The sequence below is a fragment of the Affinundibacterium fentianense genome (genome assembly GCF_018139545.1).
Classification (GTDB): Bacteria; Pseudomonadota; Gammaproteobacteria; order Burkholderiales; family Burkholderiaceae_D; genus Undibacterium; species Undibacterium fentianense.
On the sequence record NZ_JAGSPJ010000001.1, the window covers coordinates 461,372 to 519,042 of the forward strand.

Consider the following 57,671-nt stretch of genomic DNA (forward strand, 5'->3'; position numbering starts at 1 on the left):
ACGTTGCCTTGCGCCATGGCATAAATTTGATTGTCAGCCCCTTTCAAAGGCGTCATCAGTAAGGTGCCTCCTTTCAGACTTTTCGCATTTCCCATCGACGAGACCGTGACATCCAGAGTCTGTCCTGGCTGCGAAAAGGGTGGCAAAGACGTTGTCACCATCACTGCAGCAACGTTCTTCAATTGCAAACTTGTTCCGACGGGGATACTGACTCCCATCTGTTGCATCATGCTAATGATGCTTTGAACCGTAAAAGGTGTCTGTGTTGTCTGATCACCACTCCCATCCAAACCGACAACCAAGCCATATCCCATCAATTGATTTTGTCGAACGCCTTGAATACCAGCGAGATCCTTAATTCTTTCTGCGCTAACACTTTGCGCAAAACTCACCAAAAACAACAAACCAATCGTGATCAACCTCGGAACCCAATTAGTTTTGGTTGGGAAGATATTCATTGCCAACTCCAATCTTCTCTAGAACGGTAAAAAACTCAAAAAGAAACGCGTAAGTAGCGAATTTGCCTCAGCTAAATCAATCCTTGAAGTTGACCGATATTCAAAACGCGCATCCGCAACTTGAGTCGAAGACACGGTATTCGCAGCACTAATTGTTTGTGGATTGACGACACCAGAAAAACGCACATACTCGGCACCTTTGTTGAAGGCGATTTGCTTTTCCCCGCTCACTAACAGGTTTCCATTTGCCAGCACATCGATGACCGTCACTGCAATCGTCCCAGTAAAAGTATTGCTAGCCGTCTCCGCACCTTTCTCATCAAACTTGGTCGAAGCTGAAGTCGAGAGCGATGCTTTTGCTGTCGTTGTACTAGGAATCCCAAGGATCGTGGGCGCCGCAAACGATGCTCCACCAGCTTTGCTACCGGATGATGCAGCAGCTTTCGCTGCAGATGTATTCTCACTGATCGCTATCGTTAAAATATCGCCCATGTGACGCGCTTTGTAATCTTCAAAAAGCGGACGATATGTCGACGCTTGAAAGATGGCACCATTCGCTTCACGTTGAGGTTTTGCGGTTTGTGCGTAGGCCATAGTCGGTTGATTTACGATCGGTGCAGGTGTCACCGCACATGCCGCTAAAACTAACGGTCCAACCAAAGAAAACGCTCCTCTTAGCACATTCATTTTTGCCACCTCAATTGAATTCAAAAAACGCATACTTCAGTTCAAACTATCAAAGCTGCGACAAGCGTTGCAACATTTGATCTGACGTGGTGATAGCCTTACTATTGATTTCATAAGCGCGCTGAGTTTGAATCATGCTCACCAATTCTTCTGCGACATTGACGTTCGATGTTTCAACAAAACTTTGAACCAATAGTCCAGCCCCATTTGTTCCTGGTGTATTTGTTCCAGGGTTTCCAGAGGCTGCGGTTTCAACATAAAGATTCTCACCAAGCCCCATTAGACCTGCTGGATTAATGAAAGTCGCTAGTTGAATCGAGCCAACCTGCACTGGTGCAGGTGATCCTGGTTGTGTCACCGAAACAGTTCCATCTCGCCCAACAGTAATACTCTGCGCATTTGCCGGTATCGTAATTGCAGGTTGAATCACGAATCCACTAGATGTCACCATTTGTCCTTGGTTATCGACCTGAAACGATCCGTCACGCGTATAACCGGTTGTACCGTCTGGCATGAGAACCTGAAAAAAACCTTGTCCATTAATCGCCAAATCTTTGCTATTCCCAGTCTGTTGTAAATTCCCTTGAGTAAAAATTCTCTCGGTCGCGACAGGGCGAACACCAACACCTAACTGTAAGCCTGAGGGTAACTGAGTTTGTTGCGAACTCTGTGCACCGGGTTGGCGAATTGTTTGATAAAGCAAGTCCTCAAACACGGCGCGGGATCGTTTGAAGCCAGTCGTGCTCACATTCGCAAGATTATTGCTAATCACATCCATTTGCGTTTGCTGAGCATCAAGTCCAGTTTTCGCAATCCATAAAGACCGTATCATGTTTTTCTCCTAGTTGACGCCAACAACAATCTAAACAAACTGAAAGCCGACTCGTACTTTGTTATTGTGCGCCAAAGTCAATCAACTCAATGCGAGGATTTGACTAGCTTTTGTTGCGTTACTCTCAGCATTGGTCAGCAATTTCATTTGTAATTCAAACTGCCGTGCCAAATTAATCATGGTGACCATCGATTCCACGACATTCACATTACTGCCCTCAAGCATCCCACCAGCAACCGAGACCGCCGCATCAGCATCAGCATTTACACCATCTGCCGTTTTAAAGAGCCCATCACTATCTCTCACCAAATTCGACTCTGGTGGATTAACCAATTTGAGCCGACCGAGCACTTGCACAGCATTCGGCTTGGTTCCCATCGGAATACTTGAAATTGTTCCGTCCTTAGCAATCGCAATCGTCACCTCAGGAGGAATCGTAATCGGCCCACCATCACCAACGACATTCAGGCCGGATTGTGTCTGCAAAACCCCGTTTTCACTCACTTTTAAACTGCCATGACGGGTCAATTTTTCGGAGCCATCGTCTGCCTGTACAACAAGCCACCCCTTCCCTTGAATCGCCACATCTAAATCACGCCCAGTATTTTGCAAACTACCTGTCGAAAAATCAGTTCCAACGGTTGCATCGACAACAAAGGCTCGCGTTGGCAATCCTTCACTGATCACAGGCACCGCACGAAAAGAGTCGAGCTGCGCGCGAAAGCCGGTTGTCGTAGAATTAGCAAGATTGTGAGAAGTCGTCGCTTGCTGCTCGAGGATATGCTTTGCCCCGGTCATAGCGGTATAAATTAATCGATCCATATTAACTTCTCACTTACATGCAATTCGTTTCAACAAGTAAAATCACCGTTTAACTGCCCCAAATAGTTCGGCTAATTTCTAGCGTAAATTAACCAATGTTTGCAAAATCTGATCTTGTGTCTTGATCGTCTGTGCATTTGCTTGGTAAACCCGTTGCGCGGTAATCATATTTACTAACTCGCCTGTCAAATCAGTATTCGAATCTTCTGTCGCACTGGAGGTAAGAACGCCAAGACTTCCCGAACCCGGCACCCCCACCAATGCAGAACCGGAAGTCGCTGTCTCGGTCCACTGATTGTCACCCAATGATTGCAAACCGTTTGGATTCGTGAAATTTGCCATCGCGACCTGACCTAGTACCGCAGTTCGCCCATTCGTATAACTCCCGACTATCGTGCCATCTTTCGAGGTATTAAACTTCGACAACTTACCGGAGGTATATCCATCTTGCTTGATCGCATTGACGCTAAAAGCTGAACCATATTGCGTCATTCCAGTCATGTCGTATTTAACCGTCGGACTCGAGATTGGCGTCACCGCGCCGGTAGTAACAGGAATATCGATCGCGAATGCGTTCGTGTCATTAACGGAAAAGTTTGGCGTTGCGCCGACCATCTTACCAAACGCGTCAAAGCCAATCGTGCCGACAGAGTTTGTCGGCGCTGGCGCTGGAGCAGTCCCTGCAATCAAGACTCCATCAACTGCAGCAAAGACATCCCATTCGGCAGAAACTTGGGCTGCTGGTGGCACCGCAACTGGTGGAGGACGCACCGCCGCATCAACCCTTACGAAGAAAGTTTGCAAAACATGTGAATTACCCAAACTATCAAAAACCGCGACACTGGTTGCATTGTTGTAGGAACCAGGATCCGTGATCGAAAATGCCACCGGAATAATCACTGGAGGTGATGCGACGGGTAGTTGGGTCCCAGGTACCAATGACCTCGAATCAAGATTGAGCACCGCATTCACCGTATCGGTTTGTTTTGGTGGAATATCATTCGTATTAATGTTGAGTGGCACAGCTGAACCAGTTGACAACACGCCATTTGAATCGGCTGCATAACCAGTTAGTTGTGCCCCTTGAGCATTCACAATGTAACCTTCTTTGTCGAGCGAGAATTGGCCATTCCGACTGTATGTAATTGAACCATTGGTCGACATCCTAAAGAAGCCTGAACCATTAATCGCAATATCGAGTGGATTATTCGTTGAGCTGATATTACCCTGCGTGAAAAGTTGCACAACGCTTTGTACCTTCACACCAATACCAACCCCATTCCCGCCCGCTCCGCTTAACGAATTGGCGAATACGTCCGCAAACTGCGCTTGCGCCATCTTGAAACCGACGGTGCTAGCATTAGAAATATTATTTCCAATCACATCCAGTGATTTCGACGTGGCATTTAATCCACTTAGACCTTGTTGAAAACCCATGACATTTCTCCTCTTGATTGGATATAAAGTAACTACTTCAAGCTATTGCAACGCATTGCGCCTATTTCTGATCTTAGAGAAACACGGCATATCAAAGAAAGTTGCGTAATGACGCTGTTATCGAATTAAAAAACCTGCTTTACATCAGCCATCGCAACGTCACCCATGTTCAAAATACTAAGTGTGGTGCCTTGGCTACCGAACGCGACACTTGAAACCAGTCCAAATGCATAGGGAGTGACCTTTAACTTTTGATCTGCCGCGGTTGCACTCACCTCAAAAGTGTAGTTACCATTTGCCGCGTTGGTTCCCGCATCCGTCTTGCCATCCCAAGTCATCGAATTAAAGCCGCCTGTCATCGCACTGGGAGTCAAGGTTTTTACTACTGTTCCACTCGCATCCTTAATCAAGACTTGAATCTTGTCTGCGGATGATGGCAAATCAAATCCGAGTATTGATTTGCCATCTTTAAGCTCTACGCTACTTCCAGGAATAACAACACCGTGACCGATCATGCTTGCCGATTGCAAATTCTGACTACTTTGAAAACTCGCGCTCATCGAATTCATTGTTTCATTTAATTTGTCGATACCGGTGACGGTGGACAATTGAGCTAATTGGCTTGTAACTTGAGCATTGTCCAGTGGATTAAGTGGATCCTGATTCTTCATTTGTGTAACCAACAAAGTCATGAATCGGTCTTGCGCCTCTTGAACCGAATTTTTCGCGCCCTTATTGCCGTTCATTGTGTTCAGCAAGGTTGGATCAACTGTTTGTGTATTAATGGTACTCATCATTATTCCTTTATCAAGTCAACATGAATTAGCTTTGGCCGATACTTAAGGTTTTCAAAAGCATGGTTTTCGCAGCGTTCATCGTTTCAACATTTGTTTGATAAGAGCGCGACGCAGAGATCATGTTGACCATTTCTTCAACCACATTCACATTGGGCATAGCGACATATCCCTTTTCATCGGCAAGTGGATGCTTTGGGTCATACATTAGCTTGGGCGGATTCGGATCCTCGACGACCTGCGTTACTTTCACACCTGTCGAAGCAGCTTCACTAGTTGGCATGGCAGAAAAAACTACCTGTTTCGCTCGGTAAGCTTGTCCATTCGAACTCGTTACACTGTCAGCGTTAGCCAAATTACTGGACACGACATTAAGCCGCTGCGCCTGTGCGCTCATTGCAGAGCCAGATACATCAAAAACTTTAAATAGAGACATGATATTCAACCTTGAATAGCAGTCAACATGCTTTTGATTTGCATGTTAATCATCGTTAAACTTGCTTCATATTTAAGAGCATTTTCCGTAAAGGCATTGCGTTCGACATCCATATCCACGGTATTTCCATCAACGTTTCCCTGGACTTCCTTCCGAAAAGCAGGGGGCAAACCAGCAACCGTATTGGCTTGACTAAAGTGTGCCGCTGAGGTTTTATGAAGATCCTTTACAGCGTCCGTTTTTCCGAGTGCTGCACTCATCGCAGTACCAAAATCAATATCGCGCGCCTTATAATTTGGCGTATCTGCATTTGCAATGTTTGATGCTAGTAATTGTTGTCGCTGCCCCCTAACTGACAGCGCCAACTGATTAAAACGCATATAGTCATCCAATTTATTCATCACGATCTCCATCCATTTCGCCTTTCCGCCATTGCAAACAGCAGACACTAAAATAACAACTAGCGGCAACGCGGTCTTTTCACATGAAACATAGTAGTCCCGTACTGTCGAGTTCAATCGTTCGATAAAAGACCAAAAAACTCGTCTATTCGCACGATTGATTCCCACCAACGCAATTACAATCCTTCTCAACAAAAATTTTTTTTATCAAAGTAGAGAGCGCGACGTGAAAAACTGGTTGATTTCGACATTCTTGACGTTGACACTATTAGGTGTGTCCGCTATCGCCAATGGGCAAAATCAATCTATACAAGAAGATGTTCAAAGACTAACGATAGAAGTCGAAAACTTCTTGAAGGAACAATCTCAGGGTCTAAAAGATCCTTATGTGATTGAAGTGAAACCGATTGATCCGAGACTTAAACTCACACCCTGTTCGGATCTCAAAAGCTTTCTCCCCGCGGGAGCCAAGGTTTGGGGGAAAGTAACAGTCGGACTTCGATGTTCAGCACCAAAGGGTTGGGTAATTTATGTTGCAGCCCAAGTCCGCGTGTATGCTGAATACTTCGTCAGCAAAAACCCACTCAATGCTGGGCAGACTCTTTCAGAAGAAGATCTGTTGAAAATTCGCGGGGAAATCAGCAATCAACCTATGGGCACAATCACAGATAAGCAACAAGCAATCGGCAAAACAATGCTAGCAACGCACCCAGCGGGTGTCACTTTACGTCATGACCTGTTTAAATCCGTCCCAGTGATTCTTCAGGGCCAAAGCATCAAAGTGATCAGCCAAGGTCCCGGTTTTCGGGTATCCAATGACGCCATCGCCATACAACAGGCAATCGAAGGACAGCTCATTAGAGCGAAAACTTTATCTGGCCAGTTCGTCAGTGGAATCGCTAGGTCTGGCGGATTTATCGAAGTTCAATAAGCGGAGTCAATTCGAAACTCAAGAGTAGTAAAAAGATGTTTTTTTACTGTTGCCTAACAGGTTTCTAAAAATAAGGTTAAAGTTTAAAAATAGCGAGCCGTTATATAGGATGTAGATGTATGTCAATCCAACCACAGAGGTATCACCGTGAAAATTAACGACTCGCTAAACTCAACCCAAGGACTGCCAAGTAGCCCTCCGGCGCCACGGGCAGACAAGGCTGGGGACAATGCGAAGGTGTCTACTACACCTTCACACAATGTACAGATTTCACCACTTTCTGTTCAATTGCAAACAATGCAAAGAACTCAGGCTAGCGGTGCAGTATTTGAAGCCAAAAAAGTAGAAGAAATTAAATTGGCGATTGCTGAAGGACGCTTTCAAGTCGATGCCGAAAAAGTAGCAGATGGCTTGCTTGAGACGGTAAAAGATTTACTCAATGCCAGAAGACAACCCACATGAACCCAATTTTGACTAACGCTTCCCAATTAAAACAAATCATCGAGCAAGAAGTGCAGGTGATGCAATCTTTGTCGCTACTTCTCAGCGAAGAGCAACAAGTGTTAGTCAATAACGAGTCAGAAAAACTAGAATTAATTACACCAAACAAGAACCAATTGCTGACACAAATTGTTGAATTAGAAAAAAGCCGCAGTCACGCCATGAATCAGCTTGGCTTGCCTAATGATGCAAAAGGTATGCAAGCACTTTTTTCAGGTGACGCGGACGCGAAGGCTTTGCAAAGCTTGTGGCAGACCTTAATTCAGATTTCAAGCACAGCACAAGAGCAAAACAAAACAAATGGTTTGCTCATCAATCGTCAAATCAATAAAAACCAAGCGACTCTTAGTATCCTCCAAAGTGGAAATAATCACCAAGCAGGTTCTATGTATGGCGCAGATGGTCAATCAAAAATAAAAGCATCCGCAGCACGTGGTATTGTCGCTGGCTGAGTTTACCTTTTCAATCTGAAATGCGTTCTAGATATCCCCGTCTAGACCCGAACCATTTTATTCAACAGAACTTACTATTGTTTTGGTGTTGGCGCAATTGGGACGTCGACGGGCGTCTCTGGAATTACCGCAAGAATAGTGATCGTAACACGACGATTTCGAGCCCTACCATCTGCCGTATCATTTGAGCCAACCGGAAATTTAGGTCCCTGTCCAACCGCCGTTATTCGGTTTTCATCAACCCCCGTCTCCATGAATAATCGTGCTACAGTGCTTGCACGCGTTGCCGATAACTCCCAATTTGACGGAAATATTGAATTCTTTATCGGCAGGTTATCGGTAAATCCTTCGACTTGAATGGAATGGTTATCTGTTTTTAAGACTTCAGCAATTGCTTTTAGCGTTTGCATTGAATCAGAATTCAGTTTTGCCTCACCTTGCCCAAACAGCAAACTCGCATTAATTTCAATTGACACTCCACGACTCGTTTGCGTCACACGAACTTTCCCTTCTCGCACCAAGGGTTCAAGCGCCGTCATCAAATCGCGGGCAACATGCGTCATTCTCTCGCGCTCTTTTTTTAAAGGCTCGTTGACTTTAGGTTTAATTAAGGGGAGTGGTTCCACCAATGAAGCTTGGTGCTGCTTTAAATTTACAATTTCACCACCAGGTATCATTGCAGTTCCGAATGCGCCATTCAATGCATTCGATAAAACGCGATATTTCCCTTCATTAAGCGATGAAATTGCATACATAACTACAAAAAAAGCAAATAGCAAGGTCATGAAGTCAGCGTAGGACACAAGCCAACGCTCATGATTATCGGGTTCTTCTTCATATTTTTTACGGGCCATAGCACCAATCCCGTTCAACTTTTAGATTTGTGATTTGACAGACGTTCTTCAACAATGCGCGGACTGTCCCCTTGTGCAATGCTAAAGAAAATATCCGCCAGCATCTCACGACGAACAACTTCTTTTGACACAATCTCTTTGAGTTTGTTCGCAACTGGCAAAAAAAACAAATTAGCCAACCCGACCCCATAAATGGTGGCCACAAAAGCAACAGCGATTCCTCCCCCCAGTTTATTCGGATCGCTCAAATTTTCCATTACATGAATCAATCCTAGAACCGCACCCAAAATTCCAATTGTCGGTGAATACCCACCCGCTGCATCCCAAATCTTAATGGCTTGGCGCTGTTCCATTTCATAAAATGAAATATCAACATCTAATACTTCCCGTAGACGCTCAGGATCAATTCCGTCAACAACCAACTTCAAACCCTTTTCAATAAAAGGATCTTTCACGGTATCAATATAACGTTCAAGACTCAAAAACCCCTCACGCCGAGCGACGACACTCCACACAAGCGCATCTTGTACATTTTTTCGACTTTTATCTTCTGGCATCAACACGATCCATTTAAGCATCTGAACACCGCGAATAAATGTCGGCATTCGGCTTTGCAGTAACACTGCACCGATCGTACTGACCACGACGATAACAAACGCCGCAGGTTGTAATAAAGATGAAAGGTGACCGCCTTCTAGGACTTGCCCAGAGAGAATGCCAACCACAACCAATACAATCCCAATTAAGCTAGCCCGGTCCACGCCCGCTCCCTTAATGATGCACGTAACCGGGCGACAGCCTGGCTATGTAGTTGAGAAACGCGTGATTCGGAAACGCCCATCACCGCGCCAATTTCTTTCAAATTCAATTCCTGCTCGTAGTACAAACCCATTAACAATTTTTCGCGCTCAGGCAAACTGTTAATTGCGTGAACCACAGCATCACGAAAGTCGCCATGCAATAAGTCTTGCAGTGGATCACCAGAACGTTCATCAGTACAAAAGTGATCAAGAAAATGCTCTTTTGTATCTGCATCATGAAAATCTTCGTAGTACAGCAATTGATGCCCGCCACTTTCGCCAAGTAGCTCTTGATAGTCAATTAAACTGAGTTTGAGATGCTTTGCCAACTCAGTTTCCATCGGAGGGCGCCCCAATTTTTGCTGAAGCTCATTGATTGCATTCTCAATCTTCCGCATATTTTGGCGTACACCGCGAGGCAACCAATCACTACTTCGCAATTCATCCAACATCGCACCGCGAATCCGTTGAATTGCATAGGTTTCAAATTGCGCTCCGTGATTATCTTCGTAGCGATTGACTGCATCAAGTAAACCTATCATTCCCGCTTGTACCAAGTCATCAACTTCAACACTGGGTGGCAGACGTGCTTTCAATTGATAAGCCAATCTTTTCACAAGAGGCGCATGCTCAGTGAGAATTGAATTTTTATCGGATTTACCACTCGCTGTGTACATAAAATATTTCGTTGTTTTCTTTGATTCTTACGCAAAAGAAGCTAATGCGAGACTGTTTCAAATCGTAAACCTTGGCTCGCTTTTGATACGATTTTTTCAGCCATTCGTACAAATGCATTCGACGCTTTTGAAAACGGAAAAGCGTCAATCACCGCACGTCCAAGTTCCGTTGCTCGCGTCAAATGTACATCAATCGGTACATATCCAACTAGCTGCAGTTCGACTGCCAAATAACGCCTTGCTGTCATCGATAGATTCGCAAATACGCGCTGCGCCTGATCCGTATCGACACCTGATACAACGATACCGTAGGTGCGCCGGCCCAATTTGTTATTCAATCGTTTTATCAAACTATATGCTTGAGTAATCGTTTCAGGATTAGCAGACACTTGTATAATCAACTCACTTTCCTCGAATGAGGAAATCAAGAACGTGTCATCCGAATTCAAATTGCAATCGACAACAACCAGATCAGAACGACTGGCGGCCAAATCAAATACCTTCGCCAACTCCCTATTTCCCATAGATTGTCGTGCGGCGGAGTGATTAGCTCCTTGCGTAATTCGCGTTATTGATAGACCCGGCGACACTTCCTTAATTACAGCGTCCATTGTACGCTGTTGTCGCGCGACCTCCAACAATGACTGATCGGCATTCAAATTTAACCAAGCGCTCAGACTAGATGAACTTGGCTTTGCATCGACTAGCAAGATCTTCTTACCTTGTTGTGCAAATGTGGCGGCGAGATTAATTAACATCCCATTGCGCTCAGAATCGGGCAATGCAGAGAGAAATGTCAACACGCGTAACTTTGGCATATCCAGCATGCGCCGTAGCCCTTCCGCTTGGTCATATTTAAGCAAAATTAGCCTCCATATTTCCCGAAATGTTTGCATGCGTATTCATCTGCATGTTGGATATGATCAACGGAAGTTCCTCATTCTGAAATTTATACGCAGAAGTTTCGCGCTTCAATTTAAAGGCTCGATCGACCAAATACTGCTTGCTTGCCAAATGCAAATCTTCAGGAACCCGTTGACCGCTTGCCACATAATAAAGATTTAACTTTTGACGAATCGCTATATCGAGTGCACCACCAATTGTTGCAGCTTCATCCAACTTCGTTAATATACATCCAGATAAACCTCCACCCTGATAAGCCCGAACTACTTCACTTAAGGTCTCCCCTGTCGACGTTGCGTTTAAGCACAACAGACGTTTTACGTCGACACCTGCGCCAGACAACATCGCTACTTGTTGGGTGACCATTTTGTCACGCTGACTGACACCAACGGTATCGATAAGTACCGTATGTTTATTCTTTAACTCGGACAAGGCAATTTTCAAATCAGATTCATCTTTGACAGAATGAACCATCACTCCCAAAATCTTTCCGTAAATGCGGAGCTGTTCATATCCTCCAATACGATAGCCATCGGTCGTAATCAACGCCAATTTTGATGGGCCATGGCGCATCACGCAGCGAGCAGCGAGCTTTGCTGTTGTCGTGGTTTTCCCAACGCCAGTGGGACCAACTAATGCATAAACACCGCCTTGCTCAAGGATTTCATTTTCGTTACTGATAGTGGAAAGATTTCGAACAAGTATCGATTTAATCCATTCGAGACCTGCTTCTGACGTCTCAAATTCGGGCATTTTTTCAATTAAATGACGCGACAAACTAGCACTCAATCCGGTCGCGAGCATTTCACGCATCACGTCTGCTTTGTATGGTGCTTTTTGTTGTGTTGTGAGCCAAGTCATTTCTGACATTTTACTCTCTAACATACTGCGCATTGATCGGATCTCATTCATCATCAACGCGACCTCTGCCTGACTTGGCAAGTCTTCGTCTTTTGCTTTAATTGGCGATACAGACGTCGAAGAATTATGCATACCCGCTCGCGGATTGAACTGCATCTGTTGCTCGATCTTTTGGCTCGGCTCGACCGGAGGAACCATTTGTGTCAAAGCCTCATCATTCATGGCCAGAATTTCAACCTGACCATCAATATTACGATTCGATAAGATAACAGCATTCTCACCCAACATTGCACGTACTTTTTTTAGTGCCTCACGCGAACTGGGTGCGATAAATTTTCTGACGTTCATGATTGCCCTCCTACTAGGCTTGTAACTCTTATTGTTTTCGTTTCAGGAAGCTCTGCATGTGATAAGACTTTCACCTGCGGCAAAGTACGCCGTAAAAATCTAGCCATGAGTACACGCAATGGTCCAGGAACAAGTAAAACCGGAGTCAACCCCAACTGTTGTTGATGTTGCGCGGCAATCTCTGTTTGCATCGCCAAAGTATCCGCTAAACCTGGCTCCATACTTGCCCCATCAGCACCGTGCCCCTGCAAAGTTTGCATCAACAATCTCTCTAATTTATTATCGAGTGTCATCACAGACAATTCATTTCCGTTCGGGAAAATTTGTTGCACAATCGCCCGCCCCAATGCAATCCTAACTTGCGCGGTTAATTCAGTTGGATCTTGCGTATGCACTCCGAATTCAGTGAGTGTCTCAACTATTGTGCGCATATCGCGGATATGTACACCTTCAATCAATAGATTTTGCAGAACTTTTTGTATGACGGATAAGGGCAATAAACGAGGGGTTAAGTCTTCAACCAACTTCGGAGATTCTTTCCCGATATGATCTAACAACTGTTGTACCTCATGGCGCCCCAAGAGCTCGGCTGCATTTGATGTAATTAAATGATTCAAGTGCGTCGCGATCACCGTGCCTGCATCAACCACGGTGTAGCCCATTGCTTGCGCTTGATCACGGACAGCAGCATCGATCCAAACGGCAGGTAAACCAAATGCTGGATCGGTCGTAGGAATGCCAGGTAAAGTCCCCGTCACCATGCCTGGATCAATCGCTAAAAATTGCCCCATATTCGCATCGCCAGTACCAATCTCTACACCTTTCAATGCGATTCTGTAAGAGCCTGGCTTTAACTCTAAATTGTCACGAATATGAACTGGCGGTGAAAGAAAACCAATATCTTGGGCGAATTTCTTTCGAATGCCTTTGATTCTTCGTAATAACTCACCGCCTTGGTTTTTATCAACCAATGGAATTAAGCGATACCCAACTTCTAAGCCAAGCGTATCCACCGGTAAGATATCCTGCCAAGTTGCCTCTTCCATTTCAGGAGCTTGGGGAATATTTGATGCCGCAGCAGCCGCAGCTTCATCGACAATCGGCGTCGCATCGATACGTTTCTTAAGCAAATAGCCCGCTCCAGCAAGCGTACTGGCCAGCAAAATAAAAACAAAATTAGGCATGCCGGGAATCAGTCCGAGACTGCCAATAATCGCAGCGGTGATATACATCACTTGCGGCTTTGCAAATAACTGGCTGATGAATTGATTGCCGATGTCTTGTTCACTCGCGACTCGCGAGACGACAATACCAGCAGCTGTAGAAATGATTAGCGATGGAATTTGTGCAACGAGTCCATCACCAATTGCAAGCAACGCATAGATCTTGGATGCAGCGGAGAAATCTAAATCATGCTGAACCATCCCAACTATTAGGCCACCGACGACGTTAATGATCGTCACCATGATACCGGCAACAGCATCTCCTTTTACGTATTTACTCGCACCATCCATTGCGCCATAAAATTCGGCTTCTTGCGCGACCTCTGTGCGACGGCGACGCGCTTCTTGCTCGGCAATTAAACCAGCATTTAGATCGGCATCGATCGCCATCTGCTTGCCAGGCATCGCATCAAGTGCAAATCTCGCACCGACTTCCGCAATCCGCCCCGCACCTTTTGTTACAACGGAAAAATTAATGATAGTCAAAATCACAAATACGACGATACCAACCGCATAATTCCCACCAATTAAGAAATGACCAAATGCTTCAATTACTTTCCCCGCTGCGTCAGGCCCAGTATGCCCTTCCGTCAACACCACACGTGTCGATGCAACATTCAAGGAAAGGCGCAGCATTGTACTTACTAACAAAACCGTCGGAAAAACCATGAAATCGAGTGGCTTAACCGTGTACAAACTTGTCAACAATACGATGATCGACAGCGCGATATTAAAACTAAAGAAAATATCGAGAGCGAACGGTGGCAGTGGCAAAATCATCATCGCCAACATCATGACAATGAGAATCGGCCCCGCCAGCGCTTTCGTGCCCATTGCTGCTAACCATGGAGGGAGTTTGATTGAATTCATACGTTCGCTCCAACTTCATTTGACAATGGATCTAATCCATTCGGTACTTGAATATTTCTTGGCTCCATTGGCTGTACGCCACCAGTCTTGCGGTAGGTACGAAGCTGAAATACATAAGCGAGAATCTCCGCAACTGCGGAGTAAAGTGCTTCAGGTATCTCATCACCTAATTCAGTGTGTTTAAATAAAGCTCGAGCTAAAGGTGGCGCCTCCAAAATTGGCACGTTATTCTCTTTCGCTAGCTCTTTAATTTTTGCGGCAACGGCATCCGCACCTTTCGCGACAACACGCGGCGCACCGTTGCTTCCATCCGCGTATTTCAATGCAACAGAAAAGTGAGTCGGATTGGTCACAACAACATCTGCAGTCGGCACTTCTGACATCATCCTACGTCGCGCCATTTCTCTTTGTTGTTGACGGATTTTCGCTTTGATTTGTGGATTTCCGTTTGCCTCTTTTGACTCTTGAATAACCTCTTGATGTGTCATTTTCAGTTTCTCTGCATACGCCCACATTTGGTATGGTGCGTCTATCGCTGCGATTAAAACTAAACCTCCAACAATTGCTAAGAAACATACTCCCAACATATGCCCCAAATGAGAAATCGATTGATCCAGTGGTTCATATATCAAACCAAAAATTGCGTCTTTCTGGCGTGCCACGACCATCCAAGCAATCACACCGACAAGTATGGTCTTCAAGATCGCCTTAACCAGCTCGATACCAGCTCGAGAAGAAACCAGATTTCCAATCCCCGCAATAGGATCAAGTCGGGAAAATTTTGGTTCAATTGCCTTAAAACTAAACAACCATCCTCCTATCAACAATGGAGAACCAAGTGCTGCCAATAGAAATAGTCCAGCAATAGGGACAAAAGCCAGCAACACATCTTGAAGCGAGCCTACAATTTGCATCATCAAAAAATTCAGATCAAATGCAGCGCTCCGATCAAATGCGATGCTACGCGTCATGCTTTTTGCTAAATGCGCAAATAGGGAGTCCCCATAAAAGTACAGACCTCCCCCTGCAGCGAGCAACACTGTGCAAGTTGAGAGTTCTTTAGAACGTGGGACGTCCCCCTCTTCACGCGCTTTTTCGAGGCGCTGCGGCGATGCCGGTTCGGTTCGTTCTAGTCCACTGTCTTCTGCCATCTTCGATCCAATGCGTGCGCAATATGAAATATTTCCCTGAGGACAAATTATTCACGAAAATGAAGCGTCGATATCGAACGAATAGAGAGGAATATTCCCCCTAATTCATGAGTAAATGGTCAGAATCCAGAAACGGAGCCGCGACGGCGATCGAAAAACAAGGGATGGATCGAGCGGAATGGTAAAGGAGATGCGGATACATCCCCTTCGTAAAAGCAACGATAGATTAATCAGGCAATGAGAATACGCTGCTTAGGAAAGACAGAAAACAGCGTCTAGAAAAAGTCCAGGTTACGACATATTATGCGGCTGCGATATTCTTTGCCCAAACTAGAGCAGACAGATGTGCCTTATTAACATCTTGGGTTGAAATTTTTAAGGTTTCAGCCAAAGATGCAACCAACATACTGTTCAGTTCACATGCTTCTGCCAAAGCAAGGTAGGGCCCATAAATACCGCTACGAGAAACCAAAGCCTCAACGACAGGCTCAGGTAGTTGAATGGTCGTCAGCACTTCTTCCATCGGCAAACCTAATAGCCGATCAAGTAGTGAAAACATCCCGGCAACAAATAAATTTTCTGCCTCGGTCTTCGACATAAAAGGCTGACCGAGTATTTCCGCAAAGCGCCCACGAACAATCGCTGTTTCCAATAAAACAGGTGAATTACCACTCGTACTTGCCGTCGCTAATAGAAGCGACAACCAACGATAAAGTGGACTGTATCCTAAAATCGTGACAGCATGCTTTAATGATTGGACTTCTGTACGGAGGCCGAATCCAGCCGAATTAATATAACGAAGTAATTTATACGCCAAAGCGGCATCACGCTTAACGACCGTTTCCAACTGTTGGATGTCGGCATTTTTCCGTATCATTTCCATAAGTTGAAGAATCGTGGTTTGCGTCGTATTCAAACCTTTCTGCGCAATATTCGGACGTGGTGTCAAATGCAGTTTTCCAACAAAACTCGACAAACCCAACGCTGCACACGCATCAAAATCTTGCCAATTTCCGACATTTCTTGCCACCATTTGCACGTTCGACTGTTTCAACGCCGCATACATTTTGGCTTGAGCGGTTAAGTTGCTCGAGTCCAGTTGCACTTCAAAATGGGTAATCAAAGAAAAAAATGAACGTTCGAGCGCAGAAATATCGGCATTTTTCAAACATATTCCGAAGCCTAAGGCTCTTAACTCTTTAATCGCTGCTAACGAGATTTCGTCACCAAAATAACGCTTTGAAAAAATCAAAACGGTATTTTTAGGCGACAAATGGCGCAGCCCCTCTGCCTGCAATAATCCTGGAACTGCTTCCAAGAATATCAAGCTATCACCGAGTAAAAAACCCTTTTCAGTATCCTCGAGTTCTCTTGCCACAAACGACATCAGATCACTCAAGGCCGACGTATCAAGTTCAGCATTTTTCACATTATTTTGCCATGACAACTGAAATCCAATCACACGCTGAGACGGATCGAGCAGAGGTTCCCTGACAATGAACTTTACATCACTCATAAATTAAATTTGTAATTAAAAACCGAGGCTATCGAGTAAATCATCCACCTGTCCTTGATTCGAGACAATATCCGACTTACCCTCTGGATTGATCTGAGGTCCATTCAACAGACCATCTTGTTGGACACGTTTTACTTGTTCAGGCGAGTATTCAATCAACAATTGCACCAACTGTTGCTCAAGATTTTGAGCAAGTTCAGTCACTCGTCGTATCACTTGTCCAGTTAAATCTTGAAAGTCCTGTGCCATCATAATGTCCATTAGATGGGCTTTTGTTGCACGAGAATGTTCGTTCGCCAATTCTAAAAAAACAATGACCTCATCAAGCTCTGACTGAAAATCATCTTCATTAGGATTGCGTGCCTTAAGTTGTTGCATCGTGGAGCGCAACCGTTTTGCACCAACGTCAACCTCTTCTTGAAGAGGGATGGCAGCATCGGTCGCATTCAACACTCGCTGTGCTGCTTTCTCAGACATCTTAGCGACATAGTCCAAACGATCCCTAGCGTCAGGAATGTCTTCTGCTGCGCGCTCCAATAATTTGTCCAACCCAAGGCCGCGCAAACTATCATGCAGCAAGCGAGTCATATGTCCCACTCGCATCAACAATTCATCGTGCTGAGTCAATTCAACCTGATCGTTTCCCATTGCTGCTCCGCGATTTACTGAAAAAGTTTATGCAGGCTTACCTAACTTTTCAAAAATCTTTGACAACTTTTCATCAAGAGTCGCGGCAGTAAAAGGTTTTACCACATAACCATTCGCACCCGCCTGCGCGGCAGCAATAATGTTTTCCTTCTTCGCTTCTGCAGTCACCATTAAAACAGGAAGTTTTGCAAGCGCTGGATCGGCACGAATATGTTGCAACATAGTCAGACCATCCATGTTCGGCATATTCCAATCAGAAATTACGAAATCGAAATCTCCACTTTTTAACTTTGCAAGGCCAAGCGCTCCATCTTCGGCTTCATCGACGTTCGAGTATCCCAATTCTTTCAACAGATTACGCACAATACGGCGCATCGTCGAGAAATCGTCAACTACTAAAAATTTGAGGTTTTGATCAGCCATAACTTACTCCATAAAATCACAAGGACGGTATTCCACATTATCGGTTATATGAACATCTTTTGGTACGTCATTTACATCCATTACTACAAAACTTGCGTTATACACGCAACGCGCGGCTTCCGTGTTGATCCAAATAATGCAACACTCTTTGTGGCAAATCATTCAGAGGAACAATTTCATTGACCGCACCGACTGCGATCGCTTCCCGAGGCATACCGAATACTACACAACTTGCTTCATCTTGCGCAAAATTGTAAGCTCCGGCGTTTTTCATTTCCAGCATTCCCTCTGCGCCATCTTTCCCCATTCCCGTCAAAATAACGCCTACTGCATTCTTACCTGCAAATTTTGCGGCGGATCGGAATAGTACGTCCACTGAAGGGCGATGTCGATTTACTGGGGCTCCATCATTTAACTCTGTCACGTAATTGGCGCCACTGCGAGCGAGTAAGAGGTGAGAATGTCCAGGAGCGATATAGGCGTGCCCTGGCAAAATACGCTCTCCACCAACTGCCTCAGAAACCGAAATCTTACATAATCCATCTAGACGCTTTGCGAATGACTTTGTAAAGCCTTCTGGCATGTGCTGCGCAATAAGAACGCCGGGACAATCCGAAGGCATTTGCATTAAAAAATTCTTGATCGCTTCCGTTCCGCCAGTAGAGGCACCAACAATGATGAGCTTCTCGCTACTAACCAACGGATTGCGCATCGAGGGCAATACAGACACTACAGCATGTGCATGCGATTCTGTGATGTGGGTTCGGGCACGAATTTTCGCCTTTGCTGCAGCTCGAATCTTATCGGTAATAACATGTGCATATTCAAGCATTCCACTTTGAATAGACAACTTTGGCTTAGTGACAAAGTCGACTGCACCGAGCTCCAATGCTCGCATCGTGATTTCTGAACCACGCTCTGTAAGTGACGATACCATGATCACTGGCATGGGGCGCAAACGCATAAGCTTCTCAAGGAAATCGAGCCCATCCATTTTAGGCATTTCAACATCCAGTGTTAGAACGTCTGGGTTATGTTGTTTAATTAATTCGCGCGCAACAATTGGGTCGGGAGCAACGCCAACAACTTCCATATCACTCTCTTCACGAATAATTTCGCTTAAGATACTTCGTATCAATGCAGAATCATCAATGATTAATACTTTAATTTTCATGCTGCCCTCACGCTACCACGCTTTGTCTAATTGCCTTTTTCAGGACGGGAATATCATCTGCATTAAAACAGATCCACATCACCACCCACTGGTGCACTTTTCAATCGGCTAGCGTAATCCAATTCACGTTTCTTCAAGGTATCGTTATGTTCAACTTTCAGTTTTTTAACCAAGACTTTACCTGTACGTGGAAAGAAATAAACTTTTCGGGGATAGATATCATTGAGATCTTCGGCGATTACACGCATTCTCTCCATACGTAGATAATCGAGAACAAACTTAGCGTTTCTTTCCCCGACATTTATGGCCGTGAAGCCACGCAAAACGTTTCCGCCACCAAACACTTTTGCTTCCATATTTTCGCGTTTTGCACCCGCCTTAAGCAATTCATTAATTAGCACCTCCATTGCATAAGTTCCGTAGCGCATTGAAGCCGAAACAGGATTTTCTGAGTTCTCACCACCATCTGGCAGCATAAAGTGATTCATTCCCCCTACACCTGAAACTCGATCTCGAATGCACGCTGAAACACATGAACCCAACACAGTGACAATCAGCATATCTTTACCAGTAAAGTAAAACTCTCCAGGTAAAATTTTTGCCGCATCACAATCAAAAGTGCGATCATAATAAACGTTAGTGGCAAAGTGTTCTTCACTAAACTGACTCATGGATCACCCTTTATTTAACTCGTAAGCGCTTGACTTCTTACGTTTATCGTCTTGTCCAGCAAGTACATAGACAGTTTTTCCACGCAACTTAAAATCATCCGATACATACAGGAAATTTTCGGAGTGACCTGCAAATAACAGTCCGTCTGATTTCAATAAAGGCACGAATTTCTTCAAAATACTCGATTGCGTGGGTTTATCGAAATAAATCATGACATTTCTGCAGAAAATAGCATCGAATTCTCCACTCAAATTCCAATGGTTATCGAGCAAATTCAAAGGTTCAAAACTAATCAAATCGCGTATTTCTGGGCGTACCAAAACTGTGCCCTCGTTTTTGCCGCGACCGCGCAAAAAATACTTCCTTAACAATTCACTCGACATTTTTTCTGTTCGATCGGCGTTATATACACCTCTGGCAGCAATTGCCAACACATTCGTGTCGATATCAGTCGCGATAATTTCTAAATTAGGCTTTAGTGTACCTAGGGCCTCGCAAACGCACATTGCAATCGAGTAGGGTTCCTCTCCAGTCGAACTCGCGGAACACCAAACTCGAAGGTGCCCATGTTTATTTTTAACATGCTCTGCCAAGATTGGAAAATGGTGTTCTTCACGAAAAAATGAGGTCAAATTGGTCGTGAGTGCGTTCGTAAAAGCTTCCCACTCTCCGCTATCACTCTCACGCTCCAACATATCTAGGTATGTCGCAAAAGAAACGATCCCAGTGGCACGCAGTCTTCTCGCCAAACGACTGTAAACCATTTCCTGCTTACTGTCCGACAAAGAAATCCCTGCACGTTGGTAAATCAAACCTCTTACTCGATCAAAGTCACGATTATTGAACGCGAATTCTTTTTCTCCATCTGATCGATCTGCTGGCTTCGCCATTACCTCGTCCTGTCCGTCAAATATCAATGATATGATTTTTAATTTTTGCTTCTACTCATTTCTTGTACTACTCGGCATGATCTAACAACCCCATTTCGGGACTCGACATGAGCTTCTCAATATCAACCAAAATCAGCATTCGTTCTTCAAGTGTTCCCAATCCAATCAAGAAGTCATCATTGAAAGTTGTATTCATTTCCGGCGCGGGACGCACTTGTTCTGGCAGCAAAGTCATCACATCAGAAACACTGTCTACGACCATTCCAACAACCCTAGTTCCAATGTTAAGAATGATTACGACAGTTAATTGATCGTAAGTTGGCGTACCTAAATTAAACTTGATGCGCATATCAACAATCGGCACAATAATTCCGCGCAAATTAATCACGCCTTTCAGAAAATCGGGCGCATTTGCAATCCTAGTGACCGCCTCATACCCGCGAATTTCTTGCACCTTCAGAATATCGATACCGTACTCTTCACTTCCTAAGGTAAACGCAAGAAATTCGTGGGTCGTCAAATCGCCCTCTTGCGAATCTGCTTTTTTTGTTAACCCATCAGAGCTTTGTATCATGATCTATTCCTTTTAATGCAATTTGTTTCAAAACCTAACGCACTGAGCGCAAAATGGCCGCGACATCCAAAATGAACGAGACTCCTCCGTCACCGAGTATCGTGGCACCCGAAATACCAGGTATCTTTCGATAATTTGATTCGATATTTTTCACCACAACTTGCTGCTGCCCAACAAGATCATCAACAAACAACGCTGCCTTTTTGCCATCCACCTCAACAATTACCGTAATACCATTCGCAGGATCTGTATGCTTAGGCTGTATATTGAATGTTTCAAACAAGGGAATTAGTGGCAAGTATTCTTGACGTATTTTGATAACACGTCCTTTGCCGTTGATCTCTTTGATATCCTCGTGTTGTGGCTGCAAAGACTCAACAACGAAGCCCAAAGGTAAAATATAAATTTCTTCTCCGACTTTGATCGACATCCCATCCAAAATTGCAAGCGTCAAAGGCAAGGAAATCGTGATGGTAGTACCAAATCCTTTCGCAGAACGGATATCGACCACTCCGCCCATTTGGGTGATGTTTCTTTTCACAACATCCATTCCCACGCCGCGCCCAGAGACGTCGGTGACCACTTCAGCCGTCGAAAAACCTGGCGCAAAAATCAATTGCCAGACATCTGCATCTGACATCGAATCTGACACCACCAAGCCGTTTTGCTTTGCTTTGGAAAGAATTCGCTCACGGTTTAATCCACCACCGTCATCACAAACTTCGATTACGATATTGCCACCTTGATGTACCGCCGAAAGAGACAGCTTGCCCGATTCACTCTTGCCATTTTCAAGTCGAGTCGCTGGCATTTCAATACCATGATCAATGCTGTTTCGAACTAAATGCGTCAAAGGATCAACAATACGTTCGATCAATCCCTTATCTAATTCTGTTGATGCACCGTAGGTGACAAATTCAACTTTCTTTCCGAGTTTGTGCGCTAAATCCCGAACCATGCGTGGAAATCTCGAAAAGACATAATCCATTGGCATCATACGAATCGACATCACCGCTTCTTGCAAATCGCGCGTATTTCTCGTCAAGTGTGCCACGCTGCTTAACAATCTTTCATTCGATACAGGATCCAAATCTTGAGTGCGCTGAGTCAACATTGCTTGCGTTATGACTAATTCACCAATCAAGTTGATGATCTGATCGACTTTTTCAATGCCGACTCGAATCGTTGACGACTCTTGTGTCGCTGCATGCTTTTCAGCCTCTTTTTTGGGCTGAGCTTTTGCAGCATTAACTAAATTTTCTTGGGCTTGACGTTTTTCCTCTTCAGCCTTTAAGGCTGCCGCCTGCTCCGCCTTTTCATCAGGGGGAAACATCGCATCAAGGGGCTCGAAAAAACCATATCCAAGTTCATCTTCACTAGGCTGATGCTTTGCACTTTCGATCGGTACCTCGACACTTTCAATCTTCATTTTGTCAGCATCAACAATAAATGAACAAACGGCCACAATATCATCCTCGGAACCATTCGTATGCAAGACAATCAGGTCTTGGTTATCCGCATTTTTTTCACTCAATGCCCTACCCAATAGTCCTAATTCTGAAATCAATAACGTCAAATCCGCTTCTTTAACCTCTTTGAAGGTCACCTTAAAACAATGATGATACTTTTCCTGAACTTCCTCACTTCGGCTAATATGGGCAATGCTTGGCGCAGCACTTGCTTTCGGAACCAAATCATCCTGTACGAATGATTGCAATAACATGCGAACATCTCCGACTGCATCCAAATCAACTTCAGTTCCTAACCGATGTCCATCCAGCTGCATTTTCAAAATATCTTTCGCAGCTAAGAACGCATCTACATGGTCCGATGTCAGATGCATTTCGCCTTTGCGAATTTTATCGAGCAGTGATTCGAGAATATGTGTGACCTCGGTCATATCGGTCAGGCCAAATGTGGACGCGCCACCTTTTATTGAATGCGCTGCACGAAAGATAGCGTTCAGATCTTCAGGATCTGGGGACGAAATATCAACACCTAATAATAACTTCTCCTTTTCAGCAAGAAGTTCCTCAGCCTCATCAAAAAAAACCTGAAAAAACTGACTCATGTCAATCGTCATTATTTCACCCCATTATCGACGCTATTAACTGGCAATATAAACGGCACTTTAACCAATTACTTTTTTCACGACCTCGGTTAATTTTTGCGGATCAAATGGCTTGACTAGCCAACCATTCGCACCAGCAGCACGTCCCTTTGCTTTCATGTCATCACTAGATTCTGTTGTAAGCATCAAAATTGGCACACGTTGATACGTTGACAAAGCACGCAACGACTTAATCAAAGTCAGCCCATCCATACGAGGCATATTCTGGTCGGTCAAAACAAGATCAACAACTTGATTCTTGGCTTTTTCAAGACCATCTTGACCATCAACAGCTTCTATGACTTGATATCCAGCAGCTTTTAAACTAAATGCCACCATTTGACGCAGTGATCCTGAATCATCCACCGCTAAAATTGTTTTGGCCATCATTACTCCATTCAGAAAAATCGAGAAAAATTCTCAGCTCAATCCATCACTAAAATAATTCAATATCACCACTATCCAAATGCTGTTGATTCACAGTCCTTCGGAGAAGACTCTTTAATTCCTTACTTTGTTGTTCTAATTTTTCGGTGATTTCATTAAGCACTTGTGCAATTTCATCTGTACCGCCATCAGCAGGGATTACATTTCCAACCATATCGAGTGTTGAGAGTAATTCACGCAAACCGGCGCTTCTTTGCACGGTGCGCGAAATCAACTGACTTGTCAGATCTTGAAACTGAAGGCTTGTAACAGCTCTATTAATATGCAAACCAATATCAGACTGAATTTTAGCCAATTGATCGACATTGTCTTTCGGGACTAATCCAGTGTTCACCAATTGCAGAATCTGCGCTTCTTGCGATGTGATTGAAGCATGCAAATCGAGAAAGCTTTCCCCTAGCTTCTCTATTGCTTCCGCCAATAACAAAGTGGTTTGCACCAAATCAGTTTCCACTTCGAGTAAATGCGCGACACCATGATCTGAAACTCCAGAGAGGAGCTGTTTAACTTGCGAACCCAAGTTTTTTTTCTTCGACATCTTTAGCGTCCCATTCTGCAAACTAGTTGTTGCACTTTCTGATGCGATTAATGAGCGAAATTATTTTTTCGTTCCTACAGGCACTTCAATGGACTTGCCTTGATCCACCTCCCCCCCATCTTGGGAGGCAGACAACTCAGCTTTCTTATTCATCACGATGATGCTAATTCGTCGGTTAATAGGATTTAGCGGATCCTCTTTATCAAATAAGACTGAAGAAGATAAACCAACGATTTTTAACACTTTCGTTTCATCCATACCACCATAAACCAACTCTCGTCGCGACGCATTTGCTCGGTCTGCAGACAATTCCCAGTTACTGTAACCTTTCTCACCATTTCCATAAGGCGCAGCGTCGGTATGACCGGACAAACTGATTTTATTTGGAACATCATTCAATGCTAAGCCAATCTCGTGCAAAATTTCTTTTGTATATGGTTGTAAATCTGCTTTTGCCGAAGCAAACATCGGTCGATTTTTCTCATCAACCATTTGAATTCTCAAGCCCTCCGAAGTAATATCCAAAAGAAGCTGTTTCTTAAATTGTTTTAGCACTCCGTTCGATTCAATCGCAGCCTCAATCTTTTCTTTTAGGCCTTTTAGTCGCTCTGCATCGACTTTCGCCAAAGCAGCTTCCGCTGCTTGCAGATTGTATGTTTTCTTAGCTGCCTCGATATCACCTTTTTTTGTCTGACCTTCGCGCAAGGACAAATCTTTGCCCCCACCCTTAATCACGCTAGAACTATCACCGCTACCATCGCCACCCGACATTGCCACCTTCAGAGGAGTCTGAAAATACTCAGCAATACCTTGCAAATTACCTTTCGCAGTCGAGCCTAGTAACCACATCAATAGAAAAAAAGCCATCATCGCAGTCACAAAATCCGCATAAGCGATCTTCCAAGCACCACCGTGATGCCCTCCTGCGACCTTCTTAATTCGCTTAACTATAATCGGACGTAGTTCTTCATTAGCCATATCAAGCTATTAATTTATTATTTTGATTTAGATTGTTTAATATGTTCTTCCAACTCGGAAAAAGTTGGACGCTCGGTTGAATACAAAACTTTTCGACCAAACTCCACAGATAGGGCTGGAGCATATCCATTTAAACTCGCAAGCAATGTCACCTTTACGCATTGAAATGTTTTGGACGATTCCTCGAGTTTCTGCTCGAGTAGGCTCGAGATAGGTCCGACAAAACCATATGCAAGCAGAATACCTAAAAAGGTACCGACAAGCGCTTTTGCGATCAAAATACCCAACTCTGCAGGCGGGATACCTACCGATTCCATAGTATGGACAACACCCATCACCGCAGCAACGATACCAAACGCTGGCAAACCATCACCCAATTTCGCCATAAAATGCGCTGGCATCGCCCCCTCATGATGATGCGTTTCCAACTCATTATCCATCAAATTTTCGATCTGGAAAGCATCCATATTTCCGGACACCATTAAACGCAAATAATCACCTAAGAACTCCATTAGGTGATGATCAGAAACTACCAAAGTGTACTTACTAAATAAAGGACTCTCTTCGGGTTTTTCAATATCTCCCTCAATTGACATCAAGCCTTCTTTTCGAATTTTAGTCAACACATCAAACAACATCGTCATTAATTCCATATACATCGCTTTGTTGTATTTGGAACCTTTAAAGATAGTCGGCAGTGCCTTGAGCGATGCCTTAATTGTCTTTGAATTATTCCCGACCAGAGAAGCACCTACTGCCGCACCACCGATCATCAGCAGTTCGATTGGCTGAAATAGAACAGCCATATGTCCGCCAGCCAAAATAAATCCGCCAAATACGGAACCACAAACAACGATGTAACCCACTATAACTAACACGAGTTAGACTCCTTAAACAGATTGACTCGAAACTTGCGGCTTCAAGATACATCTGAAGAATACCAGCGATCTCATAACATTAGGCAACATTTTCTAAAATATTGCCCAAAAAATATATTTTTGTTGTTTCAATATATATGCCAACCGTATAAATACTTGTCACTATTATCTATACATATAGAAATATCAGGTTGAACATCTGGAACAATAAACTCAAAACTCAAAAATAAACTCCCGTTTCGCATTTCAGATTTCACACGATCCCAAACTGCTGGCATCGCCGCCGGAGAAAGATAGCAAAAAACAACATCAAACTCTCTGAAATTGACGTTATAAAAGTTTCCCAATATAAACTTTGCGCGAGATCGAGCAGCAATCGCATGGATACGACTAATTAACCAAGGCAATGGTGCAATTTCAATACCAACGACTGTGGCAAATGGAAGTTCCCTAGCTAACGAAATTGCCAATCCCCCCATGCCACTACCGATATCAATCACCTTTATTTCTTTATCACTTTGGATGAGGCGAACCAATGGCAAAATCAACGAAGATTTGGACGGATAGTAAGGAACTTGGGTTCGAAAAGTCGACCAAAAAATTGCAACTAATAACGAAGCGATCGCTAGGTAAATCGATGGAGGGATGTCTTGAAAAAAACAAAAATAAGCGAGCAATGGAAAGCCAAACTGTATCGGCACCCACCACCAGTCAAATTTAAATACTAACGCCAAGAAAGCGGCTAGCCCTGCGTGCGCCAGCAAAATGGTTAGCCCAGAAAAAGATAATCCCAAGCTCTTTGAAATAACGATAAAACATGCCAGTGAAAACAGCAAAGAACCCAATTGCAAGAATAATGATTTAACTCCAATTGAATACTTCAAGATTTCCACCCAGATATGATTTCACTTGCAAAATCATAACATTTTCTATGGCGAAAAAAATGTCAAAAAGAGTTAATTCAGGAGTCGCTCAGGCTCCGTTGCTCTTTGCTTCTTCGTCTTCCCCGCACGCGATGGTACGTGACATAATCCACACGCATAATGATCGTGCAGATCAAGGGTGTGCCCGACAAATTGACCACCGCAACACTCACATTTCACAAAAGATAGCATATTACCTTCAAAAAAACGTACGAGCGTCCAAGCACGTGTGAGTGATAATACTGGTTCATCCCCGTCCGGCGTGGGCATCTGCTCTTGATAAAGCTTATAAGCCTTCACAACGGCATGAATTCCATCAATTCCGGCATGCTCCCGTAAGTACTTAAAGATATTCATGAACAAAGAAGAATGGATATTCGGCTGCCATGTCACAAACCAGTCAGTCGAAAAAGGCAACATACCTTTCGGCGGTGAAACGCCTTTTAACTCTTTATAAATTTTCAAGAGGCGCTCTCTAGACAATGAGGTTTCTGACTCCAACAACTGCAATCTTGCACCCAAATTGACCAAATCCACTGCTAATTGAATTTCATTAGCTTCATTTACAATACTTTTCGTTGCCATTTTACCTCTCCCTATTTTGCAAAGTTCGACTCGAAAAATTTATGCTATTTCTTCGACCTTTTGACCCGCCATCAGAATAGCGGCATGGGAGTGAGCGAGGCTGCGCTCCTTGTTGTAGTTGGTGAGCATGCAAAGAATTGAGCTATCTTCGAAACGGAATCGGGCGAGCATCATATTGGAACCCGCCAACTTCAATATCTGGGCATTATTCATTCCTTCGATCAAATCGGCAATTTCTTTGCTAATCCCCAAGCGAAATATTGCAGTCGCTTTATCTGAACGAATCATTTGCTGCGCCAACATTAAGTAGCTCAAGTTTGCATCACGAATCTCAGCCATCATATCATTTGGTGTCATTTTTCACTCCCACTTATTTGCCCTAGCGAAATGTGTTGCCAGTGAGATAGATTGTGAGACCTCAAGAAATTTGCTTGTATCGGCAGAACGCTGGAAATTTTCACGGAAAAACAGGAAAAATCCAGTAGGAAAAAATCCTACACTGGATTATTTTTGACAGATCATTATTTTTATAATAATGACTTAATTTTGAAGTTAAATTTAAAAACTAAGGGCAGGTAGCTTTTAAATTCAAATAAATCAAAGACTTAACGAATATTTCAATGAGATTTCTCAATCTCCTAAAACATTAACGGCCAACATTTGCAAAACTTTAGGGTTGAAGCAAAATATTTTTAATCTTTTTTTCCTACAGCCGCTGAGAGTTTTAACGGCAAAAAAAAACGCCACTTTAGGGTGGCGATCAAAAAAAAATATCGGTTCTTGTTGGTTTTCTGTCGAAATCACGAGGCTAAAGTAGCAACACGGTATTTACAAGGCTCTCAAACCCATCACAGGAAAACATGCTTTACTATTGATTACTTCATCCATTTTGCCAAATGCAATTGCCTTGAGATGCCTTGCTAATATCATTCAAAATCAATTCATGACTCTCCAATTCTTGTTGAGATGCGGTAATTAATTTCACTTCAAAATCGAACTCTACCTCATCGCTTACATCGACGTCCGGCTTAGCCTCCACTTCCTCTATTTCAATACTAAAACTATTTTGCCCACGTGACATTGCCAAAAACACGTCGGCGAGTAGCTCTGCATCTAATAATGCACCGTGCAATTTCCTGTGTGCATTTGAAATTTCATATCGATCACATAGCGCATCTAATGAATTTCTCTTTCCAGGGTGCAATTCTTTTGCTTGAGCCAAAGTATCGACGACACCCTCAACAATCGATTCCACCTTAGGATATTCAAGTCTTTCAAATTCCGAATTCAAAAAGCCCATATCAAAAGGTGCATTATGAATGACCAATTCCGCGCCCTTCACATACTCGATAAATTCTTGAATAATTTGTGCAAAAATCGGTTTATCCCTCAGAAATTCCGTGGTCAAACCATGAACCGCAAGCGCCCCCTCTTCTGAGTCACGCTCAGGATTAATATAACGATGAAAATTATTCCCCGTTAGTTTGCGATTAATTAACTCTACACAACCAATTTCAATCACGCGATTCCCCATACGAGGATTTATCCCTGTCGTCTCGGTATCAAGAACAATTTGTCGAGTCATATTTACTTACTTTCACTATTTGCTGATGTTAGAATCGTGATCAGGGACCCAAATAAGCTGAATCAAATTAGGCACCAACAAGCCTGCTGCAAAATCTTTAGGCTCAGAAATAAACTCTGCGTCCATCCCTAATAATCCAACAAAAAAGAGTTTTTCCCCAACATAAATGCATGGAACCTGACCTCGTTGCCAAAAAGGTATTTTTGCACTTTGAAAATGACTTTTCAAATCCCGTGTGGGTCTTTTTCTTCCAAGTCGAAGGCGCTCGCCACCAGATCTACTACGAAAAACCAACTCTGATTTCTTCAAAACTTCGCGGCTAATGCCAGTATCGCTTGATCTAAAAATTAGATGGCCTCTAAACTGTGGAAAATACACCGTCTCATCGCCATTCCAAAGATACTTAAAATCAACGCGATCCTTCGACTGGAATTGCGTTTCAACGACGAAAATTCTATCTTGTGATCGATAAATGGAAAAATCGCCATGTTCAATCGTGACCCTAGCGTCTTCTCTCGCATTTAACAATTGTGAGAGAATTTCAACGGTTTTTGTGCTTGACGGTGGTTGGACTTGATTCAATGTTAGCCAATATCGAAATGCGTTAACCAATCGTTCGGTATTTAAACGGCGGAACCGATGCAAGTCGAGCTCATTGGTTTTAACCAGACACGCATCCACATCAAATTCTGCGAGTTGATTCAATAAAGTTTGGGCAGAGCGAACATGACCCGCCGTTCGAATTATCCGATTAGAGAAACCTGGAAAAATTCGTGCAATTTGAGGCATTACTAAATGCCGTAGAGCATTCCGGGTATATTCCAAATCACTATTTGATTCGTCGGTGATGAACACTTGCGATTTCGATTTCAAATAGGATTGCAGGTCGCTTTTTGATTCCGTTAGTAACGGTCGACAAATCGATACTTGGTCTGTTTGAAGTAGGTCAGGAGCGATATTCACCTCGTCCATACCGGTCAAACCTCGCAAACCAGTACCTCGAAAGAGCTGCATCAAAATAGTTTCAGCTTGATCTTCAAGGTGATGTGCAACCATCAAAAGATTCACAGTGTCTGCAAGACACATTTCACCAAGTGCTCGATATCTTTGCTTCCTTGCGGAGGCTTCAATTCCGTGCCCTTGATTATCGACCAAAACTCGCGTCGCCCGAAAGGGGACATTGAAAGTCTTACATTGTTTCTCGCAATGTTGTTGCCAATCATCTGAAAACTTGCTGATACCATGATTGACATGGTAAGCAAAGACGGGGACACTTTTTTTCTTTGCAAATTGTATCGTGAGATCTAACAAAACAGTCGAGTCAAGGCCCCCGCTATATGCAACCGCAAGTCTTGTCTCTTCGTTTTGATTTCTCAGTTGATGCTGGAGAATATCTGTTAATTTAAGTAAAAAACGCTCTTCTAATTCTCTTGCACTTTTTAAGTGCTCAGTTTTCATTCGGAGACTCGAGTTTCCTTAAATTTACCATAACTCATTAATTTTTCATGTCGATTTGCGAGCAGTTCTTTCGTTTTCATTCCTTGGAACTGGCGTAAAGTATCCGCCAAAGCTCGCTTTACAAGTGCACACATTTGCTTTGGATCGCGATGCGCGCCGCCGAGTGGCTCATTGATAATCTTATCGATCAAACCCATTGCTTTTAAGCGATTTGCCGTTAACCCTAAAGCTTCCGCTGCATCAGATGCTCGCTCAGAAGTCTTCCAAAGAATCGAAGCACATCCCTCGGGTGAAATCACGGAATAAGTTGCATACTGCAACATCAAGACCGCATCACCAACAGCTAATGCGAGAGCCCCGCCTGAGCCGCCCTCACCGATTATCGTCGCAATCAATGGCACCTTTAACTCCGCCATGACATACAAGTTGTGGCCAATCGCCTCAGATTGACCTCGCTCCTCAGCATCGATTCCAGGCCAAGCGCCAGTGGTATCAATAAAGGTAAACACGGGGATATCAAACTTCTCCGCTAATTTCATCAAACGCATCGCTTTACGGTACCCCTCAGGCTTAGGCATACCAAAATTCCGCATCGCCCGTTCTTTTGTATCGCGACCTTTTTGATGGCCTATGACCATGCAAGCCTGACCATTAAATCGAGCAAGTCCACCGACGATTGCCAAGTCATCCGCAAAAGCACGATCACCATGCAATTCATGAAAATCTGTAAAAATTTGAGAAATATAGTCAAGTGTATACGGACGTTGTGGGTGACGTGAAATTTGCGAAACTTGCCAAGGCGTCAATTTCGCATAAATATCTTTGGTCAACATTTGACTCTTCTGTGAGAGTCTATCAATTTCTTCCGAAATATCGACTGCAGAATCATCTTGAACAAAACGCAGCTCTTCAATTTTGGTCTCAAGCTCAGCAATAGATTGCTCGAATCCAAGAAATGTCGTTTTAGTCATCGTGTCCCCTTAAAAAATCTACACGCATTAATCAATAAGCTTGATTGTATCAAGTTAAATCGTTTTTTCATCTAAACTGCGCCACATGTACCAAGTGGCAACCGTCCGCCAAGGCTCCCAGTTCGCCGCAACCTCTCGTATATCAATACGAGAAACTGGCTCACCAGAAAAATAATTTTTGCTAATCCCAGTAATCAAGCCAGGATCATCTAAAGGCAGTATATTCGGACGCAACAAATTAAAAATCAAGAACATTTCGGCAGTCCAACGGCTAATCCCGCGAATCTGCGTTAGCTCCGCGATCACTGCCTCATCAGACATGTCAACCCAATTATCAACATGAACGCTACCATCCTTGAAGTGCCCAGCGAGATCCAAAATATAGTCTGTCTTTCGTTTTGAAAGGCCGCATGCCAACAAGCCTAACTTCCCTACACTTAGCACTTCTGCAGGTGACGACTTGGGACAGACACGTAGATACTTTTCCCAAAGTGCGTTAGCAGAAATTCCCGAAATTTGTTGACCAATAATCGAGCGAGTTAAAGTCGTGAACGAATCATCCCGGCCTAACAAATAAAGATCGCCAAATTGAGGAATTAATTTACGCAAAATGCGGTCGCGTTTCATCAACTCGGATTTTGCCTCTTCCCAATAATTTGGCACCTGTAAGTCGACATTACGGACACTCTTAACTTTATGCATACTTTTGTCTTCCGTAATACAAAAACACTACCAACTGATGCGCGGCAATTGAACGTCCAAGCATTAGCTAAAAGAAAACCGTCAATTTTACATTAACTGATGAACAAAGAGGCTAACTTTTGATGTTCACCAAAATAACACCAAGGATTTTAAGCAAAAAAAAATAGAAAATCACTTTTCCACCCAATAATTCAAAATCATTGCTTTCACTTCAATCTGAACTTCAGAAATGAAGACATTATTAATGTTGCGTCCGCGCAGGACGAACAAATTCTTAATCGGGAAGTAGAAAATTTCCATTTCAATGCTCGCAATGCCACTTTTTCGCCTCAATATAACAAGTTCTACAACGCGATCACAGGTTTATTTGTTAAGATTGCGCCTGACCTTCGAGCAACATAACAATGTGCCTGAATTCCCGATTTTGAGACAATCCTTTAGAAAAGACCCCACGTTAAATTATGCGACACTCACTTAAAACCGCATTCGCTGCAGTCGTATTTACTGTTGGCCTAACTCCAATGGCATTTGCGGACGATGCCAGTGATGCAACTAAATTATATAAAGCTGGACAATTGAACGAGGCCATCAAGAAAATCGATGCTGTGTTAGCTCAACGTCCGAAAGATGCGCAGATGCGCTTCTTGAAGGGTATTATCCTCACAGAACAAAACAAGTCAGCTGATGCTATCGTTGTCTTTAGCAAATTAACCGATGACTATCCAGAATTACCTGAGCCGTACAACAACCTTGCTGTTCTATATGCATCAAATGGTCAATATTTAAAAGCAAGCGCGGCACTCGAAATGGCAATACGCACCAATCCGACTTATGGCACAGCACATGAAAATTTAGGCGATGTGTACGCAAAATTGGCGAGCCAGTCCTATGACAAAGCATTGCAACTTGACTCTGCTAACTCGACTGCAAAACTGAAATTAAACTTGGTTAAAAATTTAATTGGTAACACCACTGGTGGCACCAATCCTAAAACAAGCACAACAAGTAATCCAGCGCCCATTGCAAATATTCCGAATACATCAACAGTAACGCCACCGCCACCGACCAAAGCTGTTGAACCAAAATTGCCGCAAGTCAGTCCGCAAAAGTCTGTCGCAGCGACCAATGAAAAAGACCAAGCCTTAAGCATGGTTGAAAGTTGGGCAAAAGCTTGGAGCAATCAAGACGTTCAAAAATACTTATCTTTTTATGCTAAAGATTTCCAAACCCCGAAAGGCGAGGCGCGAAGTATATGGGCCGAAGATCGTCGATCAAGAATTGAAGGGAAGGGAAAAATTGGTGTCAGAATAGACGATCCTACCATCAATGTAGATGGCAGCACAGCAACGATTAGATTCAAACAGTATTACTCATCAGATCGTTTATCTTCAACAAGTCGCAAGACCTTGATTTTAACTAAGCAAGATGGCAAATGGCTGATCAAGCAGGAGCGCTCGGGTAACTAATGCGTTCATTTTATCGTAGCAAAGCTCCAATTTACTGGTTAATTGGAGCAATTTCATTTCCTGTACTAAGCACTGTAACCATACTCTTGGCGAAGCCAAATGTAGCTTTTGCCAACAACAATCCCTCGAACAAGGTGGTCTTGCAGACTGGCGAACGCAGCGGACCCAACGCGGATTTGTTATTAATTGAAATCTATCGTTTTTTAGCAAATAACGAACTTGATAAAGCGCAAGCAAAAGTCGATGAATTATTGATTGCCTATCCTAATTTTCATTTAGGCCACTTGATTCGCGGTGATTTAATCGCAATGCGAGCGAGACCAATTGCTCGATTCGGAAACGTAAAAAATGCACCGCAAGACAAATTACGCGATCTGAATGATGAGGCAGTGGCACGCCTACGCGCTATAACTGAACGACCTAGCAAAGATCAAATCCCTAGCGTTTTATTGCAACTAAACGACGAACAACGTTACGCGTTGGTAATGGACGCCAAAAGAGCCCGTCTTTATTTATACGAGAACGTTGCTGGTGTTCCTAGTCTAGTTAGCGATTACTACGTCAGCCAAGGCAAACTCGGCATGGACAAATTTAAGGAGGGCGACCAACGCACTCCAGTAGGCGTCTACTATATTACAAACAGATTGCCCGGATCAAAGTTACCCGACTTCTACGGACCAGGCGCGCTCCCGCTCAACTATCCGAATGAATGGGACAAACTAAAAGGACGCGGCGGTTCTGGAATATGGTTACATGGCGTTCCATCAACAAATTACAGTAGAGCCCCTCTTGCATCCGACGGTTGCGTTGTACTCGCAAATCCGGATTTTTTAAAAATCGCTGCGACTGTTGACGTCGCAAAGACGCCAGTGATCATCACCGAAAAAATTGAATTTTTAAGCAAGGCTGCATGGCTTCTCGAAAAGCAGCAAGCGAGAATTCTGATTGAAAATTGGCAGCAAAGTTTCAATACGCAAAATCCTAACAGCATCTTACCGATTTACAGTAAAAATTTCAAAGGCATAAATAGTGAAGGTGCGAGTAGCTGGGTAAGTCGGCAAATACAGTCCCTAGGTTCAAGTATAAACGCATTCAAAGTACGAGAAATCTCACAATTTAAATACCCTGGCCGGGAAGAACTAATTGTCGCTAATTTTACGATCGACGTGCAAACAAACAAAGGACTTACTTCAAGCAAGCGTCGTCAGTACTGGGCAAAGGAGTCTGGATTATGGCGCATCGTCTACGAAGACAATAATCAGGTCGCGGGTATCAAAATAGAGCCTGAAGCAGTTCGTGAGATTGCGAAAGTTAACACGAGAGGAACACAAAGTACCGATGATAAATTCAAAACTCCCTCTAAAATTGTAGCGACCAACTCAAACACGATAAACACTGTTAAAGCGACGAACACCAAATCTAACGCAAAAGCGCAAGCAGAAGTGATGCAATCAGTGAATCGCTGGCTCAATGTCTGGAGCTCAAAAAATACAACTGCTTATCTCGCCCACTATGCGAAAGATTTTCAGACCCCAAACGGTGAGTCACGGAAGTCTTGGATGGAAGAACGGCGTGCAAGAATTGAGGGAAAGGGTAAGATTTCTGTGAAAATTGATACGCCAACAATTCAAATCGAAGGGAATCTAGCGACCGTGAAGTTTCGGCAGAATTATCAATCTGGCGCATTGGTTGCTAGCAGCAGAAAAACGCTAGTAATGGTTAAACAAGATGGTAAGTGGCTAATCAAACAAGAGAAAACCGGAAGTTAATTTAGACAAAGGAGTAACGTATGTTCATACAATTTCAACGTCGAGTCACCTTGATCGCAATCCTGTCTTGCGTTACTGCCATTTCAAATATTGCACATGCAGAGGAATTTCCACGCGTCAATATTAAAACGTCGGTCGGCGATATCGTCTTGGAACTTTACCCTGAAAAAGCACCAAAAACCGTCGAGAATTTTCTCAGATATGTCAAAAAGGGCCATTACAATAAAACGATTTTTCATCGAGTAATTGACAACTTTATGATACAGGGTGGTGGACTTGATGTCTCTATGCGTGAAAAGCCGACCGATAAGCCTGTTGTCTCGGAAGCAAAGATCGCATTTGAACATGAACTAAAAAATGACATCGGAACCATCGCGATGGCGAGAACAAATGACCCAAACTCTGCTCGAGCGCAGTTTTATATCAACGTGAACAACAACGACTTTCTGAATTATCAAGCACTCCCAGAAGGTGATCCAGTACAAATTATGAAAAATGGCGAACCGATCAGCTTACCCCGTGCCAGAGCACTTATTTTTGCCGCTGGGTATACGCCATTTGGAAAGGTCATCGAAGGTTGGGATGTTGTTGAGAAAATAAAAACTTCAGCAACTTCAGAGGTAAGTATTTACCAAAACGTTCCTGTTAAACCAGTCATTATTCTTTCTATCAAATTAGTAAAATAATCCAATTCCTTTTTCAGAGAGGTTCATTATGGCAGTAATACTGACAACCAATCTTGGTGCGATTAAACTTGAATTAAATGCGGACAAAGCACCCAAAACTGTAGCCAATTTTTTAGCTTATGCCGAATCAGGTCATTATGTTGGAACAATTTTCCATCGCGTTATTGCTGGGTTCATGATCCAAGGTGGTGGATTTGAGATTGGAATGAAACAAAAACCGACCAGCTCCCATGTCGAAAACGAAGCAAAGAATGGCTTGAAGAACATACGTTATAGCGTTGCAATGGCGAGAACAAGTGATCCTCATTCAGCTTCCGCACAATTCTTTATCAATACAACGAATAACGACTTCTTAGACTACCCAGGACAAGACGGTTGGGGTTACTGTGTGTTTGGCGAAGTCGTAGAAGGCAAGGAAATTGTCGATAAGATTTCACTTTCTAAAACAACGCGTTCAGGAATGTTCGCAGATGTTCCAGTTGAGAACATTGTGATAGAAGAAGTTGAAGTTGTCTAAGGCTGTTCCACACCGAGCTGACAGTATCTGACGAACATGATTCAATTTAACGATATGCCGAACACTTTCAACGAACGACAATCAAGGTTTCCTGCACTGTTCGTATCAGATGTTCACCTCAGTGAAAATTTACCGAGAACTACAGAGTTTTTTTTACATTTTTTAAAACAAAAAGCAAGTCAAGCCCAGCAACTTTTTTTGTTGGGTGATTTGTTTGAATATTGGGCAGGAGACGATGATGGCGCCTCACCCTATCATCAGATCATCATTCAAGCTCTCCGAAAACTAAGCGATAACGGTGTAAAGCTATATTGGATCGCTGGAAACCGCGATTTTTTGATTGGGAATCACTTTGCGCAAGAGGCTGGAGTTCATTTACTTCCGGATCCGACATTCATCACAATAGAAGGCAGAAAACTATTGCTGTCGCATGGTGATTCCTTGTGCACAGATGACCATGATTACATGACTTTTCGATCCATGGTTAGGGAAACGGCGTGGCAAAATCAATTTCTAACTTTGCCTCTAACCGAACGTAAAGCAATCATTGATACTATGCGTAGTACCAGTGCCTCAGCACAAAATCAAAAAAGCATGACAATTATGGACGTCAATCAAAATGCCGTTGAACAATTGCTTCTAAATTACCCTGAGTGCACTTTCATTCACGGACACACGCACAGAACAGCAATACATCAACATGGCAATTACGAACGCTATGTACTTCCCGATTGGGACTACGATCAAATTGGTCATCAGCGCGGCGGCTGGCTGGAATTAGATTCAGGCGGAGAACTACGATTTCGTGCACCATTTGCGCGTGAATTGCAATCAATAAAATAATACTCTGTGGATTCTCCGTCAGTTTTAATCAACCAACGAAGTAATTTCATCCGCATCAATTCTCTTTTCATCTGCGGACTTCGCACATGAAATACCGGCTACTTGAATTGCAAGGCGCAACTGTTCAATTTGTTCTTGTTGCGAACAAACATGCTCTGTTAATTGTCGAAAAGCTTTCGAAATGGGATCATCACCACTTGGATTTAATCCGTATGCGCTGAAGCCTAATACCTCGCCGAATCGTTCTGATGGTCGCTCAGCCTTCACAATATGCGCAGGGTTGCCGACAGCCGTTGCCCCGGCTGGAACTGGTTTTACCACCACCGAATTAGAACCAATTTTAGCGCCAGCACCGACGGTAAAACCACCCAATACTTTTGCTCCTGCGCCAACGATCACACCATGCTCTAGGGTCGGATGGCGTTTTGCCCCCTTGGTCAGCGAAGTCCCTCCCAAAGTGACACCTTGATAAATGGTGCAGTCATCACCGACAACCGCAGTTTCCCCAATTACAACTCCAAAACCGTGATCAATGAAAACTCGCTTACCAATCGTCGCGCCAGGATGGATTTCAATACCCGTCAAAAAGCGAGCAATATGGGCGATGAACCGACCTAGCCATTTAAAATGATGCGTCCAACACCAACTAGCCCAATGATGCATCACAATTGCTTGCAAGCCTGGGTAACAGGTGATGACTTCCCAGGCATTTCTGGCCGCAGGATCGCGTTGAATGATACTAGCGATATCTTCACGTAATTGCTTGAACATGGCGTAATAAAAATATAGGGTACTTGACTTACACAGGGCTACACAATAGAGCGTGGAAATCTATGCAAAGCAGAAGTGTAAACTTTTTTTGAAAAGGTCGCAGACTCATGGCAACTCAGTTGCAAAGAGCTTAAAGGAAAATTCATTACGAATTTTCCTCTTGAGCCTCGATTTAACGAGAAGTGATTCGTTGGCGTCGTGCTTCGTATAAACAAACACCTGACGCAACTGATACATTTAGACTTTCAACCGATCCCAACATCGGAATTTGCACCAAAACATCACAGCTTTCTCTAGTTAAACGGCGCATGCCCTCGCCTTCATTTCCCATGACGATTGCGGTTCCAACTTTAAAATCGACATCATAAATAGTTTTTTCCACGTCATCTGATGTACCAATAACCCAAATATCGCGTTCCTTCAAATCGCGAATCGTACGAGCCAAATTCGTTACCGTAATATAAGGAACCGTTTCAGCAGCGCCACTTGCGACTTTCTCGGCAGTCGCATTCAATCCAACTGCCCTATCTTTCGGTGCGATCACTGCATGAGCACCGACTCCGTCAGCAACACGTAAACACGCACCGAGATTGTGTGGATCCGTAATTCCATCCAAGATCAACAGTAACGGTGGCCCCTCAATTGCATCCAATAATTCATCGAGATTCCGAGCCAAGGACAGTTCACCAGCTTTTGCAACAACACCTTGATGCCGTCTCGTGCCGACAATATTTGACAAACGCTGATCATCTGCTTGAATAATCCGAATTCCTGCAGAACGTGCAGCGTGAATCAATTCCTGCATACGACGATCAGAACGGTCACTGTCGACATAAATCTCCTCCACAGATGCTGCCTCATGTCGAATTCTCGATGTCACAGCGTGGAAGCCAAAAATCATTTTACTTTTCATATCCTAATTCTCTAACAAATTCATTTCAAAAATTAATTCCTACTACAGACCAAATCAGAGTTTTCTACGAGTGGGCTTGCTTGTTTTAGATTTGCGTCCGGCTCCGACAGAGGTTGCCATTGCTTTTCTTTGATTGACGTTTTTTTTCGTCGCAACAGGATCGACTTGACTTTCTCGATTAGATTTTGAAGCGACCGCTTTGGTATTTTTGATAGACGTAGTACGTTTAATGGAGCGACTAGGAACCAAGTCTTCGCTCTCTCGAACCTTCAAGACACGACTCGACACTGGGTTAATGGCCAGCGACAAATCGATCTTTCTCGCATCGATATCCACTCGGCTTACCACTACTTTGACCTTATCAGTCAATTGATAGCGTTTGCCAGTACGTTCCCCCCGTAATTCATGTCGCGCTTCGTCAAATTGGAAATAGTCTGAACCAAGTTCCGTAATATGCACAAGCCCCTCAACGAACATTTCATCCAGTTGCACGAACAATCCAAATTGCGTGACGCCCGAAATTGTTCCGCTGAATTCTTCCCCAAGTTTGCTTTTCATGTAGTAGCACTTTAGCCATGCTTCTACATCTCGTGACGCCTCGTCGGCACGTCGCTCATTGGCGGAACAGTGGGTTCCCAGCATATCCCAAATGGTTTGCTCCTTCTGCTGACGCTCTTTCCCTGCTGCTCTATCGGCCGCTATTTGCTTTCGCGCTGCATTCGAAATCGTCGTATTCAATGTACTAGTATCGATACCTTTGGGGTCATATTTTTTTCCTTGCAAAATCGCTTTGATCGCACGATGTGTTAACAAATCAGGATAACGGCGAATCGGGCTCGTAAAGTGCGCGTAAGCGTCGTAAGATAATCCGAAATGTCCGATATTGTCTGGACTATAAACAGCCTGCTGCATCGATCTTAAGAGCATCGTCTGCAATAGCTGTGAGTCCGGTCGATTCTTAATCTTATCCATCAACTGAGCATAGTCTGAGGCTGAAGGGGTATCCCCCCCCATGAGATTCAAACCGACTTGACGTAAGAAATTCCGAACTTGCGTCAATTTTTCTTTGGTTGGTCCTGCGTGAATCCTGTAGACACCCAAATGTTCATATTCTTGCAACAAACTAGCGGCACAGACATTCGCAGCCAGCATACATTCTTCAATCAGGCGATGTGCATCATTTCTTGTACGAGGTAGAATTTTCTCAATCTTTCCAGCTGCATTAGCAACAATATAAGTTTCTGTTGTTTCAAAATCGATCGCACCACGCCGATGGCGTGCTTTTAAAAGAATTTGAAACGCTTCATATAAATGCATTAAGTGGGGAACTAAAGGCAAGCGTTTGTGGGCCTCGGGTCCCTTTGTATTTCCTAAAATTGCAGCAACTTCGGTATAAGTGAAACGTGCAGCGGAATGCATCACAGCTGGATAGAATTGATACGCCGTTACCTCACCATCTAGAGAAATAACCATATCGCAAACCAGAGTCAATCGATCGACATTAGGATTGAGTGAACACAATCCGTTTGATAATTTTTCCGGAAGCATAGGAATCACTCTACGTGGAAAATACACAGAAGTACTACGTAAAAGTGCGTCTCTATCAATAGGGTCATTCGGTTTCACATAATGACTGACATCTGCTATCGCCACCAATAAACGATATGCCTTGGTACGTCCCACCTTGCAGGGCTCACAATACACTGCATCATCAAAGTCACGCGCATCCTCTCCGTCGATGGTTACCAAAGGCACATCGCGCAAATCGACCCTATCCTCTAACTCGTCCGAATTAACTTCAAACGGCAACTTACTCGACGCTTTTTGTGCTGCATCAGAAAATATATGCGGAACACCAAATTTTCGCACGGCGATTTCTATTTCGATACCGGGATCATCAATTTCACCAAGTACTTCAACTATCTTACCTATCGCTTGAGAATACTTTGTGGGTTGATCAACGATCTCAACGCTAACGACTTGTCCAGCCCTCACCTTCCCAGGAGATCCTGACAACAAAATATCTTGATTGATTCGATTATCTTCGGGCGCTATAAGCCAAACACCATTTTCTTGAATTAAACGTCCAATTATGTGCGTGTTAGCGCGTTCCAATATTTCAAAAACACTCCCCTCAAGGCGCCCTTTGCGATCAGTGCCAACAACTCGGGCACTGATTCGATCTCCATTTAGGATTCTCGACATTTCTCGCTCAGGTAAGAACAAATCTGGACTGCCATCATCTGGAGTTAAGAATCCATAACCATCACGGTGACTACTGACGCGTCCAATAATCAAATTATCTTGAACGACAATCGAGAAATTTCCGGATTTATCTTGCGCAACTTGTCGCTCGCGCTCCATCGCTTTCAGACGTTTGGTCATGCCGTCGATCTCCGCGGGTTTCACACCCAATTTTTTTGCAATCGAAGTTGCCTTCAAACTAGTTTTTGAAGTTCGCAATACGTCGAGGATTTCCTCTCGACTTGGGATAGGATAAAGATGTTTGTTCAAAACTTTTATAACACTTTTAGTTGAGGTAACACATTATAGGGGAATACTTACTGCCATTAAGCAGTGTAACGAATTTCTGCAGTTTATCGGGTTAGATAGAAATCACCTAGTATTTGATCGTCTCAAAAACCGAAGCACCGATTCGTATTGGGGCATTATCTGCTAGTCAGAAGACATGGACAAATACCTGAACATTAAAGACTCAATACATTGACTTTATAGGGCATTACTTTATAATCTTGGTCTTCGTTGCCCACGTGGCGGAATTGGTAGACGCGCATGGTTCAGGTCCATGTGCCTTCGGGTGTGGGGGTTCGAGTCCCTCCGTGGGCACCATCTATATTCAAAAAAGCCGTTGTATCGAACAACGGCTTTTTTGTTTTCCAATCTTCATCATGTTTTTCCAAACAGAGATGCTTTTCTTGATAGCAAAACCCGTTTGAATTTAATGAAGTGGATGCACTAAGAAAAGCGGGTAATCCAGTGCGTTTTTTTAGGTTCGAATCTTCTCTAGACCGTGCGTATCATACAGTTCAAAAGGTTGATGGATCCACGGAGAATCTTCAAGATAAGTCAAATAGAAGTCGGGGATAACTACCGATGAAGATTTAACCCAAATGACAGCACTTTTTACTTCAGTGATCTCCGGGTAGTGATCTCTCAGCCAGGGTTGTACTTCTCTAAATGTCACACCGGAGTCAACCAAATCGTCGACTAATAGCACCCTGCCGCCAAAATTTTTTTCAACGCTGGCAATGCTACCGCCTATCTTAATTGCGCCTTGATCTTGCCCAGCTTCACCCCGATAAGAACTCACCGAAAGAATACTCAAAGGTAATTTGAACAGGCGCGAGAACACATCTCCGATTCGAAGGCCTCCTCGCGCTAAGCAAAGTATATGATCGAACTTAAAATCTGAATCATGAATTTTCAATGCAAGCAATTCAATTGCTCGATGATACTCTTCCCATGAAATCCATAAATCTTTGTGCTCACTTTTCAAGATCGACCAATTCCCATCTGTGATTACAAAAATGGATGACGTAAAACAATGGTTTCTTCACGATCAGGCCCTGTAGAAACCATATCAATTGGCACTCCGACCAATTCTTCGATACGCTTGATATAGTTACGAGCATTCAAAGGTAAGGCTTCCATTGATTGCGCCCCAACTGTAGACTCAGACCAGCCAGGCATTTCTTCATAGACTGCCACACAACGGGCTGCCTCTTCCGCACCGACTGGGAAAATATCAACAGGTTTGCCGTCGATCGTGTAACCAGTACACAATTTAAGCGACTCTAATCCATCTAATACATCAAGTTTAGTCAAACACATGCCGGAGACGCCATTTATCTGAACCGAGCGTTTCAATAGAGCAGCATCAAACCAACCGCACCGACGCGCACGCCCAGTGACTGTTCCAAATTCATGACCAACACTCGCTAGATGCTTACCTACACCTTGATCAGTTGGAAGTTCTGAAGGAAAAGGTCCCGACCCTACACGAGTTGTGTATGCCTTGGTGATGCCTAAAATATAGTGGAGCATTCCAGGACCTACGCCTGACCCCGCAGCCGCATTTCCTGCGACGCAGTTACTTGATGTTACGAAGGGATAGGTTCCGTGATCAATGTCGAGCAAACTCCCCTGTGCTCCTTCAAACAACAAACTTGCGCCATTTTTATACGCAGCGTGCAATGCACTAGAAACATCGGTAACCATTGGACGAATTCGAGTGACGTCGCGCATCGCATCATCATATGTTTTTTGGAAATCAACAGGCGCTGCCTTTAAATAATTAACCAAAACATAGTTATGATATTCCAAATTTTCTTTAAGCTTTTCGGCAAATCTTTCTGGATTCAACAAATCAGCAACTCGAATAGCACGACGCGCCACTTTGTCTTCATAGGCTGGCCCGATACCCTTGCCGGTTGTACCGATTTTTGCAGCTCCACGTGCAGCCTCACGGGCGGCATCAAGCGCTGTGTGGTAAGGCAAAATCACTGGACAGGCTTCAGAAATTTTCAAGCGTGAACAGACCTCAACGCCGTTCGCTTCTAACTTATCGATTTCGCGTAATAAATCAGGCACAGAGAGAACGACGCCATTTCCAATATAACAGGCAGTCCCTGCACGCATAATACCTGATGGTATTAGTTGCAATGCAGTCTTTTGACCACCAATTACGAGTGTATGGCCGGCGTTATGCCCACCTTGAAAACGCACCACCCCTTGAGCATGATCGGTCAACCAATCGACGATCTTTCCCTTACCCTCATCCCCCCATTGGGTACCAATGACAACTACGTTTTTTGCTGGTTTATTTTGTGACATCGCTCATCAACCTACAGTTTTTAAAATCCAATGACTACCATCAAATTCGACCACTCGCGTGCATTCGAATTCGTCCTGTTCGTTCTCATGACCAGGCAAATTTTGTATTACGACATTCCCTGCCCGGCGCAACTCATTAATCTTCACCCTCAAAGCGGGATCTTGGTTCCATGGTGCTAAAATCGCATCTTTACGCTCCGCAGACGGCATCAATCTCGCTAGCTCACGCAAGTCCAAAGAAAACCCGGTCGCAGGCCTTGCACGTCCAAATGCTTCGCCTACATGATCGTAGCGACCACCACGCGCAACAGCATTTGGCAAACCAGGCACAAATGCATTAAACATCACGCCACTATGATAATGATACCCGCGCAAATCTGCGAGATCGATAGTGATTTTCGCACTACCAGCCAAATCAACTAAATGCGACAACTCACTCAATGCTATCGCAATACCATCGAGTTTGGGCAAAATTTCGGCGGCTTTTTCGATAATCGCTCTGTCACCATATAAATTTGGCAAATCCAACAAAGCCCTACGGATTTCAGGCTGAAAATCCTTCGTCAACTCTTTCAAAGCGGGCAAATCTTTTGCTTCTAACAATGAAAACAGTTGGGTCTCATGACGTTTAGCCGCAGCATCACTATTCAAAAGTGCCCTTAAGACACCAACATGGCATAAATCAAGCCGAACTTCAGAAATGTTTGCGAGTGCCAAAGATGCCAACATGAGCTCTTGAATTTCCGCATCAGCTTCGAGTCCAGCATGCCCATAAATCTCACCACCAATCTGCAATGGCTCACGCGTCGCATGCAAACCAGAAGGTCTCGTATGCAGAACACTTCCAGCATAGCAGAGACGTGTGACCGATTTTCGATTCAAAAGATGCGCATCAATGCGGGCGACTTGAGTCGTCATATCAGCACGTACCCCCATTGTTCGACCAGAGATTTGATCTACCAATTTAAAGGTTTGCAAGTCCATGTCTTGCGCAGCACCAGTCAACAAGGATTCAATGTATTCCAACATCGGTGGCATGACTAATTCGTAGCCATAACACCGAAAATTATCGAGTAAAAGACGGCGCAACTCTTCAACTTTTCGAGCTTCCGAGGGCAAAACATCTGCAATGTTCTCAGGGAGTAGCCAATTTGGCATAAGAAATTATCTTCGGTAAAAAATGCTGTGTAAATACATGGATCGGGTAAAAACCAGAAAGACTGCAGTTCAAATTGAAATGCAGTCTATCTACCAACACCCACTTTTAAGGTTTTACTTTTTAGGAGCAGCCCCAGACGTTCCTACACCAGGAGCCTTGAAATATTTGAAAAATTCAGAATTTTGATCGACAACCAAAACATCACTCTTGTTTTTAAAGCTTGCGCGATATGCCTCAAGGCTACGATAAAATTTATAGAATTCGGCATTCTGACCAAACGCTTGCGAATAAATTTTCGCTGCCTCTGCGTCGCCGGCACCACTTACTGTTTGAGCTTCCTTATATGCTTCTGCCAAGATAACAATGCGTTGCCGATCCGCATCGGCGCGAATTTTTTCCGAATCAGCAAATCCTGTTGAGCGCAACTCATTGGCGACGCGACTGCGTTCTGCCTTCATTCGTTCATAAACAGAATTATTGATCTGCTCAACGTAATCTACACGCTGCAATCGCACATCAACAATTTCCACTCCAATCTGTTTAGCCTCATCCGTGACTTTTTTTCGAATCGCTTGCATGACCTTGTCACGCTCACCTGAAATTACGTCACGAACAGATCGTTTGGTGATTTCTTCATTCAACGCAGCTTTAACAATCTGCGACAATCGATCCCGTGCACGACTCTCTTCTCCGCCAAAACTGACGAAATAGAGCTTGGGCTCAGTGATGTGCCACTTGACATAGGTGTCAACCAGAATATTTTTCTTTTCAGCGGTGATAAATCGATCTGCTTCAGGAGACTCAATCGTCAAAATACGCTTATCCAGAAACATCACATTTTGAAAAGGCGGTGGCAATTTAAAATGCAATCCTGGTTCGCTAATCACGGCTTTGACTTCACCTAATGCGAAAACGATGGCATGAGAACGTTGATCCACCACGAAAATAGTGGAGTAAGCAACAATACCAGCGATGACTAACGCTAACAAAGACGAAATAAATTTATTCATTATCGTGACTCCCTATCACGAGAATCGCGCGCGCGACCATCTTTAGTTCCCCTTACTTCAACAGTAGGCATAGATTCAGTTGGAGCAGTATTGAGCGCTGACGAAGTATTCGATTTCGAAGTCGACTCACCTTGCAAATTTAATTTATCCAAAGGCAAATAAATCATATTGTTCGCATTTTTTGCATCCATCATTAACTTAGTCGTGCTACTGAAAATCTGCTGCATCGTTTCTAAATACATACGGTCACGCGTCACTGCTGGCGCCTTCTGATATTCAACCAAGACTTGCTTGAAGCGAGCCACGTTACCTTCAGCATTTGCAACAACTTTCGATCGATAGCCCTCCGCATCTTGCAATAATCTTGAGGCTTCACCACGAGCCTTAGGAATTACATCATTCGCATACGCTTGACCTTCATTCTTTTGACGTTCTTTATCTTGACCTGCTTTTACTGCATCATCGAAGGCAGCCTGCACTTGTTCAGGCGGCTGTACCGCCTGCATAGTGACATTGGTTATTTGTGCGCCAGACTCATAGCGATCCAACACTTGCTGCATCAATACATTTACATCCAAAGCGACTTTTTCTCGGCCTTCATATAGGACAAAGTCCATTTTGCTTCGACCAACAATTTCTCGAATCGCAGTTTCAGCAACTTGTCGAATCATTTCCTCTTGGTCTCTATTGCTATACAACCATTTGGCTGCATCTTTTAATTTGTATTGAACAGCAAATTGAATATCGATAATATTTTCATCATCAGTCAACATCAATGCTTCTTTAGGCTGTTTGTTTTTGACATTATTTCTATAGCCAACTTCAACCGTGCGAACTTGCAATACATTAACAATTTCATGAGCCTGTATTGGTGTCGGCCAACGCCAATTAAACCCCGGATTCGCTTGGTAACTATATTTACCAAATGTCGTGATAACACCAGTCTGACCTTCCTGGACGATAAAGAATCCACTAATCAACCAGAAGAACCCAAATACCAGCAGTATGACGCCAAACCCGATCTTTGCGAACATTGAGTCGTTCGACGAACCACCGTTATCACCCCCACCGCTCTTACCGAACATCTTAGCGATCGATTGATTAAAATCACGCCAAAGTTGATCCAACTCTGGAGGCCCATCTTCTGGTTTTTTACTTTCATGCTTGCTATCTTTTGAACCACGTCCCCACTGAGGATCATTCAAAGAAAATAGAGGACGCAAGCGATTGAGGAATGAAATTCGCATTCGTTAATTACCCGAAAAATTATTAGATCCAACTAAAATTAATAATACAAAGCAACCAATACCTAGTTTAATTCACCTGGCAAGAACTTTTCATCCGGCTCGAGAGTTTCGCGACTTTCCAGCATCAACTCAACAACTGCAGCTCGCAGCAAGTCAATTCCCAAACCATTTTTTGCACTAACAAACACTCTGTTGATTTTACCATATTCGTCCCGCTCAATTGCAGGTGGCAGATCAGCCTCGTCAATCTTATTCCAAACCAATAGTTGGTGAATATGATCTGCACCAATTTCCTTTAAGACATGGTTCACTTGCTCAATTTGGTCATTTCTAACAGCACTCCCACCATCAACCACATGCAACAATAGATCCGCATGAATAGTTTCCTCAAGTGTGGCACGGAACGAAGCAACCAATTGATGAGGTAAATCGCGAATAAACCCAACTGTATCCGAGACTACAATATTACCAACACCCTCAAGAAACAAACGTCGCGATGTGGTATCTAGCGTCGCGAAAAGTTGGTTGGCAGCGTAGCTTCCTGCTTTGGTTAAAGTATTAAACAAAGTGGATTTACCAGCATTGGTATAGCCGACTAAGGAAACGGAAAAGGTCTTATTTCGACCTCGTGATCTCCGCTGAGTTTCACGCTGCTTATGCAACTTCTCCATTTTTGCCTTGAGCATTTTCACACGCTCACCCAATAAACGGCGATCCGTCTCCAATTGTGTCTCACCAGGGCCACGCAAACCAATCCCGCCCTTTTGCCGCTCCAAATGTGTCCAACCTCGCACGAGGCGGGTCGCAAGGTGCTGCAATTGAGCCAATTCCACTTGTACTTTACCTTCGTGGCTTTTAGCACGTTGGGCAAAAATATCTAGAATCAAGCTAGTTCTATCTATGACACGTGTTTTGAGATGTCGCTCCAAATTTCGTTGCTGCGCAGGTGACAGTGAATGATTAAATATGACGAGATCAAGAGCAAGATCGACAATACAATGTGCAATTTCATCAGCTTTTCCCGATCCAACAAAAAGAGCAGCATCAGGACTTGATCGCTTACAGGAGACAGTTGTGATAGTCTCAGCCCCCGCAGTAAGCGCGAGCTGAGAAAGTTCATCCAAACTTGCGGCAAAGTCACCTTTACCAAAATCAACGCCGACTAGAGCAGCGCGCATTTGAATGAATACTTACAATAAAGAACAATAGAAATAACCAACAATTACTCGGCTTCAGAATCAGAATTAATACTCACAGCGCGTGCAGGAACGACTGTCGAAATCGCGTGCTTATACACCATTTGAGTTACGGTATTTCGCAGCAACACAACATATTGATCAAACGATTCAACATGCCCCTGCAATTTAATTCCATTAACCAAATAAATTGACACAGGAATATGTTCTTTCCTCAATGCATTTAAAAATGGGTCTTGTAACAGTTGCCCTTTATTGCTCATAACCGCTCCATTGTGTTGTTGTGATAAGGAGTTGGGGACAACTCAAATTATTTCAAGTGTCCAAAAGATAATTACGATACCACGACAAACTATTTTTTAAAATACTTCTCGACACTTACGCAAAGTAAAGTTTGCAATATTTAGCTATTATTTTGATTCTTTAGTAAAAGGATTTTTACCTGAGCGCATTTCAATTCTTAACGGGGTTCCGGTAAGGTTGAAAGTTTCTCTGAAATGCTTTTCTAAGTAGCGCTTATAAACATCACCTATCGCATCCAGTGCATTCCCGTGAATCACAATGATTGGAGGATTTTGGCCACCCTGATGCGCGTAACGCATTTTAGGCCGAATTGAGCCCTTACGTTTTGGCTGTTGATGTTCGACAGCTTCAATCAGGGCACGAGTCAATTTAGGTGTCGATAAATTGGCCATTGCCGCATCGTACGCTGCGTCAATTGATTTCATCAATGGTCCGATACCCGTGGACTTGAGCGCTGAGATAAAATGAAATTTAGCGAACGTCAAAAAATTTAATTTGCGTTCGATGTCCATTTTAATTTCATCTCGACGGTCACTTTGAAGCCCATCCCATTTATTCACACCAACTACCAAGGCACGCCCAGACTCGAGTATAAAGCCAGCAATATGTGCATCTTGCTCAGAAATATCTTGTTGAGCATCCAGCAAAAGCAAAACCACGTTGGCTTCGGAGACAGACTGCAAGGTTTTCACAACCGAAAACTTTTCGATTGCTTCAAACACTTTTCCCCGGCGACGAATACCTGCAGTATCAATCAAGGTATATTGTTGACCATCACGCTCGAAAGGGATTTCAATGGAATCTCGAGTCGTTCCAGGCATATCAAAGGCGATGACACGCTCCTCGCCAAGCAAAGTATTGACTAAAGTCGACTTACCAACGTTGGGGCGTCCAACGATCGCAATTTTAATACCTTTGGCTGCGTCTAAATTCTCATCAGCTTCATCGGTCCGCGATGCATAGGCAAGGTTCAAGGCCTCCTCGACCAAATCAGTGACACCGTCACCATGAGCCGACGAGATAACATAAGGGTCACCCATCCCTAACTCATAGAAATCTGCGGCAACGCTGGTATAACGCATTCCCTCTGCTTTATTCACTACCAACATGACCGAGCGTCCAGACTTACGCAAGAAATCAGTAATTGTCTTATCATGAGGCGTCAAACCTTGACGACCATCAACTAAGAAAATCACCACATCTGCCTCTGCGACAGCCTGTTTGGTTTGCTTTGCCATTTCATGCATGATGCCTTCTTTGGCAACTGGCTCGAAACCACCCGTATCAATAACCAGAAACGGCCGTTCTCCAACCCGCCCTTCTCCGTAGTGACGATCACGAGTAAGGCCGGGCAAATCGGCAACCAACGCGTCACGCGTCCGAGTTAGGCGATTGAAAAGCGTAGACTTGCCGACATTGGGTCGGCCGATTAATGCTATAACTGGTTTCATCAACTTATTCCGTCGCAAAAGCGACAACAGCACCTGACTTAGTTTGTACAATCAGATTATTACCGACCGCCACTGGGGCAGACAAAATCTTGCTACCATCCGTAGGCATACGAGCCAAAAACGCCCCATCCTCTCTTGATAGAAAATGCAAAAAGCCTAGTCGATCGCCAATCGCGACCGCACGACCAAAAGAAACTGGAGTCGCCAAACCGCGGTTCGTCAACTTATCATTCTTCCATACAGACGCGCCGCCATTCATATCGTAGGCATAAACGGAACCACTGTTATCCGCGGCAAAAACAAACCGTTCATCCGCTGCAACACCGACTTCACTCGACAAATTTTTCGCCCACTTTAAACTACCATTCGTCAAATCAAAGCATGCCACTCTTCCTTGATAGCTCGATGCACAAGCATTACCAGCAGCCAATGCCGGAGCACCTGACATATCGACAATCCGCTCTAATTCGGTTGCACCCTTCGGTTCTGCGCCAGTCGCCTCCCAACGCAATCCGCCATTATTGAGCGCCAAAGAGATCAATTTCCCTCCCGAAGTAGAGATATAAGCCAATTGATCTTTTACAACGATTCCTGTCACCATTCTCAAAGTTAATATTGGGAGTGGACGCTCCACCGCCCATTTTTGAGCTCCAGAATCGACATCAAATGCCGTGATGCGATTATCAATACTTTGAATGATAACCAAGTTATCTGTTACTGCTGGAGCTGACAGTATTTCACTACTTGCCTGAGCCTTCCACCGCTGCTTTCCATCTGAATTAAACGCAAACAGAACACCTTTTTGACCTGCAACTGCCACGACTTTTTGATTGGCACCTACACCTGCGGTGAGAGGCAATTCAGCCTTAATTTTCCAAGCAGCTTGCCCTGTTGATGCATTGACCTTAACAATCGAGCCATCAGCTGAAGCTGCATAGACATCTGATCCAACAACGGCTGGCGTGAAGCTATAGTCTTGGGCAGAACCGAGGTTCAAGCTCCATGCCTGCTTTACAGACATGGTTGTATTAAAAACCTGTAAAGGTGCTGGCGCGGTTTTTGGATCTTCTTTTGAGAATGGATTTAACCATGACAAACTCGAGCATCCCGACAAAAACAGGACACCACTCAATGAGAAAAGCAAACCGCGAGCAAAGAAATTCATTTTCATATTATTTTTTGTCAGCATGTTCTGTAGACTTCGCATCCAACGCCCCACCTAACGCATCCAATTTAATTTGCACCAATTGACGGCCGGCATGCTTTTCCCCCATTTTATCGAGCGCAACTTTGTATGCCTCCCGAGCCTCTTTCAATTTATTCTGCGCAACCAATACATCCCCTCTACGTTCCAAGGCTTCAGACTCAAATTCAGCAGAAAAATCTCCAGCAAGAACCTTGAGCGCCTCCTCATATTTTTTTTCGTCCAACAAAACTGAGCCTAAACGAATTTTTGCAATCGCTTGAAATTCTTTAGAAAATCCTTGGTCAACCACCCATTGCAAATGTTTTTTTGCACCTGCTAAATCGCCTGCATCAAAAGCAGATTTTGCTGCACTCAACGCTGCCATAGACGCGTACGAGGTACCACTAAATTTCTCAATCAAATTCGCTGTCGCGCCTTGAACTTTCGCAATTTCTTTCAAAGCAGCTGCCCTTTGTACTTCGTCATAAATTGCCGATGCTTGAGCTGCTTGACTACGCTGATTATTTGTCCACGCTGTCCATCCAGCAAAACTTGCCAAACCAGCGATCAATAACCACGTTACTGCATTTCCGTATTGCTTCCACCAAGCTTTGAGGGTGTCTATCTGTTCTTGCTCTTCGAGATCGTATGCCATTTTTATTAATGATGAATGTGAATATGATTAGGATTTTCGCATTGGGATTCGTCGTGATCAACACCAACGATTTGATCAACTAAGTAATCAACCGCAGTATCGAAAGGAACGCTGGTTTGATTATTCGCAAAGTCATCTGCACGCAAGGACTTTACAGTCACTGTTTCAGCCGCAGCCTCATCTTCACCGATAATGACCGCAAATGCAGCGCCACTCGCATCAGCTTTCTTCATCTGCGATTTAAAACTACCAATTCCCGTAGCAGATGCGCAATGTAACACAACATCTAGGCCTGCATCACGTAAACGCTCGCCTAAAACAAAAGATTGCATTTGTGCTTGCTTACCTTGATGCACCAAATAGACATCACAACCACTAACATGCTCTGCATCGCCGTTAAGCTTCATTAATTCCAGCAAACGCTCCACACCCATTGCAAATCCGCAGGCTGGAGTATGTTTACCACCAAAAATCGTAAACAAACTGTCATACCTACCACCTGCACAAACCGTTCCTTGAGCACCCAATTCATCGGTAACCCACTCAAAGACTGTGCGATTATAATAATCCAAGCCACGAACTAATCTTGGGTTGATTGTGAATGGAATACTATTGTGCCGCAAGATACTTTGCACGCCCTCAAAATGGGCCTTAGACTCTTCCCCTAAGAAATCCAATAATTTGGGAGCATTATTGACCAACTCTTGCAAACTTGGATTTTTGGTATCCAGAATGCGCAAAGGATTGGAATACAAACGGCGAAGTGCCTCTGCATCAAGTAATTCTTTATGTTTTTCAAAATACGCTATCAGTTCAGTGCGGTGCAAATTGCGCTCGTTAGCATCACCAATTGAATTGAGCTCAAGGCGAACATTGACTAGCCCAAGATCATCCCAAAGACGCTGACACATTGCAATCAGCTCCGCATCGATATCAGGGCCAGCAAAACCTAAAGCTTCAGCACCTACTTGATGAAATTGACGATATCGACCGCGCTGTGGTTTTTCATGCCGAAACATCGGGCCGTTATACCAAACCCGCTTTGGCCCATCATAGGTGATATTGTGCTCCAAAGCTGCTCGTACAATACCCGCTGTATTCTCAGGACGCAAAGTCAGCTTATCACCATTCATCACATCTTCAAAAGAATACATTTCCTTTTCAACAATATCCGTCACAGCCCCCAACCCGCGAGCGAATAGTGGAGTCGCCTCAACAATTGGCGTACGCATTTGTTGGAAACCATAACTCTTCAATACCGATTGCACCGTATTTTCAAATAACTCCCAAAGCGCCGATTGTTCGGGAAGAATGTCATTCATCCCTTTTATACCAACAATTTTCTCAACTTTTTTTTCTTCAGACATACTCACAATTCCGATTCTATTTTTTTATATATGTGCAGAACTTAAAATCATCAAGTAGCCTTTCCATAGCGCTCTTGAACATAATCTAAAACGACCTTTTGAAAATCCCTCGCAATTTGATCACCTCGCAGTGTCATTGCTTTTTCTCCATCGATAAATACAGGTGCAGCGGGAGACTCACCAGTACCTGGGAGGCTGATACCAATGTTTGCATGCTTGGATTCACCTGGTCCATTGACTATGCAGCCCATCACAGCAACATTCATATTTTCCACCCCGGGAAAAGATTCTTTCCAGATTGGCATTTGCTCTCGCAAAAATGATTGAATATCGTCAGCCAACTCTTGAAAGACGGTAGACGTTGTTCTGCCACAGCCAGGACAAGCGATAACCATTGGCATAAATTTTCGCAGCCCCATCGTCTGCAATATCTCCTGCGCCACAAAAACTTCCTTACATCGATCACCGCCTGGTTCAGGAGTCAGAGAGATACGAATTGTGTCGCCAATACCCTCTTGCAGAAGAACAGAAAGCGCCGCAGTCGAAGCGACAATCCCTTTACTCCCCATCCCTGCTTCCGTCAGACCAAGATGTAAGGGATAATCGCAATACTTACCGATTTCACGATAAACAGAAATCAAGTCCTGAACACCGGACACCTTACATGAGAGGATGATTTGATTGCCCGGCAGTCCCAACTCCTCAGCTCGTTGCGCACTTTCAATTGCGGACGTGATCAGCGCTTGATACATCACCGTTTGCGAACTTAGTGGAATTGGTCGGCGAGAATTTTCATCCATAATTCTCGCTAGCAGACTTTGATCCAAACTTCCCCAATTCACACCAATCCTGACGGGTTTTTGGTACAAGCATGCCATTTCTATCATTTGGGCAAATTGCGTATCTCGCTTAGCACCTTGACCTACGTTTCCAGGATTAATTCTATATTTCGACAACGCCTGTGCGCATTCAGGATGATCCTTCAGTAAGCTGTGTCCATTATAGTGAAAATCACCAACCAAAGGCACGTCAATACCCATCCGGTCAAGCTGCTCTCGAATGGCCGGGACAGCTCGCGCAGCCTCTGGGTTATTGACCGTGATTCTTACCAATTCAGATCCAGCTCGCGCCAATTCTTTTATTTGAATTGCAGTTCCAATTGCATCCGCAGTATCAGTATTCGTCATCGACTGAACAACTATTGGCGCATTTCCGCCAACGACAACGACTCGATCATGGTGACGTATTGCAACCGCACGACTTACGCGTCGCTGACTTGCGCCACACGCGATATCCTTGAGTTCAACCAACATTTTATTTCACCACGATATTGGCAACATTGTTGCCACGCTCGGATAAAATCGGCATCGCAACTCCTCGCAAAATTGCCTCGACGCCAGCAGCATTCCCCAATTTCACATTTAAAGTTTGCTTCACACTAAAGGACTCCTCCGTACCCGCACGAGCCAAATGGGAGCTAAGAATCACTCCACTATCGGTCTTAACTTGTATCCATGAATCCTGTTTGAATTTCACAATAAATAATTCATTAGGATTGGGTAAACTCACTGGCGCTTGGTTCACTTCCTGTTTGGCCGAAATCGAAGGCTTAAGCTCACTTTCATTGTTCTTAGCGACAACATCAGATGTTGCTACAACCTTATTCGCATCATCAGTTACAACATTGCTCGCAGTCACAGACTCCACAACCTGAGCGGGCGCCTCTAAGGCAATGCTAGCGGAAGTAAGGCTACTATTTGTGGGCGTTGCGGGCACCATACTATTTTCTGCCGATGCGTCCACACTAGCACTAGCAACACCTAGCTCCAACGTTGATGACACGGCCTCCTTCTTTTGCAGCAAACTGGCAAAATTCTGCCCTAATGTCGTATGCTGCAATAACAAAAATACACCAACCGCGAATAGCAAGACCACTGCCCCCACAATATATCGGCGATTATTATCGTGTTGCCCTTGGAGAGACAATCGAGAGTCAACAAAAGGAGTCGATAATGCAGGCCTCAATGAAGTCTCCAATTGAACCGGACTCGCATCTTTTGGTAAAAGTGCGACCAATTTATCTGCATCAACTTTGAGAAGTTTTGCGTAAGCACGCACAAATCCACGGACAATTACCATTTTTGGCAAAGCATCAAAATTATCGGCCTCTAACGCGACAATTTGTCCTTGCGACAACTTCAATTGCTCCGCAACAAACTGTACCGACCACCCCTTACTTTCGCGACTGGTCGCCAATTGAGCACCTGCAGATGCACTCAATGGAAGTGACTCCGACAAATTACCTTCATCTTCAGGGGAATGCATGACTTCACTCATTAAAAGCACCTTTTTGAAACAAAGCAAACTCCTTCGAATTAGGGTGACGCCGACGCAACTGTGTACCCAAACCACTCACAGAAGCTTGGTCACCTAATTTTTGATCAATTTTTATCGCGAGCCATAACACATCAGCAGCATAAATTTCTTCTTTCAGGACTTTCTGAATATAAGGCCTAGCTCGCTCATATTCGGCGCGATCATAATAAACTTTCGCTAAATTTGCGTTCACCGAAGGATCTGTCGGCTGAACTTCATGCGCCATTAAAAAATAGCGTTCAGCACTTCGAATGTCTTTCATACGCAAACTACAAACACCCGCGCTCATCATTGCTTTCAAAGGTGTTGGATAGCTCCGATCTGCAACAATTTTATCGTACAGAGGCAAAGCCTGTTTCTCACGCCCATTCTGACACAAGAACCAAGCATAATTATTTCTAATTTCCGAATTCGCAGGATCTAACTTCAGTGCATACAGAAAGTTTTCCTCGGCACGCTGAGGATCATTCATCTCCATCTGAATCAGGGCACGCAAGCTATACGCATCCACAAACTTAGGGGAAATAGTGATGACATTTCGAATTTCCTCTAAGGCGGGCTTAAACTGACCTTCCTTGTAATAATCGACAGCCAATTGCATTCGAATCGAAACCCGTCGTTGGACTTCAGGACTTTCACTTGCAATCTTTTCATCATCCATCGAGTTAACAAACTTTGAACTCGAACAAGCCGACAGCAGAAGTACACAAACAGTGAACAATATTGCACAAATCGACTTGCGATTTTTCATTATTTTATCTCCGTAATTTTCCCAAAATTTGGACCAAATTTCTTCTGATATTCAGACATCTGTTGCATACGCTCTTGCACTCGAGTCCGATCTTGCACCTCACCTGCCAACTGACCACATGCAGCGTCAATGTCGTCGCCCCGGGTTTTGCGAACCGTTGTCACAATTCCCGCATCCATCAAGATTTGCGCAAACAATTTAATGCGGACGTTAGGTGAACGCTTTAAACCAGACTCCGGAAATGGATTAAATGGAATCAAATTAAATTTGCACGGAACCGTCTTCACCAAAGCAACCAATTCACGCGCGTGCTGATCGGTATCATTCACGCCGTCCAACATACAATATTCAAATGTAATGAAATCTCGGGGCGCAAATTCGAGATAGCGACGACATGCAGCCATCAGTTCATGCAATGGATATTTCTTATTCAAAGGCACTAAACCATCGCGCAACGCATCATTTGACGCATGCAGAGAAACTGCCAAAGCAACAGGACACTCTTTCGCCAACTTATCGATCATCGGCACCACACCACTAGTTGAAAGTGTCACGCGACGACGCGACAAGCCATAGGCGTTATCGTCCAACATTAACTTCAAGGCGGTCACCGTTGGCTCGAAATTCAACAGCGGCTCACC

The 57,671-nt window shown here is 43.9% G+C and carries 60 protein-coding genes and 1 tRNA gene (2 of these 61 running past the window's edge); 9 read left to right on the plus strand and 52 right to left on the minus strand.

Annotated elements, in window-relative coordinates:
* From KDM90_RS01990 to flgB, 8 genes are all read right to left on the minus strand, one after another.
* Positions 1-458, minus strand: partial view of a flagellar basal body P-ring protein FlgI gene (locus tag KDM90_RS01990; protein WP_212673919.1) — the 5' end (the start) only. 673 nt of this gene lie to the left of the window's left edge; the window shows 458 of its 1,131 coding nt (coding positions 1-458); the start codon lies at positions 456-458; the stop codon falls past the left edge of the window.
* 18 nt (positions 459-476) lie between these two features.
* Complete coding sequence (locus KDM90_RS01995; protein ID WP_230409551.1) at positions 477-1,178, minus strand: flagellar basal body L-ring protein FlgH; 702 nt, start codon at positions 1,176-1,178, stop codon at positions 477-479.
* A gap of 16 nt (positions 1,179-1,194) precedes the next feature.
* Positions 1,195-1,977, minus strand: a complete 783-nt coding sequence (flgG, locus tag KDM90_RS02000) for a flagellar basal-body rod protein FlgG (RefSeq protein ID WP_212673920.1) — start codon at positions 1,975-1,977, stop codon at positions 1,195-1,197.
* An 81-nt stretch (positions 1,978-2,058) separates the two neighbouring features.
* Complete coding sequence (gene flgF / locus KDM90_RS02005) at positions 2,059-2,799, minus strand: flagellar basal-body rod protein FlgF (protein WP_212673921.1); 741 nt, start codon at positions 2,797-2,799, stop codon at positions 2,059-2,061.
* 78 nt (positions 2,800-2,877) lie between these two features.
* Positions 2,878-4,236, minus strand: coding sequence for a flagellar hook protein FlgE (gene flgE, locus KDM90_RS02010; RefSeq protein WP_212673922.1), 1,359 nt, complete (start codon positions 4,234-4,236; stop codon positions 2,878-2,880).
* A gap of 125 nt (positions 4,237-4,361) precedes the next feature.
* Positions 4,362-5,033 (minus strand): flagellar hook assembly protein FlgD, encoded by a 672-nt coding sequence (locus KDM90_RS02015; protein ID WP_230409552.1) that lies wholly within the window; start codon positions 5,031-5,033, stop codon positions 4,362-4,364.
* Between the two features lie 25 nt (positions 5,034-5,058).
* A complete protein-coding gene (gene flgC, locus KDM90_RS02020; RefSeq protein ID WP_212673923.1) occupies positions 5,059-5,466 on the minus strand; it encodes a flagellar basal body rod protein FlgC in 408 nt (135 codons plus the stop codon).
* 5 nt (positions 5,467-5,471) lie between these two features.
* Complete coding sequence (gene flgB / locus KDM90_RS02025) at positions 5,472-5,870, minus strand: flagellar basal body rod protein FlgB (RefSeq protein WP_212673924.1); 399 nt, start codon at positions 5,868-5,870, stop codon at positions 5,472-5,474.
* Between the two features lie 223 nt (positions 5,871-6,093).
* On the opposite strand from flgB, the gene flgA reads away from it, so the two are divergent.
* The 3 genes from flgA (at position 6,094) to KDM90_RS02040 (ending at position 7,751) form a co-directional block, all read left to right on the plus strand.
* Positions 6,094-6,798 carry a flagellar basal body P-ring formation chaperone FlgA gene (flgA, locus tag KDM90_RS02030; RefSeq protein ID WP_212673925.1) on the plus strand — a complete coding sequence of 235 codons (705 nt, stop codon included), beginning with the start codon at positions 6,094-6,096 and terminating at the stop codon, positions 6,796-6,798.
* A 147-nt stretch (positions 6,799-6,945) separates the two neighbouring features.
* Positions 6,946-7,260 (plus strand): flagellar biosynthesis anti-sigma factor FlgM, encoded by a 315-nt coding sequence (gene flgM / locus KDM90_RS02035; protein ID WP_212673926.1) that lies wholly within the window; start codon positions 6,946-6,948, stop codon positions 7,258-7,260.
* Positions 7,257-7,751, plus strand: a complete 495-nt coding sequence (locus KDM90_RS02040) for a flagella synthesis protein FlgN (RefSeq protein WP_212673927.1) — start codon at positions 7,257-7,259, stop codon at positions 7,749-7,751. The genes flgM and KDM90_RS02040 overlap by 4 nt, the downstream gene beginning before the upstream one ends.
* 74 nt (positions 7,752-7,825) lie before the next feature.
* On the opposite strand, the gene motD is transcribed toward KDM90_RS02040, so the two are convergent.
* The 26 genes from motD to KDM90_RS02170 form a co-directional block, all read right to left on the minus strand.
* Positions 7,826-8,605: a flagellar motor protein MotD gene (gene motD / locus KDM90_RS02045; RefSeq protein WP_212673928.1), complete on the minus strand. Its 780-nt coding sequence runs from the start codon at positions 8,603-8,605 to the stop codon at positions 7,826-7,828.
* A gap of 14 nt (positions 8,606-8,619) precedes the next feature.
* The gene (locus KDM90_RS02050) at positions 8,620-9,366 is read right to left on the minus strand and encodes a flagellar motor protein (protein WP_212673929.1); all 747 of its coding nucleotides are present in this window, start codon (positions 9,364-9,366) and stop codon (positions 8,620-8,622) included.
* Positions 9,348-10,082 carry an RNA polymerase sigma factor FliA gene (locus tag KDM90_RS02055; protein ID WP_212673930.1) on the minus strand — a complete coding sequence of 245 codons (735 nt, stop codon included), beginning with the start codon at positions 10,080-10,082 and terminating at the stop codon, positions 9,348-9,350. The genes KDM90_RS02050 and KDM90_RS02055 overlap by 19 nt, the downstream gene beginning before the upstream one ends.
* A 41-nt stretch (positions 10,083-10,123) precedes the next feature.
* On the minus strand, positions 10,124-10,945 hold the full coding sequence (locus tag KDM90_RS02060; protein WP_212673931.1) for a MinD/ParA family ATP-binding protein: 822 nt from the start codon (positions 10,943-10,945) through the stop codon (positions 10,124-10,126).
* Entirely contained in the window at positions 10,938-12,194 is a 1,257-nt protein-coding gene (gene flhF / locus KDM90_RS02065; RefSeq protein WP_212673932.1) for a flagellar biosynthesis protein FlhF, read from the minus strand. Before flhF ends, KDM90_RS02060 begins: the two co-directional genes overlap by 8 nt.
* Positions 12,191-14,287, minus strand: a complete 2,097-nt coding sequence (gene flhA / locus KDM90_RS02070; RefSeq protein ID WP_212673933.1) for a flagellar biosynthesis protein FlhA — start codon at positions 14,285-14,287, stop codon at positions 12,191-12,193. Before flhA ends, flhF begins: the two co-directional genes overlap by 4 nt.
* Positions 14,284-15,438 (minus strand): flagellar biosynthesis protein FlhB, encoded by a 1,155-nt coding sequence (flhB, locus tag KDM90_RS02075; RefSeq protein WP_212673934.1) that lies wholly within the window; start codon positions 15,436-15,438, stop codon positions 14,284-14,286. Before flhB ends, flhA begins: the two co-directional genes overlap by 4 nt.
* Before the next feature lie 301 nt (positions 15,439-15,739).
* A complete protein-coding gene (locus tag KDM90_RS02080) occupies positions 15,740-16,954 on the minus strand; it encodes an EAL and HDOD domain-containing protein (RefSeq protein ID WP_212673935.1) in 1,215 nt (404 codons plus the stop codon).
* A 15-nt stretch (positions 16,955-16,969) separates the two neighbouring features.
* A complete protein-coding gene (cheZ, locus tag KDM90_RS02085) occupies positions 16,970-17,602 on the minus strand; it encodes a protein phosphatase CheZ (protein ID WP_212673936.1) in 633 nt (210 codons plus the stop codon).
* 27 nt (positions 17,603-17,629) lie between these two features.
* Positions 17,630-18,025, minus strand: a complete 396-nt coding sequence (gene cheY, locus KDM90_RS02090; protein WP_186889376.1) for a chemotaxis response regulator CheY — start codon at positions 18,023-18,025, stop codon at positions 17,630-17,632.
* 97 nt (positions 18,026-18,122) lie between these two features.
* Positions 18,123-19,199, minus strand: coding sequence for a protein-glutamate methylesterase/protein-glutamine glutaminase (locus KDM90_RS02095; protein WP_212673937.1), 1,077 nt, complete (start codon positions 19,197-19,199; stop codon positions 18,123-18,125).
* 62 nt (positions 19,200-19,261) lie between these two features.
* The gene (gene cheD, locus KDM90_RS02100) at positions 19,262-19,870 is read right to left on the minus strand and encodes a chemoreceptor glutamine deamidase CheD (protein ID WP_212673938.1); all 609 of its coding nucleotides are present in this window, start codon (positions 19,868-19,870) and stop codon (positions 19,262-19,264) included.
* A 3-nt stretch (positions 19,871-19,873) separates the two neighbouring features.
* The gene (locus KDM90_RS02105; protein WP_212673939.1) at positions 19,874-20,761 is read right to left on the minus strand and encodes a CheR family methyltransferase; all 888 of its coding nucleotides are present in this window, start codon (positions 20,759-20,761) and stop codon (positions 19,874-19,876) included.
* 67 nt (positions 20,762-20,828) lie between these two features.
* A complete protein-coding gene (locus KDM90_RS02110) occupies positions 20,829-21,335 on the minus strand; it encodes a chemotaxis protein CheW (RefSeq protein WP_212673940.1) in 507 nt (168 codons plus the stop codon).
* A gap of 34 nt (positions 21,336-21,369) precedes the next feature.
* A complete protein-coding gene (cheA, locus tag KDM90_RS02115; RefSeq protein WP_212673941.1) occupies positions 21,370-23,418 on the minus strand; it encodes a chemotaxis protein CheA in 2,049 nt (682 codons plus the stop codon).
* Positions 23,419-23,466: 48 nt separating this feature from the next.
* Positions 23,467-23,832, minus strand: coding sequence for a response regulator (locus tag KDM90_RS02120; RefSeq protein WP_212674470.1), 366 nt, complete (start codon positions 23,830-23,832; stop codon positions 23,467-23,469).
* Positions 23,833-23,881: 49 nt separating this feature from the next.
* Positions 23,882-24,430, minus strand: coding sequence for a chemotaxis protein (locus tag KDM90_RS02125; RefSeq protein WP_212673942.1), 549 nt, complete (start codon positions 24,428-24,430; stop codon positions 23,882-23,884).
* A gap of 60 nt (positions 24,431-24,490) precedes the next feature.
* A complete protein-coding gene (motB, locus tag KDM90_RS02130) occupies positions 24,491-25,408 on the minus strand; it encodes a flagellar motor protein MotB (protein ID WP_212673943.1) in 918 nt (305 codons plus the stop codon).
* A 17-nt stretch (positions 25,409-25,425) separates the two neighbouring features.
* Complete coding sequence (gene motA / locus KDM90_RS02135; protein WP_212673944.1) at positions 25,426-26,286, minus strand: flagellar motor stator protein MotA; 861 nt, start codon at positions 26,284-26,286, stop codon at positions 25,426-25,428.
* A gap of 128 nt (positions 26,287-26,414) precedes the next feature.
* A complete protein-coding gene (locus tag KDM90_RS02140) occupies positions 26,415-27,179 on the minus strand; it encodes a class I SAM-dependent methyltransferase (RefSeq protein ID WP_212673945.1) in 765 nt (254 codons plus the stop codon).
* Positions 27,180-27,242: 63 nt separating this feature from the next.
* Complete coding sequence (gene flhC / locus KDM90_RS02145; RefSeq protein WP_212673946.1) at positions 27,243-27,794, minus strand: flagellar transcriptional regulator FlhC; 552 nt, start codon at positions 27,792-27,794, stop codon at positions 27,243-27,245.
* A gap of 39 nt (positions 27,795-27,833) precedes the next feature.
* A complete protein-coding gene (gene flhD / locus KDM90_RS02150; RefSeq protein WP_212673947.1) occupies positions 27,834-28,151 on the minus strand; it encodes a flagellar transcriptional regulator FlhD in 318 nt (105 codons plus the stop codon).
* 523 nt (positions 28,152-28,674) lie between these two features.
* A complete protein-coding gene (gene dnaQ / locus KDM90_RS02155; RefSeq protein WP_212673948.1) occupies positions 28,675-29,379 on the minus strand; it encodes a DNA polymerase III subunit epsilon in 705 nt (234 codons plus the stop codon).
* Between the two features lie 15 nt (positions 29,380-29,394).
* Positions 29,395-30,837: a tRNA lysidine(34) synthetase TilS gene (tilS, locus tag KDM90_RS02160; RefSeq protein ID WP_212673949.1), complete on the minus strand. Its 1,443-nt coding sequence runs from the start codon at positions 30,835-30,837 to the stop codon at positions 29,395-29,397.
* Entirely contained in the window at positions 30,834-31,808 is a 975-nt protein-coding gene (locus KDM90_RS02165) for an acetyl-CoA carboxylase carboxyltransferase subunit alpha (protein ID WP_212673950.1), read from the minus strand. Before KDM90_RS02165 ends, tilS begins: the two co-directional genes overlap by 4 nt.
* A gap of 54 nt (positions 31,809-31,862) precedes the next feature.
* Complete coding sequence (locus tag KDM90_RS02170) at positions 31,863-32,510, minus strand: DNA-3-methyladenine glycosylase family protein (RefSeq protein WP_212673951.1); 648 nt, start codon at positions 32,508-32,510, stop codon at positions 31,863-31,865.
* A 461-nt stretch (positions 32,511-32,971) separates the two neighbouring features.
* Between KDM90_RS02170 and KDM90_RS02175 the strand changes: the two genes are divergently transcribed.
* From KDM90_RS02175 to KDM90_RS02195, 5 genes are read left to right on the plus strand one after another with little or no spacing between them, the layout of a single operon-like run.
* Positions 32,972-33,976, plus strand: a complete 1,005-nt coding sequence (locus KDM90_RS02175; RefSeq protein ID WP_212673952.1) for a L,D-transpeptidase Cds6 family protein — start codon at positions 32,972-32,974, stop codon at positions 33,974-33,976.
* Positions 33,976-35,745: a L,D-transpeptidase family protein gene (locus KDM90_RS02180; protein ID WP_212673953.1), complete on the plus strand. Its 1,770-nt coding sequence runs from the start codon at positions 33,976-33,978 to the stop codon at positions 35,743-35,745. The genes KDM90_RS02175 and KDM90_RS02180 overlap by 1 nt, the downstream gene beginning before the upstream one ends.
* Positions 35,746-35,765: 20 nt before the next feature.
* A complete protein-coding gene (locus KDM90_RS02185; RefSeq protein ID WP_212673954.1) occupies positions 35,766-36,431 on the plus strand; it encodes a peptidylprolyl isomerase in 666 nt (221 codons plus the stop codon).
* A gap of 28 nt (positions 36,432-36,459) precedes the next feature.
* A complete protein-coding gene (locus KDM90_RS02190; RefSeq protein WP_212673955.1) occupies positions 36,460-36,948 on the plus strand; it encodes a peptidylprolyl isomerase in 489 nt (162 codons plus the stop codon).
* Positions 36,949-36,984: 36 nt separating this feature from the next.
* Positions 36,985-37,791 carry a UDP-2,3-diacylglucosamine diphosphatase gene (locus tag KDM90_RS02195; protein WP_230409554.1) on the plus strand — a complete coding sequence of 269 codons (807 nt, stop codon included), beginning with the start codon at positions 36,985-36,987 and terminating at the stop codon, positions 37,789-37,791.
* Between the two features lie 24 nt (positions 37,792-37,815).
* Here the strand turns inward: KDM90_RS02195 and cysE are convergent, their stop codons facing one another.
* The 3 genes from cysE to rnr form a co-directional block, all read right to left on the minus strand.
* Complete coding sequence (gene cysE / locus KDM90_RS02200; protein ID WP_212673956.1) at positions 37,816-38,562, minus strand: serine O-acetyltransferase; 747 nt, start codon at positions 38,560-38,562, stop codon at positions 37,816-37,818.
* A 172-nt stretch (positions 38,563-38,734) separates the two neighbouring features.
* Entirely contained in the window at positions 38,735-39,475 is a 741-nt protein-coding gene (rlmB, locus tag KDM90_RS02205) for a 23S rRNA (guanosine(2251)-2'-O)-methyltransferase RlmB (RefSeq protein WP_212673957.1), read from the minus strand.
* A gap of 54 nt (positions 39,476-39,529) precedes the next feature.
* Positions 39,530-41,989, minus strand: coding sequence for a ribonuclease R (gene rnr, locus KDM90_RS02210; RefSeq protein WP_212673958.1), 2,460 nt, complete (start codon positions 41,987-41,989; stop codon positions 39,530-39,532).
* Positions 41,990-42,240: 251 nt separating this feature from the next.
* On the opposite strand from rnr, the gene KDM90_RS02215 reads away from it, so the two are divergent.
* Positions 42,241-42,325 (plus strand) — tRNA-Leu (locus KDM90_RS02215).
* Positions 42,326-42,482: 157 nt separating this feature from the next.
* Here the strand turns inward: KDM90_RS02215 and KDM90_RS02220 are convergent.
* The 15 genes from KDM90_RS02220 to rlmN form a co-directional block, all read right to left on the minus strand.
* Positions 42,483-42,995: a phosphoribosyltransferase gene (locus tag KDM90_RS02220; protein ID WP_212674472.1), complete on the minus strand. Its 513-nt coding sequence runs from the start codon at positions 42,993-42,995 to the stop codon at positions 42,483-42,485.
* Positions 42,996-43,015: 20 nt separating this feature from the next.
* A complete protein-coding gene (locus KDM90_RS02225; protein WP_212673959.1) occupies positions 43,016-44,329 on the minus strand; it encodes an adenylosuccinate synthase in 1,314 nt (437 codons plus the stop codon).
* Between the two features lie 6 nt (positions 44,330-44,335).
* Positions 44,336-45,487 (minus strand): ATP phosphoribosyltransferase regulatory subunit, encoded by a 1,152-nt coding sequence (locus KDM90_RS02230; protein WP_212673960.1) that lies wholly within the window; start codon positions 45,485-45,487, stop codon positions 44,336-44,338.
* Between the two features lie 114 nt (positions 45,488-45,601).
* The gene (gene hflC / locus KDM90_RS02235; RefSeq protein ID WP_212673961.1) at positions 45,602-46,498 is read right to left on the minus strand and encodes a protease modulator HflC; all 897 of its coding nucleotides are present in this window, start codon (positions 46,496-46,498) and stop codon (positions 45,602-45,604) included.
* The gene (gene hflK, locus KDM90_RS02240; RefSeq protein WP_212673962.1) at positions 46,498-47,745 is read right to left on the minus strand and encodes an FtsH protease activity modulator HflK; all 1,248 of its coding nucleotides are present in this window, start codon (positions 47,743-47,745) and stop codon (positions 46,498-46,500) included. The genes hflC and hflK overlap by 1 nt, the downstream gene beginning before the upstream one ends.
* Positions 47,746-47,807: 62 nt before the next feature.
* Positions 47,808-48,923 carry a GTPase HflX gene (gene hflX, locus KDM90_RS02245; protein WP_212673963.1) on the minus strand — a complete coding sequence of 372 codons (1,116 nt, stop codon included), beginning with the start codon at positions 48,921-48,923 and terminating at the stop codon, positions 47,808-47,810.
* Between the two features lie 44 nt (positions 48,924-48,967).
* On the minus strand, positions 48,968-49,204 hold the full coding sequence (gene hfq / locus KDM90_RS02250) for an RNA chaperone Hfq (protein WP_186889331.1): 237 nt from the start codon (positions 49,202-49,204) through the stop codon (positions 48,968-48,970).
* 147 nt (positions 49,205-49,351) lie between these two features.
* Entirely contained in the window at positions 49,352-50,695 is a 1,344-nt protein-coding gene (gene der, locus KDM90_RS02255; protein ID WP_212673964.1) for a ribosome biogenesis GTPase Der, read from the minus strand.
* Positions 50,696-50,699: 4 nt separating this feature from the next.
* Positions 50,700-51,866 carry an outer membrane protein assembly factor BamB gene (gene bamB / locus KDM90_RS02260; RefSeq protein ID WP_230409556.1) on the minus strand — a complete coding sequence of 389 codons (1,167 nt, stop codon included), beginning with the start codon at positions 51,864-51,866 and terminating at the stop codon, positions 50,700-50,702.
* 1 nt (position 51,867) lies between these two features.
* Positions 51,868-52,536, minus strand: a complete 669-nt coding sequence (locus tag KDM90_RS02265) for a YfgM family protein (protein ID WP_212673965.1) — start codon at positions 52,534-52,536, stop codon at positions 51,868-51,870.
* A gap of 5 nt (positions 52,537-52,541) precedes the next feature.
* Positions 52,542-53,903, minus strand: coding sequence for a histidine--tRNA ligase (hisS, locus tag KDM90_RS02270; RefSeq protein WP_212673966.1), 1,362 nt, complete (start codon positions 53,901-53,903; stop codon positions 52,542-52,544).
* A 50-nt stretch (positions 53,904-53,953) separates the two neighbouring features.
* The gene (gene ispG, locus KDM90_RS02275; protein ID WP_212673967.1) at positions 53,954-55,216 is read right to left on the minus strand and encodes a flavodoxin-dependent (E)-4-hydroxy-3-methylbut-2-enyl-diphosphate synthase; all 1,263 of its coding nucleotides are present in this window, start codon (positions 55,214-55,216) and stop codon (positions 53,954-53,956) included.
* Position 55,217: 1 nt separating this feature from the next.
* Positions 55,218-56,240, minus strand: coding sequence for a helix-turn-helix domain-containing protein (locus tag KDM90_RS02280; protein WP_212673968.1), 1,023 nt, complete (start codon positions 56,238-56,240; stop codon positions 55,218-55,220).
* Positions 56,233-57,030: a type IV pilus biogenesis/stability protein PilW gene (gene pilW, locus KDM90_RS02285; RefSeq protein WP_212673969.1), complete on the minus strand. Its 798-nt coding sequence runs from the start codon at positions 57,028-57,030 to the stop codon at positions 56,233-56,235. The genes KDM90_RS02280 and pilW overlap by 8 nt, the downstream gene beginning before the upstream one ends.
* On the minus strand, positions 57,030-57,671 hold the 3' portion of the coding sequence (rlmN, locus tag KDM90_RS02290) for a dual-specificity RNA methyltransferase RlmN (protein WP_212673970.1). It continues 513 nt past the right edge of the window; 642 of the gene's 1,155 nt are visible here — the last part of the coding sequence; its start codon lies beyond the right edge, outside the window; it ends in the stop codon at positions 57,030-57,032. The genes pilW and rlmN overlap by 1 nt, the downstream gene beginning before the upstream one ends.

Excerpts from the sequence above, each read along its gene's own strand:
- KDM90_RS01995 (WP_230409551.1), bottom strand. The coding sequence starts at position 1,178 with ATGCGTTTTTTGAATTCAATTGAGGTGGCAAAAATGAATGTGCTAAGA.
- flgG (WP_212673920.1), bottom strand. The coding sequence starts at position 1,977 with ATGATACGGTCTTTATGGATTGCGAAAACTGGACTTGATGCTCAGCAA.
- flgF (WP_212673921.1), bottom strand. The coding sequence starts at position 2,799 with ATGGATCGATTAATTTATACCGCTATGACCGGGGCAAAGCATATCCTC.
- flgE (WP_212673922.1), bottom strand. The coding sequence starts at position 4,236 with ATGGGTTTTCAACAAGGTCTAAGTGGATTAAATGCCACGTCGAAATCA.
- KDM90_RS02015 (WP_230409552.1), bottom strand. The coding sequence starts at position 5,033 with ATGATGAGTACCATTAATACACAAACAGTTGATCCAACCTTGCTGAAC.
- flgC (WP_212673923.1), bottom strand. The coding sequence starts at position 5,466 with ATGTCTCTATTTAAAGTTTTTGATGTATCTGGCTCTGCAATGAGCGCA.
- KDM90_RS02040 (WP_212673927.1), top strand. The coding sequence starts at position 7,257 with ATGAACCCAATTTTGACTAACGCTTCCCAATTAAAACAAATCATCGAG.
- motD (WP_212673928.1), bottom strand. The coding sequence starts at position 8,605 with ATGGCCCGTAAAAAATATGAAGAAGAACCCGATAATCATGAGCGTTGG.
- KDM90_RS02055 (WP_212673930.1), bottom strand. The coding sequence starts at position 10,082 with ATGTACACAGCGAGTGGTAAATCCGATAAAAATTCAATTCTCACTGAG.
- flhF (WP_212673932.1), bottom strand. The coding sequence starts at position 12,194 with ATGAACGTCAGAAAATTTATCGCACCCAGTTCGCGTGAGGCACTAAAA.
- flhA (WP_212673933.1), bottom strand. The coding sequence starts at position 14,287 with ATGAATTCAATCAAACTCCCTCCATGGTTAGCAGCAATGGGCACGAAA.
- flhB (WP_212673934.1), bottom strand. The coding sequence starts at position 15,438 with ATGGCAGAAGACAGTGGACTAGAACGAACCGAACCGGCATCGCCGCAG.
- KDM90_RS02080 (WP_212673935.1), bottom strand. The coding sequence starts at position 16,954 with ATGAGTGATGTAAAGTTCATTGTCAGGGAACCTCTGCTCGATCCGTCT.
- cheZ (WP_212673936.1), bottom strand. The coding sequence starts at position 17,602 with ATGGGAAACGATCAGGTTGAATTGACTCAGCACGATGAATTGTTGATG.
- cheY (WP_186889376.1), bottom strand. The coding sequence starts at position 18,025 with ATGGCTGATCAAAACCTCAAATTTTTAGTAGTTGACGATTTCTCGACG.
- KDM90_RS02095 (WP_212673937.1), bottom strand. The coding sequence starts at position 19,199 with ATGAAAATTAAAGTATTAATCATTGATGATTCTGCATTGATACGAAGT.
- cheD (WP_212673938.1), bottom strand. The coding sequence starts at position 19,870 with ATGAGTCAGTTTAGTGAAGAACACTTTGCCACTAACGTTTATTATGAT.
- KDM90_RS02105 (WP_212673939.1), bottom strand. The coding sequence starts at position 20,761 with ATGGCGAAGCCAGCAGATCGATCAGATGGAGAAAAAGAATTCGCGTTC.
- KDM90_RS02110 (WP_212673940.1), bottom strand. The coding sequence starts at position 21,335 with ATGATACAAAGCTCTGATGGGTTAACAAAAAAAGCAGATTCGCAAGAG.
- cheA (WP_212673941.1), bottom strand. The coding sequence starts at position 23,418 with ATGACGATTGACATGAGTCAGTTTTTTCAGGTTTTTTTTGATGAGGCT.
- KDM90_RS02120 (WP_212674470.1), bottom strand. The coding sequence starts at position 23,832 with ATGGCCAAAACAATTTTAGCGGTGGATGATTCAGGATCACTGCGTCAA.
- KDM90_RS02125 (WP_212673942.1), bottom strand. The coding sequence starts at position 24,430 with ATGTCGAAGAAAAAAAACTTGGGTTCGCAAGTTAAACAGCTCCTCTCT.
- motB (WP_212673943.1), bottom strand. The coding sequence starts at position 25,408 with ATGGCTAATGAAGAACTACGTCCGATTATAGTTAAGCGAATTAAGAAG.
- flhC (WP_212673946.1), bottom strand. The coding sequence starts at position 27,794 with ATGGCAACGAAAAGTATTGTAAATGAAGCTAATGAAATTCAATTAGCA.
- flhD (WP_212673947.1), bottom strand. The coding sequence starts at position 28,151 with ATGACACCAAATGATATGATGGCTGAGATTCGTGATGCAAACTTGAGC.
- dnaQ (WP_212673948.1), bottom strand. The coding sequence starts at position 29,379 with ATGACTCGACAAATTGTTCTTGATACCGAGACGACAGGGATAAATCCT.
- tilS (WP_212673949.1), bottom strand. The coding sequence starts at position 30,837 with ATGAAAACTGAGCACTTAAAAAGTGCAAGAGAATTAGAAGAGCGTTTT.
- KDM90_RS02165 (WP_212673950.1), bottom strand. The coding sequence starts at position 31,808 with ATGACTAAAACGACATTTCTTGGATTCGAGCAATCTATTGCTGAGCTT.
- KDM90_RS02170 (WP_212673951.1), bottom strand. The coding sequence starts at position 32,510 with ATGCATAAAGTTAAGAGTGTCCGTAATGTCGACTTACAGGTGCCAAAT.
- KDM90_RS02175 (WP_212673952.1), top strand. The coding sequence starts at position 32,972 with ATGCGACACTCACTTAAAACCGCATTCGCTGCAGTCGTATTTACTGTT.
- KDM90_RS02180 (WP_212673953.1), top strand. The coding sequence starts at position 33,976 with ATGCGTTCATTTTATCGTAGCAAAGCTCCAATTTACTGGTTAATTGGA.
- KDM90_RS02185 (WP_212673954.1), top strand. The coding sequence starts at position 35,766 with ATGTTCATACAATTTCAACGTCGAGTCACCTTGATCGCAATCCTGTCT.
- KDM90_RS02190 (WP_212673955.1), top strand. The coding sequence starts at position 36,460 with ATGGCAGTAATACTGACAACCAATCTTGGTGCGATTAAACTTGAATTA.
- KDM90_RS02195 (WP_230409554.1), top strand. The coding sequence starts at position 36,985 with ATGATTCAATTTAACGATATGCCGAACACTTTCAACGAACGACAATCA.
- cysE (WP_212673956.1), bottom strand. The coding sequence starts at position 38,562 with ATGTTCAAGCAATTACGTGAAGATATCGCTAGTATCATTCAACGCGAT.
- rlmB (WP_212673957.1), bottom strand. The coding sequence starts at position 39,475 with ATGAAAAGTAAAATGATTTTTGGCTTCCACGCTGTGACATCGAGAATT.
- KDM90_RS02225 (WP_212673959.1), bottom strand. The coding sequence starts at position 44,329 with ATGTCACAAAATAAACCAGCAAAAAACGTAGTTGTCATTGGTACCCAA.
- KDM90_RS02230 (WP_212673960.1), bottom strand. The coding sequence starts at position 45,487 with ATGCCAAATTGGCTACTCCCTGAGAACATTGCAGATGTTTTGCCCTCG.
- hflC (WP_212673961.1), bottom strand. The coding sequence starts at position 46,498 with ATGAATAAATTTATTTCGTCTTTGTTAGCGTTAGTCATCGCTGGTATT.
- hflK (WP_212673962.1), bottom strand. The coding sequence starts at position 47,745 with ATGCGAATTTCATTCCTCAATCGCTTGCGTCCTCTATTTTCTTTGAAT.
- hflX (WP_212673963.1), bottom strand. The coding sequence starts at position 48,923 with ATGCGCGCTGCTCTAGTCGGCGTTGATTTTGGTAAAGGTGACTTTGCC.
- hfq (WP_186889331.1), bottom strand. The coding sequence starts at position 49,204 with ATGAGCAATAAAGGGCAACTGTTACAAGACCCATTTTTAAATGCATTG.
- der (WP_212673964.1), bottom strand. The coding sequence starts at position 50,695 with ATGAAACCAGTTATAGCATTAATCGGCCGACCCAATGTCGGCAAGTCT.
- bamB (WP_230409556.1), bottom strand. The coding sequence starts at position 51,866 with ATGAAAATGAATTTCTTTGCTCGCGGTTTGCTTTTCTCATTGAGTGGT.
- KDM90_RS02265 (WP_212673965.1), bottom strand. The coding sequence starts at position 52,536 with ATGGCATACGATCTCGAAGAGCAAGAACAGATAGACACCCTCAAAGCT.
- hisS (WP_212673966.1), bottom strand. The coding sequence starts at position 53,903 with ATGTCTGAAGAAAAAAAAGTTGAGAAAATTGTTGGTATAAAAGGGATG.
- ispG (WP_212673967.1), bottom strand. The coding sequence starts at position 55,216 with ATGTTGGTTGAACTCAAGGATATCGCGTGTGGCGCAAGTCAGCGACGC.
- KDM90_RS02280 (WP_212673968.1), bottom strand. The coding sequence starts at position 56,240 with ATGAGTGAAGTCATGCATTCCCCTGAAGATGAAGGTAATTTGTCGGAG.
- pilW (WP_212673969.1), bottom strand. The coding sequence starts at position 57,030 with ATGAAAAATCGCAAGTCGATTTGTGCAATATTGTTCACTGTTTGTGTA.